Here is a 54969-nt window from a genome sequence, read left to right as displayed (position 1 = left end):
CGAAGAGCTCGACGGCCCGCCTCCTGGACTCCAGGTCGTGCTTCACCCTGAGGTCTATACTCATGGAAAACCTCCCATTTCCCGATGTCCAAGAAATGGGAGGCAGTTCAATAGAACCTTTGCGGTGGTTTTACGTTTGAGCGCTCAGTTGAGGGGTTTCGATGTTCTATATCCCGTTTTGGATTTGCATCTTTGCCGGCGCCGCGATTGATGCCCGCGAGCGGCGGTTTCCCAATGAGCTTGCCGGCGCGTGTGCGGTGGCGGCGTTTGCAGGCGTCTGGCTCGACAAGGGCGTTAACATGGCGCTTGACCACGCCGGTCTTGCGGTCATCGTCTACCTTGCCCTTGTGCTTACTGAGTCACTCTGGCGTCGCCTTCGCCATGCCCCCGGCATTGGCATGGGGGATGCCAAGGCGCTCTTTGCCCTTTGCACCTTCGATCCCCTGGGCGGCGTCGTCGCGTTTGCAGTTGCGCTCCTGACCCTTGCCGCCGCCTGTCTCATCGTAAAATCGCGCTCGCTGCCTTTGCTGCCGTTTTTAGTGCCAATATTTGCCATAATCGAGTTCGTGGGTAGTACGCTGTAACCGTTTGCGCGCCCTTTTTAAGGAGCATGCCATGGCAATCAATCAACAGACAGCCGCCATCAAGGCGCGCCTGGATCGCATTCCCGCGGCGTTGTCGCCCGAGCTGGTCGAGCGCATTGCCGCCGACCGCGCCTCGGGTGTCGTTAATCCCTATCGATGCGGTGACGACCAGGCCATCCGCCGTGTCGATCGGGCCGCAGACGAGGGCACGCTTATGCGTCCGGCCTTTATGCGCGATATCGAAAAGATTCTGCATCTGCCAGCATACACACGTTATGCAGGCAAAACGCAGGTCTTCAGTTTTCGCAGCAACGACGATCTGTCGCGCCGCGGCCTGCACGTGCAGCTTGTCTCGCGCATCGCTCGCGATATCGGGCGTGCTCTGGGGCTCAACTGCGATCTGATCGAGGCGATTGGCTTAGGCCACGACTTGGGCCACACGCCCTTTGGCCATGCCGGTGAGCGTTTCCTCAACGATATCTATCACGAGCGCACGGGTCGCTATTTTTTCCATAACGTACAATCCGTTCGCGTGCTCGACGCGCTGTACGGCCGCAACGTGTCGCTCCAGACGCTCGATGGCGTACTGTGCCACAACGGCGAGTACGAACAGCGTGTTTTTGAGCTTTCGGACATGGGTTCCTTTAACCAGTTCGACCGAACCGTCGAGGAATGCATTGCCACGGGTTATAGCGCAATTGAGCACCTGCGCCCCATGACGCTCGAGGGCTGCGTGGTTCGCATCTCGGATATCCTTGCCTACGTTGGGCGCGATCGCCAAGACGCCATTGCGGCGGGCCTGCTGTCACCCGACGCCTTTGACGATGACCTGGGCGGTGCATACAACAGCTGGATCCTTACGCATGCCTCTATCGATATCGTCGAGCACAGCTATGGCAAGCCGCGCATCGAGATGAGCGAGGACCTGTTTGAGGAGATCCGCCGGGCCAAGCGCGAGAACTACGAGAAGATCTATAGCAAGGGCGGCATAGAAGGCGACTCCGAAGCGGAGCTGCGCGAGGCCTTCGAAAAGCTCTATGACCGTTGCCTGCGGGATATAAACGAAGGCGACGAGTCCTCGTATATCTTTAAGCACCACATTTCTCGCATTGAGCAGCAGCTTTCCTACTACGATCGCACCTATGCATGGCAGGACGATAAGGACCAGGCGGTCGTGGATTACATTGCGAGCATGACGGACGGTTATTTCTGCGAGCTCACGAGCAAGCTGTTCCCGGGATTGATGTTTCCGCACCGTACCTATATTAACGAACGGTAGTTCGTATATATTCGGTATACTGTTCATGGAAAACGTTTTTGATTGATGCACGGGATGGCTATGGACGACCTTTTTTCTGCTTCGACGCGTGAGCGTTCTTTTCAGAATGCGCCGCTTGCGGTGCGCATGCGGCCCAATTCGCTCGACGAGTACGTGGGCCAGCAAAAGGCCGTCGGTAAGGGCTCGTGGTTGCGTGCCGCGATTGAGCATGACGTGCTGTCGAGTGTGATTTTGTATGGGCCGGCCGGTACGGGCAAGACGACGCTGGCCCACATTATCGCCAACCATACCAAGAGCGAGTTTGTCGAGGTCAGCGCCGTGACGGGTACTGTGAAGGACCTGCGCCGCGTGATTGACGAGGCCAAGACGCGCCTGAATACGTACGACCGCCGCACCATTCTTTTCATCGACGAGATTCACCGCTTCTCCAAGTCGCAGCAGGATGCCCTGCTGCATGCGGTTGAGAACCGTACCGTCATTATGATTGGCGCCACGACGGAGAATCCGTACTTCGAGGTCAACTCGGCGTTGCTCTCGCGCGGTCGCGTGGTGGAACTTGAACATTTAAAGGACGAGGATATCGCCACGCTTATCGAGCGTGCGCTCGAGGCGCCGCAGGGTTTGAACGGCAAGTTCTCGGCCGATGAGGATACGGTTAAGACCATCTGCACGCTGGCTGCGGGTGACGCTCGCTCGGCACTCACGACGCTCGAGCTTGCGAGCGAGATTGCCGTCACGCGTCCCGATACCGAGGGAACGCCAGCGCCGGCGGCGGGGGAGCGTTATCCCATTACCGTGGATGACGTAAAGATTGCCAATCCGCGCCGTGGTTTTTCGTATGACAAAAACGGCGACATGCACTACGACATCATCAGCGCGTTTATTAAGTCTATGCGCGGCAGCGACCCCGATGCCACAATCTATTGGCTCGCGCGCATGATCGATGCGGGGGAGGACCCTAAGTTTATCGCTCGCCGTATTATGATTCAGGCTTCTGAGGATGTTGGCAACGCCGACCCGCAGGCGCTATTGGTGGCGCATGCCGCGTTTAAGTCTGCCGAGGTCATCGGTTATCCCGAGTGCCGCATTAATCTGGCTCAGGCTGCACTCTATGTGTGCTTGGCGCCAAAATCCAACGCGTGTGAGGCCTCGATTGATGCGGCGTTGGCCGATATTCATTCAAGTGGGCTGCGCGAGGTGCCGAGCTATCTACGCGATCGTCATCGCCCGGGCAGCGACGAATACGGTGTGTATAAGTATCCGCATGATTATCCCGAAGGCTGGGTCGATCAACGCTATTTGCCCGAGGGGCTGGAGCGCGGCGCGTTTTGGCGGCCTGCCGGCCGCGGCTGGGAAGAGTGGCGTGTAGAGCAAAGCGAGCGCGACCGTAGCGGGAATGCACCGAAGTAGCTGCTGGTAATTTTGTCTCACGTTGCTGCTCTTGGCATGTTCGGTCCCCTTTGGGGTACCATGAACAGCGTCTGTATTTCGATTCCTTCGGGAGGCTTGTATGAGTCCCATCCAAATCGCCCTGCTGCTGCTCGCCGTTGCCGGCGTGTGGGCTGTCATCGAGCTCGCGCTCACGCTGCGAAAGACCCGCACTGTCGTTGATTCGCTCGACAAGACGGTGAGCGATCTTAACAACACTATCGCCGAGGCTCAGCCCGTGGTAGCAAAGCTCGATGGCGCCGTCGATGAGCTCACCCCCGCGCTGGCGCAGGTTGAGCCGCTCCTCAAGTCGAGCAAGACCGCCGTCGACGCTCTTACCTCCAATCTCGTAGAGGTCGAAGCCGTGGTTCGCGACATTTCCGAGGTTACGGGCAGCATGGCCGAGGCCAGCAATGCTGTGTCGAGTGTGACCGACTCTGCGGCCGGTGCCGTTCAGAAACTCTTTAACAAGGTGAAGGCCCCCGCGGTCGAGGCCGAGCGCAATCTTTCCGCTGCCGCCGAAGCCGAGCAACCGACCGAGCGTGTCCTGATTGGCGAAGCCGGGGACGATGCCGCTGCTGGTGACGATGATGCACAGAAGCCTGCTGCTAAAGCAGCCCGGTATTACACCTACACGCCCGCCGAGACCTCCGAGGAGTCCTGCGATGAGTAGTGAAGCAACTTGCTCTATCACGCTGACTGTTGCCGGGGATCCGCGTCTGGCACGCCTGGTACGCATGACGGCGGCTAATGTCGGCGCTCTGTGTTCCATGTCCGTCGATCGCATCGAGGACATTCGTATGGCTGCCGAGGAGGCCTTCATCTTTGGCTGCACGGCCGTTGATTCTGACGTTATCTCGATCAAATTCGATGTCGATGAGTCTCACGTGGGCATGACCTTCACCTTTGGCGACCAGGCGACTGTCGATGAGGATGACCAGGCCGCCGTATATGCCGAGCTCATTCTGGCAAGCGTGTGCGATTCCTACGAAAAGACTGCGGCGCCTCTGACGCTTTCCCTCGATCTCAAGGCGGATATCTAATATGACCGAACGTTCCCGGAGCGGTAAGACCGCTTGGGACAAGGAGAAAACCCGCGAGCTGTTTCGTCGCTACAAAGAGACCGGTGATCCGGACGCCCGCGAGCAGCTCGTCATGTCCCATATGAACCTGGTAAGGTTTCTTGCCAACAAATTTAAGAATCGCGGCGAGCCGCTCGACGACCTCATGCAGGTCGGCTATCTGGGTTTGCTCAAGGCTATCGACCGCTTTGACCCCGAGCGCGGACTTGAGTTCACCACGTTTGCCACGCCCACCATTCTGGGTGAGATCAAGCGTCACTTCCGCGACAAGGGTTGGAGTGTGCGCGTTCCGCGTCGCCTACAGGAGCTCTCTGCCAAGGTTAACCAGGCCACCGACAAGCTCACTAACGAGCTGCAGCGCTCGCCTAAGGTTGAGGAAATCGCTGAGTACCTAGACGTGACCGTTGACGAGGTGCTGGAGGCCATGGAATCGTCCTCGGCCTATACCTCGGTGCCCATCGAGGCCCCCGGTGCGTCCGATTCTGACGACGCGCCTTCAATTCTCGACCGCTACGCCGACGACGACAACGAGCTCGACTTCACCGATGACCGCCTGGTGATTGAGGAGGCCATCCGCGATTTCTCGCCGCGCGAGCGCGAGGTTATCGAGCTGCGTTTCGTAAAGGGCATGACCCAGATCGAGATCGCCAAGAAGCTGGGCATCTCGCAGGTGCAGGTCTCGCGCCTGCTGCGCCGTACCCTTAAGAAGGTTCAGGACAAGATCGACCCCGACGGAGTGATGGTTCGTTCATGAGTGAACACCCCCAACAAACCGATCGCGCGCTGCGCGATACCCGTATTCTGACGCTTCGCATTTGGGCCGTCGTCGGCTGCATTGTCATCGCCGCCGTCATCTTTAACCTTATGGGTATCTTGGCGCCGGTTATCGAGTTTCTAGCTGTCGGTTCCATCATCGCTTTTGTGATGTCGCCGATTACTAACTGGCTCGAGCATCACGGCGTTAACCGTGGCATTGGTTCGCTTATCGCGCTGATCGTGGTCGTTGCTGTGCTCGTCGGTGTCGTTTGCATCTTGTCGCCGATTCTCTTTGGCCAGATCATGGAAGTCTTGAGCCGCCTGCCTGAGCAGCTTCGTGTTGCGGGCGGTGATCTTAACGAGATGGTCTCGCATGCCAAGACGCTCAACAACACGCCGCTCAAAGAGTATCTGGACGATAATCTTTCTTCGCTGGTTACCGTGGCGTCCAAGTATGTATCTCAGATTGCCGCTGAGCTTGGTCGCGGTGTATTCCCGTTCATTACCAATACGGCCTCGCAGCTGTTCGTCATCTTCCTCGGTCTGGTGCTTGCCTATTGGCTGGCCTGCGACTATCCCCGTATGCACCACGAGGTCTGCACCATCATAGGGCAGGAAAAGGAGACCTCGTACCGCTTTATGGTCGCGATTCTTTCGCGCTCGGTCGGCGGTTATATGCGCGGCATGGTCGTGACGTCCATCTGCGGTGGCATCCTCGCCTTTATCGGCTTTACGCTCATTGGCCATCCCTACGCGGCACTCATGGCCATCTTTACGGGCATTATGCACTTGGTCCCGGTTGTCGGTCCCTGGGTGAGCGCGGCGATCGCCACGGTGCTCGGCTTTATGTTCAGCCCGATGCTGGCTTTGTGGACCTTGGTCGTGACCATGGTGGCACAAAATGTCACTGACAACGTCATTTCGCCTAAAGTCATGCAAAGCTCGGTCCAGGTGCATCCCATCATGAGCCTGACGGCACTCGTTATCGGTTCGGCGCTTATGGGCGCCATCGGCATGGTTATCGCCATTCCGCTGTGCGCGGCCCTCAAGGGCATTTTCGTCTACTACTTTGAGAACGAGACCGGCCGTCAGCTCGTGGCATACGACGGCGCCGTGTTTAAGGGCACGCCGTATCGCGATACTGAGGGTAACCCGGTCGCCGCCTACGATGCGCTTGGAGACGATACATTCATCTATGAGTCCGAGCTCATCGGTAACGAGACTGCGCCCGAGGCCCAGGCCATGCCCAGGCCCGAGCTCGATAACCCCTGGATCAAGCTCTCGGGCCTTCAGCCCGATGCTACGGGCTTTTTCAAGAATCCCTTCGCCAAAGATGACGATTCCAACTCGGACGACGATACCAATACCGGCATCGACGGTTCCATGGACGATGATGAGCAGTAAGCCATTTCAAGTTCAAGTTCATAGGCAATAACGTGCAAATTCGCTGGAGGGTCGCTGTTTGGCGACCCTCTTTTTTGCACTTGCGCGGTGGGATGGTAATATCGTTACGTTTGAACTGTTTCGATGTGAAACCGAGGAGATTCCCTCTATGAGTGCTGACTACCCGTCAATGACTACGGCTGAGATTCGCTCTAAGTTCCTCAACTTCTTTGAGGAGCGCGGTCTTAAGCTCTATCCTTCTTCGTCCCTCGTCCCCGACGATCCTTCGCTGCTGCTTGCCAACGCCGGCATGAACCAGTTTAAGGAGTATTACCAGGGCAAGAAGACCATGAAGGAGATCGGCGCTATCTCCTGCCAGAAGTGCGTCCGCACCAACGACATCGACTGCATCGGCGAGGATGGCCGTCACCTGTCCTTCTTTGAGATGCTCGGCGACTTCTCCTTTGGCGGCGTCTCCAAGCAGCAGGCCTGCGCTTGGGCCTTTGAGCTCATCACCAAGGAGTTCAAGCTGCCGCTCGACCGCCTGTACTTCACCGTCTTTACCGAGGACGACGAGACCCATGACGTGTGGCGCTCTCTGGGCGTTGCCGAGGATCACATCTCGCGTCTGGGCGAGGACGACAACTTCTGGGCCGCCGGCCCCACCGGCCCCTGCGGTCCGTGCTCCGAGATCTACTTTGACATGGGCGAGGAGGTCGGCTGCGGCAGCCCCGACTGCAAGCCCGGCTGCGACTGCGACCGCTTCCTGGAGTTCTGGAACCTCGTCTTTACCCAGTACGACCGCCAGGAGGACGGCTCCATGCCGGAGCTGCCGCACCGCAACCTCGATACGGGCATGGGCCTGGAGCGCATGGCCGCTATCATGCAGCACAAGACCGCCAACTACGACGGCGATCTGATGCAGCACCTCATCAAGCTGGGCGAGGAGATCAGCGGCAAGACCTATGACGCCGACGATTACTCCGGTGCCAGCCGCTCGCTGCGTATCATCGCCGATCACTCCCGTGCCGTCGACTTCATGATCTCGGACGGCATCCTCCCCGGTAACGAGGGCCGCGAGTACGTCCTTCGCCGCCTGCTCCGCCGCGCCGTGTTCCACGGTCGCCTGCTGGGTATCGAGGGCGCCTTCCTGACCAAGTTCATCGACGAGGTCAACGCTCAGATGGGCGAGGCCTATCCCGAGCTGCTCAAGAATGTCGCGCTCGTCAAGGGTATCGTCGCCTCCGAGGAGGAGCGCTTCTCCACGACGCTCGACAACGGCCGCGTTTACCTGGACGAGGCCCTGGCCGCGCTCGCCGAAGGCGCCGTGCTTCCGGGCGATGTTGCCTTTAAGCTGCACGACACCTTTGGTTTCCCCATCGACCTGACCGTCGAGATCGCCGGCACCGCTGGCCACGACGTCGACATGGACGGCTTTACCGCCTGCATGGAGGACCAGAAGGCCCGCGCCCGCGCCAATGCCAAGGGCGACGCCTGGGGCAGCTTCAACGACGTGTGGGTCGAGCTTTCCGACAAAGTTGCCGCGACTGAGTTCGACGGCTATGACAACGACGTCATCGAGGGCGCCAAGGTTGTCGCCATCGTGCGCAACGGCGAGTCCGTCGAGTCCGCTGCCGCCGGCGAGGACGTCGAGGTCGTGCTCGACCGCACCCCGTTCTATGCCGAGATGGGCGGCCAGCAGGGCGACGCCGGTAAGCTATCCGCCGAGGGCGTTACGCTGACGGTTGCCGACACCAAGAACCACAACGGCCTGTATGCCCACGTCGCCCACGTTGCCGAGGGCACGCTGACCGTCGGCGCTACCGTGACCGCCGCGCTCGACGCCGAGCGCCGTGGCTTCCTGCGCCGCAACCACACCGCCACGCACCTGCTCGACGCCGCCCTTAAGCAGGTCCTGGGCGAGCATGTCTCCCAGGCCGGCTCGCTGGTGACGCCCGAGCACCTGCGCTTTGACTTCACTCACTTCGAGGCCCTGTCCTCCGAGCAGCTCAAGGCTGTCGAGGACCTGGTCAACCAGCAGATCTTCGCTTCCAAGCCGGTCGTTACCCGCGTTATGGGCATCGATGAGGCCAAGGCCGCCGGCGCTGTCGCCCTCTTTGGCGAGAAGTACGGCGACGTTGTCCGCGTTGTCTCCGTGGGCGCCGAGGACCAGCCGTTCTCTCGCGAGCTCTGCGGTGGCACGCATGCCGCCAACACTGCCGAGATCGGCCTGTTCAAGATCATTTCCGAGTCCTCCACGGGCTCCAACGTCCGCCGTATCGAGGCCGTGACCTCTAAGGGCGCTCTCGATTACATGGCCGACCGCCTGGCACTCGTCGACGCCGCTGCCGCTGCGCTCAAGTGCCGCGTTGACGAGGTTCCCGCTCGCGTTGAGAGCCTGCAGGCCGAGCTGCGCGAGACGTCCAATAAGCTCAAGAAGGCCCTGACCGGTGGCTCCTCCGACGCTATCTCCAATGCTATCGAGGGCGCCGTCGATCTCGATGGCTACAAGCTTGTTGTCGCCGAGCTCCAGGGCCTTGAGGCTGCTGACCTGCGCAACGTCTGGGATACTGTGCACCAGAAGGTCGCTGGCCCTGTTGCCTGCGTCGTCGCCAGCGTGACCGAGAAGGGCACCCCGGCGCTGCTCGCCGCCGGCTCCGATGACGCCGTCAAGGCCGGTTTCCACGCCGGCAACGTGATCAAGCAGATCGCGGGCCTGGTCGATGGTCGCGGTGGCGGCCGTCCCAACATGGCCCAGGCCGGTGGCAAGAACGCCGCCGGTATCGCCGATGCCCTCGCGGCCGCTAAGACCGCGCTGGGCGCCTAAGAACCGAAGTAGTCGCTGTGGTCGCGCTCGCGCTGGACATAGGGGAGACCAGGATCGGCATCGCCGTCTCGAGCCGTGATGGCAAGATGGCGATGCCCGTCAAGGTACTCCCGGCCGCCGAGGTCACCGGTATGGCCAAGACGTTCCGTTACCTGGTCGAGGACTATGAGCCCGACATCCTGGTAAGCGGACGTCCCTTGACCATGGCCGGCGAGCCCGGCCCCCAGGCCGAGCGCGTCGCCGCCGTGGCACAAAAGATCGCCGACGAGCTCGATCTTCCGTTGGAGTTTGAGGACGAGCGTCTGTCCTCGCAAGAGGCAAAGCGTATCTTGCGCGAGCAGGGCCTCAACGAAAAGCAGATGAGGGGCAAGATTGACATGATTGCCGCCAGCCTGTTTTTGCAGACGTGGCTCGATCGTAAAAACGAGGAGGTTTCGCATGCCTAGCGCTTCCGATCCGCGCCAGCCGAATCGTACACGTCAGCCCGCGTCGCGCCCTGCCCAGCCTGGCCAGCGTCCGGCACAGCCGACGCAGCGCGCAGCTCAGCCTGGCGCGCGCCCGGTGCAGTCCTTCGCTCGTTCGGCCCAACCTGCTCAACGGACGGGTCAGCAGCCTTCTGCTCGTTCGGTTCAGCATCCGGCTTCTCGCGCGGCTCAGCAGCCCACTGCTCGTACGGCCCAGCCTGCAGGCGGTACCCGCTTTAAGCAGCAGGCACCTGTCCGGCGAACGCAGGCCACCCAATTGCATTCGCCCCATGCTCGCGGTTTGCATGGCGTTGCTCCGGCGACCCGCTCGAGCTGCGACATGCGTGCTCGACGCGGTGCTCAAAAGAAGAGTTCTCCGGTTCCCATGATCATCGGCGTTGTGGTGGCGGTGCTCGCGCTTGCTGCGATCGCTTTCTTTGTCGTGCCGGCCGTCAAGGGCTTCTTTGCCGGTGAGGATACGAAGGTTACGGCTGGTCAGCAGGTTACGGTGACCATTCCCGACGGTGCTTCGGGCGACACCATCGCCTCGATCCTCTCCGAGAACCATATTGTTGAAAATCCCAAGGATTACTATGCGGCGGTCAAAAAGCTCAATGCCGATATGTCGCTCAAGCCTGGTACCTATTCGTTCACCACATTCATGGATGCGACCAAGGTTGTTCAGCAGCTCATGGAAGGCCCCAATGCGGGCTCCAATGCGCTTACTATTCCCGAGGGTCTAACGGTCGATCAAGTCGCCGACCGTGTGGCCCAGGCCTACGACAGCATCTCTAAGGAAGACTTCCTCAACCAGGCCAAGGCCTCCAACTACGTGGACGACTATAGCTTCCTTAAGGGCGCCGCCAACGATTCGCTCGAGGGTTTTCTGTTCCCCAAGACCTATTCGCTGGGCAAGGACCCGAGCGCCGATGACGTTATCCGCGCCATGCTCGATCAGTTCAACACCGAGTACAAGTCTCTCGATTTTGCCGTGTGCGAGGCCAAGATCAAAGAGCGTTACGGCGTGGAGATGTCCGATTACGACATCATCAATCTCGCTTCCATCGTTGAGCGCGAGGGTCTCAACGCCGAGCAGCGCGCACATGTCGCCTCGGTCTTCTACAACCGCCTTGCCGGCAAGCTCGACGGTCTGCGTTATCTCAACAGCGATGCGACCATGATGTATGTCACCGGTGGCGAGGTTTCCGCCGACGACCTGCAGAGCGATAGTCCGTACAACACCTATAAGCACGAGGGTCTGCCACCCACGCCCATCTGCTCCCCGTCGCTCGAGGCACTCAAGGCCACGCTTGAGCCGACCGACTCCGATGACCTGTATTTCTACATTACGCAGGACGAGGAGTACTTCTCGCAAACCTACGAAGAGCACCAACAGTCTTGGAATTAAACATGAGGATTTTCAGCCCCAAACGATATGTTGCATCCGTCGACCGCATCGACCTTGATACCCTGTGGGCCGACGGCAAACGCGCCATTCTGCTCGATCGCGATAACACCCTGGTGCCGCGCGACACCGAGCAGGTTCCCGCCGCGGTTTCCGCTTGGCTCGACGCCGCCCGCGCCAAAGGCTTTAAGCTGTGCATGGTGTCTAACAACTGGCATCGCGACCAGGTCATGAGCTCTGCACGCGAGCTGGGACTCGAGGCCATTAGCCACGCCATGAAGCCGGCTCCGTTTGCCCTCAAGGCGGGTCTTAAGCGCCTCGGCGCCACGGCCGACGAGGCGGTGCTGATCGGTGATCAGCTCTACACGGACGTGTGGAGCGGCAATTTCGCCGGCGTCGATACCATCCTGGTAAAGCCGCAGGCCACTCAGGACCTGTGGTATACGCAGATCTTCCGTATCTTTGAGCGCCGGGCCCTGCGCGACCTTCCCTGCGAGGAATAGGTCTCGCTATGTCCCAGCACACCAAACACGGCTGCGACCATATCTTCTTTATCGGCTTTTTGGGCGCGGGCAAATCGACGCTTGCGCGCAACGTGGGCACTATGTTCAAACGTCGCTTTATCGATACCGACCGCCTTGTCGTGCGTCGTTGCGGTAAATCGGTGACCGAGATTTTTGAGACCGAGGGCGAGGAGCGTTTTCGTGAGCTCGAGACCTCGGCGCTCCGTTCGCTCCAAAGCGAGCGCAGCCTGCTGGTTTCCTGCGGCGGAGGTATCGTCGAGACTCCGGTGAATATTGAGCTTATGCACCAGATGGGTATCTGTGTGTATCTCGAAGGTGACTTTGAGGATTCGATTCGCCAGATTCGTCGGTCCGACACGCGTCCCGATTTCCGTTCGCCCGAGCATGCCGCGCGCCTGTTTGAGCATCGCCGTCCGCTATATCGCCAGGCCGCCGATATTACCCTTGATATTCGCAACAAGTCCTTCGAGGACGTTTCCTACCTTTGTGCCGAGATGCTTTTGGAGCGTGGGCTGCTATGATTCGCCGTCAACTGATCAATTTCCAAAACCGCAGTGTCGATGTCCGCGTCGGATTGGGCGCGTTCGAGGAGCTGTCGCGCATGTTTGCCTCGGCTGTGGGCAAGCCTAAGCGCGCGTTGGTGGTTTGGAACGACGCCACGTCAGAGCGTTTTGGCGAGGTCGTCGAGCATGCGCTGGTTGATGCCGGTTTTGTCGTGTCGCAGCTCCCACTTGAGGTTTCGCCTGCTGGTGCCACGCTGGCCGATGCCGATGCCATCTTTGGCGCCCTATCTGCCAACGGCATTACCTGCGACGATCTGGTTGTCGCCGTTGGCGATGCCGCAACCTGCTCGGTTGTTAGCTGGTGTGCTAATCAGTGGTGCGGTCGTACCGAGTGCGCCTTGCTGCCGACAACGTTCGACGCCATGCTCACGGTCGCGACGACCATGAAGCCGCTCGTCGCCTCGTCGTCGAATGCACTTCCCACTATCGCGTTCCGTCCCGAATCGGGCTTGGTCGTGTGTGACCTCGACCTTGTTCGCGAGGCGGACCCCGAGGATCTCAAGCTCGGCTATGTGGTGCTTGTTGGCACCATGCTTTCGAGCAGCAAGTCCCGCTGGAATCAGTTTACCGAGACTGTTCCCGAGATTCTTGCTGGCGAGGAGGTCGCGCTCGTCAATGCTGTGCAATGGTCCCAGACCGCGCGCAAAGATGTGCTCATGGCCACGAACCCCAGTGCTCGCCATGCACTCGATTTTGGTAAGACAGGGGAGCGCACCCTTCGCGCCTGCCTGGGCGAGGCCGCGGCTAATGTTCCCGCATACCAGCTCCTTTCCGAGGGTATGCGCTTTGAGGCGCGCCTAGCACATGATGCCTGTGACTTCGATATCGACAATGTGTTTGATCTCGACGATTGCCTGGAGGACTTTGGCATCGAAGAGCTTGCCTTCGACTTGGAGCCCACCGCGTTTATCGAGGAGTTCCGCAAGCAGCAGTTTGCTCGCTCAAACCGCAGCATGCTGCCGCTGCCCGCGGCGCTCGGCGCCATTCGCCTGACAAATGTCGAGGACGAGATTCTCGAACGTCATGCGCAGGCGTATCTGGCTTCTCGCAAGGAACTTTTTTAACTTTATTGACATCCATCGTCTTTCGTATCATTTTGAGGGACGGGTTTTCAATCGGTTGCGAATCGCTTGCGGTTCGGCTATTCGTTTGAAGCCCGTCCTGCTCTTTTTGAGGACAATAAGAAAGGAATCTGAATGTCTGAGTTTGCTGCCGGTCCTGCCGGTCGTATCGAGCGTGTCCGTGCCCTGATGGTCGAGCGCGGCTACGATGCTATCGTCGTGCGCGATGAGGCCAACCTCCGTTGGCTCACGGGTGTGAAGGGCGTCTTCGATTACACCTTCGAGTTTCCGCACGCCGCATTTATTACGGCCGATCAATGTCTGTTCCATACCGACTCGCGCTATCTCAACAGCTTTGAGGAGAACACGCCCGCCGGCAGCCCCTGGGTCTACGACATGGACGAGGGCACCATCCCCGGTTGGGTTGCCGACAAGATCGCGGCCAACAAGTGTCGCGTCTGCGCCGTCGAGGATGACATGCAGATTAACTTTTACCAGGGTATTCAGCGTGGTCTTGAGGATCGCTCCGTCGCCTGCATGCTGCCGCTGATGCATGACGACATTCGTAAGATGCGCGCCATCAAGGATGCCGAGGAGATCGAGCTCATGCGACACGCGCAGTCGATCACCGATGCCGCCTTCCAACACATGCTCGGCTTTATTAAGCCCGGTATGACCGAGAAGCAGGTCCGCAACGAGCTCGAGAACTTTATGTTCGCCAACGGTGCCGACAGCTTGGCCTTTGGCTCCATCGTCGCGAGCGGTCCCAACACCGCCAACCCGCATGCCGTCCCGAGCGACCGTGTCATCGAGAAGGGCGATTTCGTCCTCATGGATTATGGCGCGGGCTACTGCGACTATCGCTCCGATATGACGCGTACCGTCGTGATGGGCGAGCCCACGCAGGAACAGCTCGACCTGTACGAGCTCGTGCGCCGCACCCACGAGGAGTGCGTCGCCGCTATCCATCCGGGCGTCGAGGGTAACGATATCTTCAAGCTTTCCAAGAAGATCATCGGCGATGCCGGTTATGGCGATTACTACAACCATGGCCTGGGCCATGGTGTCGGTATCGACATCCACGAGCTGCCCAACTTCAACCGCAGCAAGAACATCATCGAGGTCGGCTCGGTTGTCACCATGGAGCCCGGCGTCTACCTGCCCGGCGTGGGCGGCGTGCGCTTGGAGGATTACGGTGTTGTCACCGAGAACGGCTATGAGCCCTTCACCAAGACCCCGCACGACTTGCACGTCATCGACTGCTAAGCCATTCAGTTTGATTTTGGAAGCGGGGCGTCCGAAATGATTCGGGCGCCCCGCGTTCTCTTTTTATGCGCTCGCCGCAGGCGCCGCCTGCAAGTGTATAATTTCGCTCGTATGTAATTTGGACGCTTGTGCGTTCTACCCATAACAAGAAAGGTCGCTATGCCTACCATTTCTACCGCCGACTTCAAGAACGGCCTCGGTCTCCGCATTAAGGACAAGGTCTACACCATCGTCGAGTTCCAGCACGTCAAGCCGGGCAAGGGTGGTGCTTTTGTGCGCTACAAGACCCGCGATATCAAGAGCGGTCGTGTCGTCGAGAACACCTGCAACGCCGGTACCAAGTTCGAGAGCGTCATGCTCACCACCCGTGAGTTCCAGTACCTCTACAACGACGGCGCCGACTACATCTTCATGGACAACGAGTCCTACGAGCAGGTTCCCGTTCCCGAGGACATGGTGGGCGAGAACTCCAAATGGCTGCGCGAGAACGACACCTGCCAGTTGCTCTTCGCCGACGACGAGCTCATGGGCGTGACCCCGCCGATGTTCATCGAGACCACCATCGTCCAGACCGACCCGGGCTTTAAGGGCGACACCGTTCAGGGTTCCACCAAGCCGGCCACCATCGACACCGGTGCTGTCATCCAGGTCCCGATGTACCTCAACGAGGGCGAGGTCATCAAGGTTGACACCCGCGACGGCAAGTTCGTCTCCCGCGTCTAGCAACCAACTCTTCTAGGAGGACTCATGCCCCAGGAAATCAAGATTGACGGCATCGGTATTTCGCCCGATGTTCTGACCGCCATCGTCTCGCGCGCCGTCACGGATGTCGAGGGCATCGCCTCCGTGGGCGTCAAGGACCTTGCCACCAACCTTGTCTCCATGATGCTTTCGTCCAAGTCCCCGGCTTCCGATCCGGCGGTAGAGGCCGAGGTCATCGGCGACAAGCTCGCACTCACCGTGCGCGTCGTGGTGTTCTTTGGCTATCCGTTCAAGAAACTCGCCGAGGCCGTTCGCTCCGCCGTGGTCGCAGCTATCGATGCCCAGGTAGGCGTCGAGGTCGAGCGCGTTGACGTTTGCATCGACGGCCTCGTTTTCCCCAAGGAGTAACCTTTGAGCCTTAAGGTTTATCGCGGGCGTACGCTTGCCCGCAGTCAGGCGCTGCAGCTGCTGTTCCAGGCCGAGGCCACGGACAGCCCGCTCGAGCGCGTCCTCGAGGGCGATTTCCTGATCTCGAAGGGTCCCCTCGACCCCTACGCTCTGGAGCTGTGCCGCGGTGCCTACGAGTATATCGACCGCATCGACTGCGCCCTGCGCTCCATCGCCAAGAACTGGGACCTTATGCGCATGCCCGGCGCCGATCGCAATCTGCTGCGTATCGCCGTCTATGAGATGCGCTTCCTCACCGACGAGGAGGTCTCGGACGCCATCGTGATCAACGAGGCTGTAGAGCTTGCCAAGGCCTATGGCACCGACCAGTCCGCGTCGTTTGTCAATGGCGTGCTGGGCAAGATCGCGCGTAGCGAGGAGCTGCCGGGCGAGGACCTGTATCAGGAGCTGCTGGCCGAGGACCGCGCCCGCGAGGAGGCCCAGGCCGCCGAGGCTGCTGCCAAGGTTGCAGCCGCTCAGGCTGCGGCCGGCGTTCTCGACGAGGGTGCCGAGGTCGCCGAGGTCGAGACCGGTACCGTCGAGGAGTAGCCATGCCAGAGGGTTCCGTCCGCAACTTCGACGAGATCTCGGACCGCTTGGACCAGATCATCGCTACCGTTCGTTCCAAGGATACGTCCTTGGAGCGTTCGCTCGATTTGTTTGACGAGGCGATCGAACTTGGCTCCCGTGCGGTCGATATGGTCGACAAGTTTGAGTTGACGCCTCGTGAGGCCGATAAGCTCGAGCAGGAATACGATGAGGATGCGGCAAACGAATCCCAGGATAGCCAGGCCGCGTCTCCGGATACGAATGGTTGATGGCATTCATGAAACGCGTGCGTCTCGATGACGAACTGATTTCACAGGGCATCTGCGCCGACCGCGCGGATGCCCTTCGCACTCTTATGGCCGGCTTGGTCTCGAGTGGCGGCGAGCGTTTGACCTCGCCGGGCCTTAAGGTGGCGCCCGGTCTGCCCCTGCACGTGAAGGGCCGTATTCCCTACGTGGGGCGCGGCGGGCTCAAGCTCGAGGGCGCGCTCGATGCGTTTGGGATCGATCCCATGGGCCTTGCTTGCCTCGATGTGGGCTGCTCCACGGGCGGCTTTACCGATTGCCTGCTCAAGCGTGGCGCCGCAACGGTCGTTTCGGTCGATGTGGGTCGCGCTCAGTTTGATTGGTCGCTGCGCCAAGACGAGCGGGTGAGGCTCCATGAGCGCACCAACGTGACACAACTGCCCGAGCTTGGCTACGGCGGCGCTATCGACTTGGCTGTCTGCGATGTGTCGTTTACGAGTATCGCGAATATCATCGACGCCGTGTTGGCGTGCCTGAAGCCTTCGGGTTCGTTCTGCACGCTCGTAAAGCCGCAGTTTGAGGCGCCGGCTGCGTTGGTGGGCGAGGGCGGTATCGTGACCGACCCCTCCGTCCGCCGCGATACGCTTGTGGCGGCGATTGAGCTCTTTGCCGCCAAGGGCCTGTTCCCGCTCGACGTGTGCGTGTCGCCCATCCATGGCGCCAAGGGCAACGTCGAATTTTTCCTGTACGGCACGAGGTTTTCCTCTGGCGAGCGTGCCGACGATGAGCTGCAATCACAGGTAACGGCTTTGAGCGAGAAAGCTGCAACGCTATGAAGGTCTTTCTGGTTCCCAATTACTACAAGCAAGAGGCGGTCGAGAGCGGCCTTATGCTCGAGCTTTGGCTTTCGCGCCAGGGCTACGAGGTTGCATGGGCTGCCGATCAGCGTTCCAAGATCCAGCGTGCGCCCGATGTTGACGATGCCGACCTGGTCATTACGCTCGGCGGCGACGGCACGCTGTTGCGTGCCGCCCGCATTCTCAACTACCGCGAGATCCCCATCCTGGGCCTTTCCTATGGTCATTTGGGTTTTTTGACGGCTGCGAGCCCCGAGGATCGCGATATTTTGCAGGTCGTGAGCGATGCCCTTTCCGGTGAGCTCCATGTGAGTCGCCGCGCCACCCTCGCCGCGGATATCGTTTCGGTGCGCGAAGATGGCACGAAGGATGTCGTGCGCACGTTTGCCCTTAACGATATGGCGCTTACGCGCGGGCCCCTGTCCGATATGGTTGAGTTCGACATCACGGTGTCTGGCCATCATATCGACCGCCTGCGCGGTGACGGTGTCGTCGTTTCGACAGCGACCGGTTCCACCGGCTATGCGCTTTCCGCCGGCGGCCCCATCGTCAGTCCCGATTACACGGGCATGGTTTGCGTGCCCATCGCCCCACATACCATTCAGGCTCGCGCCTTTTTGACTTCGCCAAGCGATGTCGTTGAGATCTTTATGTCCGATGACCGCCCGAGCGTGCCTGCGATCGCCATCGATGGACAGTTTATTACCTGCGATGGCACGGTCGAGAGCGTGGCTGTGCGTCGCGGTCCCGGCGATGTTCTGCTGCTGGATTACGGCCCCGAGAGCTTCTATAACTCGGTGAGCCGCGTGTTCTACGGAGTTCGTCATGATCGATGAGCTGCAGGTTTCCAACATTGCCCTCATTCGCGAGGCGACGTTGGTTCCGAGCGCGGGCTTAACGGTTCTGACCGGCGAGACCGGCGCCGGTAAGACTGCGTTGCTCTCGGCGCTTAAGCTCATTCTGGGCGAGCGCGCGGATTCGTCGACGGTGCGCGAGGGCGAGACGCTTGCCAACGTCGAAGCGCGCCTGTTTGACGGCCCGCACGACACGGAGGGCTTCACCGTGCAGCGCAGCCTTTCTGCCGAGGGCCGTAGCCGTGTAAAAATTGACGGCCGCATCGCCAGCGTGCGCGAGCTTTCCGAGCGCGTCGGTGTGATGATGGATCTTTGCGGCCAGCACGAGCACCAGCGCCTGCTCGACCCGGCGCATCATGTTGCCATGGTCGATGCATGGGCGGGGCGCCCGGCGCTCGAGGCGCTCGATCGCTATCGTGCTTGCCTTAAGGTATCTCGCGCGGCTGCCAAAGAGGTCCGTCGCGTCGAAGAGGCCTCGCGTGCGCAGGGGAGTCGTGTCGAGGAGGCGCGCTTCGCTCTGGAGCGCATCGCCGAGGTCGACCCCAAGCCGGGTGAGTATGAGGAGCTCGAGGAGCTGCTGCCACGCTCCGAGCATGCCGAGGTGTTGGTGGCAACGGCCAACGATGCCCATGCGTCGCTTGCTGCCGAAGGGGGAGCACTCGATGCCGTGAACAGTGCCGTCGCGGAGCTTTCGCGCATGGCTACTGTCGATCGCAAGTTGGGTGATATCGCCGATGCGCTTTCGGATGCCTGCATCTCGCTCGAGGATTGTTCCAATGAGCTGCGTGCCTATCGAGATGGGGTCGCCTTCGATCCGCGCGAGCTGGCTCGCATGCGCGAGCGGTATTCCGATCTTAAGGGACTTTTGCGTCAGTGGGGTCCCACCATGGACGACGTGTTTGCCATGCGCGATAGCTCGCGAGAGCTGTTGTCGCTGGTAGACGATGGTGATGAGCAGATTAAGAAGGCGCGCGAAGCGCTTGGCGCGGCGGAGCGCGAACTGTTCGCCGCCGCCAAGGCACTTAAGCGTGCACGCAATACGGCAGCCCCGCGCTTTTGCCACGAGGTTGGCCGTCAGATGGCGCGCCTGGAGATGGGCGGCGCCGAGCTCGTTTGGGACTCGCGCGATCTTCCGCGCGCCGAGTGGACGCCGGCGGGTCCTTCGAGCTACGAGCTTTTGTATCGTAGCGGTGCCGGATTGACGCCGCGCCCCCTGCGCCGCATTGCGTCTGGTGGTGAGCTGAGCCGTGTCATGTTGGCGAGCAAGGTTGTTTTGGGTAACGCGGACGGCGTGGATACGTTGGTGTTCGACGAGGTCGATGCCGGTGTTGGTGGCTCTACTGCACGCGCCCTTGCGAGCGTTCTGGCAGATCTTGCCGCAACGCATCAGGTGATTGTCGTAACGCACCTGGCGCAGGTCGCCGTCATGGCCGACAAACATTACGTGGTGAGCAAAGAGCCCGGCGACGTTCCCCAAACCCATCTGGATGAGGTGACCGGGGACGCCCGTACCGCAGAGATCGCCCGTATGCTGAGCGGCGATCAATCGGAGGCGAGCTTGGCCCACGCAAAGCAGATGCTCGAGGAAGCGCGTGCTTAGGCCGAGCCGTTACATGTATGTTCGACCCGGCCGCCACGAAACCGGCCCATCTACTACGTTTAATAGGCTATCGGCAACCACGCCTTGAATTGCAAAAAGAAAACCGCAGGTAGAACGCCTGCGGTTTTTCTATTTTCGGTTTGTGGTTGGGCCATACTGATAAAACGTAGTAGATGGGCCGGTTTCGTGGTGAGTGGCGTTTGTCGGCTCGCCAAAATTTCTATTCCACGACCTTATCCGGCTGGATAAGCTCCTCGTAGTAGCTGATGTGCTCTCGGGCGTCCTCGATTTCGGGCAGCAGGAAGTTGTAGATGACCTCGATGATCATCGTGGCGCTGATCTTGGAGAACGCAAAGTCGCCCGTGGTGAGCAGCGCCTCGTGGTTCACGGTATTAAAGGTGTAGTCGGCTAGGCGAGCAAGCGGAGACTTGCTGTCGCTGCTGATGACGACTACGGTGGCACCACAGCCTCGAGCCGCTTTTGCCATGCGATTCAGTCGACGCGACTTGCCAGAGTTCGAGATCAGCACGATAACGTCGCCGGGGCGCAACGTGAGCGCAAAGCCGATTGATGTCTCGCTGATGGTGCTTGACATACAGCGAAGGCCCAGTTGTGAAAACTTAAACGTCGCGTCAAGCGCAACGGCGTTGGTATTACCTACGGCTGCAAACTCGATAGCCCCTGCGTTCTTAAACGCGTGCACGACGGCTGCCAGTGTATCGTGATCAATGCCATCGATGGTCGCATTGAGTTCACTGACCTTTGCGGCGAGGATGTTTTTGAGGCTCTGCTCCATATTATCGAGCGAGACCTCGTCGGTCAGGCCCTCGTTGCGCTGGCTCTCCAGGTCGCGCGCCAGCGAAAACTGAAAGCTGCGAAAGCTTCCAAAGCCCAGCTTGCGGCAGAAGCGCGAGACGGTGGCCTCGGAGGTTGCGGCGGCGCGCGAGAGCTGGGCGGCTGTTAGGAGCGGTGCCTCGGACTGGTGCTCTAGGATATAGTCGACAATGCGCTGCTCGGACTCGCTGTATCCCTTGTGCGTGCTAATAAGGGAGAGTGCGCTCTTGCTGCTATTGGACATGGATGACTCCTGGTTGGCATTAAAAGCTGTCTTGTTGTGTGCCGCTCTAGTATACGGGGATTTTAATTACAAGATACACCTTGCTGTTTCAATAGTTGATGGTAAACTTTCATCGACCGTTTACGGTTATGAAAGAACCTTTCACCGGAGAATTGGGACATTTCCCTTTCCGCGAAAGCGCTGGGTTGGTATCTTTCAAATGTGGAAAAGCGCGCAAGGACGCGCGTGTAGGGGAGCGCCCGCGGGCGCAGAACTCAAGAAGGAGGGACACATGGCTAAGTTTGACATCATCGCCGCCACCGGTTGCCCGACCGGCATCGCGCACACCTTCATGGCGAAGGAGGCGCTGGAGAAGGCAGCTGCCGAGCGAGGTCTGACCATTAAGGTCGAGACTCATGGCCAGGTCGGTGTCGAGAACGAACTCACGAAGGGTGAGATCGCCGGTGCCAAGGCCGTCGTCGTCGCAGCCGATAAGGATGTCCAGGCGGAGCGTTTCGCCGGTAAGCCCATGGTTTCCGTCGGTGTTTCCAAGGCCCTGTCCGTCGAGGCTGCCGGCAAGCTGATCGACCGCGCTCTCGCCGCCAAGGGCGACGACACGGTTGCGGCTGCTGCCGATGTCGAGGATGAGGTCGAGGAGAAGGAGTCCATCGGTCACATCATCTATAAGCACCTCATGAACGGCGTCAGCCACATGCTGGTCTTCGTCGTTGCCGGTGGTGTTCTGACCGCCGTTTCGTTCCTGTGGGGCATCACGTCCTTCGATTCGACGGCTGCCGACTACAACAGCTTTGCCGCTATGCTCAAGATCATCGGCGGCATCGCCATGAACCTCATGGTTCCCGTGCTTTCCGCCTATATCGCCGAGTCCATCGGCAAGCGCCCGGCGCTCGTTCCCGGCTTTGTCGCCGGTATGATCGCCATCCAGGGCCTGCCCGTTAATGCCGAGACCGGCATGATCGATGCCGGCGGTGCCGGCGTGGGCTTCGGCTTCCTGGGCGGCATCGTCGGCGGCTTCCTCTCTGGCTATGTCATCCTGCTGCTCGAGAAGGTTTTTGCCAAGCTGCCCAAGAACCTGGACGGCCTCAAGGCTATCTTCCTGTACCCGCTGTTCTCGACCGCCATCGTCGGTCTGGTTATGCTCGGCATCTCCGGCCCCATGGCTGCCATTAACACCGCCATGATGGACTTCCTCAAGGGTCTGTCTGCCTCTGGCGCTGTTGTCCTGGGCCTTGCCATTGGCTGCATGTGCGCCTTTGATATGGGCGGCCCGGTCAACAAGGCTGCTTACGTCACCGGTACCGCTATGCTCACCGAGGCCCTGGCTGCCGGTGTCGGCACCGACACCTATAACTTCGGCACCAACTTCATGGCTGCCGTCTCCGCCGCCTGCATCGTTCCGCCGCTGATCACCACCTTTGCCGTTATCGTCGGCAAGAAGTATTTCAGCCAGGAGGATCATGACGCCGGTATCGTCAACCTCATCCTTGGTTGCACCCACATCACCGAGGGCGCCATTCCGTTCATGACCAAGAACATCTGGCCCGTCATGCCCATCATGATGCTCGGTTCCTCCATCGCCTCGATCCTGACCATTATGTTCAACGTCCACGATCCGGCGCCTCACGGTGGTTTCCTGGTCCTGCCCGTTGTCGAGAACGGTCCGCTGTGGGTCCTCGCGATCCTCATCGGCGCCGTGGTCGGTGGCATCCTGTTCGTTGCTTTCAAGAAGTATGACTTCGAGAAGAAACAGAAGGCCGCTCCCGCCGCTGCTGCTAAGCCGGTCGAGGCTCCCAAGGCCGCTGCCGTCGAGGCCCCCAAGGCTGAGGCTTCCGACTTCGTGAAGGTCGAGAACGTTTTTGTCGCCGAGGACTTTGCTTCTCGTGACGAGGCCCTGAGCTTTGTCTCCAACCAGGCTGTCAAGGCCGGTATCGCTGACGACGCCGACGCCGTAATGAACGCCTTCCTGGCCCGCGAGGCCGAGGGCACCACGGGCATGATGGAGGGCTTCGCTATTCCGCATGCCAAGTCTGATGCCATTACCGAGGCCGCCGTCATCGTCGTCAAGGACGACTCTGGCGTGACCGGTTGGGACACCATGGACGGCGCTCCCGTCAACGTGGCTATTGCCCTGCTCATCCCCGGTGCCCAGGCCGGCACCACGCATCTCAAGATCCTGTCCAAGGTCGCCGAGGCGCTCATGGACGAGGGCTTCCGTGCCACCGTTAAGGGTTCCACCGACGCTGCCGAGATCGCTAAGACGATCAACGCCCGTCTGGTCTAATCCCGCAGCTTGCGAATAACATCGCCCCCTGTATATAAGGCGGAGACTCCATCAGGGGTCCCCGCCTTTTTCAAGTTACCCGGTATTTAGACACGTTTCCTTTCTGCCGACAGTTCGGGATACTCCTCAGTTCACAGGAGGGCATAGACAACCGCATCAACCAGATTAACCAGGCGAACAAATTATCAGCCAGAATTTCGTTCGCACGATATTGCTTTGGACCGACTGAGTTTCCGCAGCTTGCTCGCCCACAGGGGGCCGGTCGCGGCCTGTGAGATTTATCGCGAGTTCCGCACGAGCCGAAGAGCACTTAATGTGCTCTTCGTGCGAGCAGGACTGTAGAGCAGCAAACTTAACCGCCCCGCCCGGCAGGCGAGCGTGCAGGAACGACATCTGTCCAACAATTCGTGCGAAACATAATGAAAAACCGTTTGATGTGAGTTAATATAATCAACGTCGTGAATATGGCTCCTGTCGCATGGCTGATAGGGGTTAAACACAAAAAAGGAGTCAATTATGGTTTCTGAGAAGGCTACCCTCGTTAATCCTCAGGGTCTTCACATGCGTCCGGCTGGCCTCTTCGCCTCCACCATGGGCAAGTACGCCTGCGACGTGACGGTCGTCACCCCCGAGAAGGAGGTCAACGGCAAGTCCCCGATGGCCCTCATGGCTGCCGGCATCCCCTGCGGTACCGAGGTCGAGGTCAAGTGCGACGGCGCTGACGAGGCCGAGGCTCTGGCTGCTGCCATCGAGCTCATCAAGAGCGGTCTTGGCGAGTAGAACTCAAACGGGTCGCATGTTGAACAACTAAGTTCATATTTGGGGGCGCAGTGACCTGTTTAAAGGGAACTGCGCTCTTTTGTCATGGATATGGCAAAACGCTTTATCACATGACACGGAGAGAGGAATAGGAATGTATCAGGGAGTCAACGCTTCCGAGGGCATCGGTATCGGCACCGTCATGGTTGCCGTCGAACCCGACTTGACGTTTGAGCCGCACGAGGTTGCTGATTCGGCAGCAGAGAAGGAGCGCTACCAGACCGCTCTTTCGGTCTTCTGCGAGAAGACTCAGGCTCAGGCCGACCACATGAAGGAGACGGTGGGCGAGGCCGAGGCCGAGATCATGAGCGGACACATCGTCCTGGCTCAGGACCCGGGCATGACCGACGCCATCAACGCCGCCATTGACGGCGGCACCTGCGCCGAGCAGGCGCTCATGGACACCTCGACCATGTTTGAGAACATGTTCCTGTCCATGGACGATGAGATGTTCCGCCTGCGCGCGGCAGACATCGCCGACATCCGCACCGGTATTCTGGCCGAGCTTTTGGGCAAGGAGGTCGTCGATCTCTCCGTCCTGCCCGAAAACACTGTCGTTGTCGTGCACGACCTTACGCCGTCCATGACCGCCACGATCGATAAGGCCCACGTTGCCGGTATCGTCACCGAGACCGGTGGCCGCACGTCGCACTCCGCGATCATCGCCCGCGCCCTCGAGATTCCGGCTGTCCTTTCGGTTGCCAACAGCTGCACCGCGCTCCGCAACGGCATGACCGTTGTCGTCGACGGTGGCAAGGGTATCGTCGAGGCCGATCCCGACGAGGAGACGCTCGCCGCCTATACCGCCAAGGCCGAGGCTTTCGCTGCCGAGAAGGCAGCCCTCGAGGCTTTCCGTGGCAAGCCGTCCGTGACTGCCGATGGCATCAAGAAGATCATTGCCTGCAACATCGGTAACCCCGATGATGTGCCCAACGCGCTCGATCACGACGCCGAGGCCATTGGCCTGTTCCGTTCCGAGTTCCTGTTCATGGACTCCGCCGAGCTTCCTTCCGAGGAGGAGCAGTTCAACGCCTATCGCAAGGTTGCCAGCGCGCTCAATGGCGCTCCGGTCATCATCCGTACGCTCGACGTGGGTGGCGACAAAGAGATCCCGTACCTGCACATGGTCAAGGAAGAGAACCCCTTCATGGGCTTCCGTGCCGTGCGTTACTGCCTGGCCAACCCCGACCAGTACAAGGTACAGCTCCGCGCTCTGCTGCGCGCCAGCGCCTTCGGTGATGTCAAGATCATGATCCCGCTCGTCACTTGCGTCGAGGAGGTCTTGGCCGTTAAGGAGCTCGTCGAGGAGTGCAAGTCCGAGTTGACCGAAGAGGGCCGCAAGTTCAACGAGAACATCGAGGTCGGCATTATGGTCGAGACGCCTGCCGCATCGCTGATCGCTGACCGCCTGGCCGAGGTCGCCGACTTCTTCTCGATCGGCACCAACGACCTGATCGGCTACACCATGTGTGCCGACCGTGGTAACGACACCATTTCTAACCTGTACCAGGTGTACTATCCCGCCGTGCTTCGCTCGCTCAAGAACATCATCGAGAGCGGCGTCAAGGCTGGCATCATGGTCGGTATGTGCGGCGAGGCCGCTGCCGATCCGCTGCTTGAGCCGCTGCTGATCAGCTGGGGCCTGGAGGAGTTCTCGATGAGCGCTCCGTCTATCCTTCGCGCCCGCAAGACCATCAGCCAGTGGACCAAGGCCGAGTGCGACGATCTCGCCGAGAAGGCGCTCGCCTGCAACACTGCCGAAGAGGTCAAGGCGCTGCTTGAGGCTGCCGCTCGCTAATTTGGTATCAGAGGTAACCGCGTGGTTGGAATGGGCTGGCCGCGCGCTCTCAAATATACAGGGGGTACTGTAAATGTTCTACACGCTAACCGCTAACCCGGCTGTCGACATGACGGTTTCGAGCTCTCCGCTCGAGCCCGACGAGAACGTCCGCACCGGCTCGGCCAGCTACACGGCTAACGGCAAGGGCCTCGACGTGTCCTTCGCCTTTAAGAAGATGGGCGTCGACACCGTCGCGCTCGGCTTCTTCGCCGGCTTCACGGGCAAGTTCATCGTCGAGGAGGTCATGAACCTGGGTTGCCTGTGCCGCCCGGTCTGGACCGACGGCATCACGCGTATCAACACCTATGTCAACGATGGCCAGCACGAGTACGGCATCCTTAACCCCGGCGCCCCGATTACGCCGGAGCACCAGAAGGAGCTCTACAACATCCTGGACACCGCGGGCGATCTTGAGTGCCTGATTGTCTCCGGCTCCGTGCCTCCCAAAGCTACGCCCGACTTCCTGGCTCAGGTCATGGAGCACGCTCAGGCTCGTGGCGCCGACGTCGTCCTGGACCTGTCTTCCGACAAGCTCAAGGAGCTCGCTCACAAGAAGCCGCTGCTCATCAAGCCGAACCATCACGAGATGAAGGCCATCTTTGGCGTGCCGGTCGACACCGACGACGAGGTCCGCGTTGCTATGAAGATGGCTCACGATGCCGGCGTCCAGAACGTGCTGCTCACCCGTGGTAGCCGCGGCGACGCTTACTTCTCCAACGGCGAGGACATCTGGTACGCTAAGCGTGAGTTCAACATCAAGCTGGTCTCTTCCGTCTGCGCCGGCGACTGCACTCTCGCTGCGTTCCTGCACAAGTGGTACAGGGATCGCGATAACGTCGAGGAGGCCATGAAGCTCGCTATGGCCACCGGCGCCAACGTTGCCGAGTCCGTGGGCATCGGCGACTTCGGTCACGTCGATGAGTATAGTAAGCGCGTTGCTGTCCGCAAGCTCGATCGCAAGTAAGCGAAACGCTACATATTCGTGGCTATATGGCGCCCCGGTTCCGGCCGGGGCGCTTTTTTGTTCCGCCATGGGGGAGACGTGTCCTGCCGTACTTCATCGCTTCCACACCGTTCACCGAGTTGTCCTAGCCTTTTGTCTATGCGTGGAATATACTTTCATTAACACGTTGTTTTGTGAAAGGAACATTCATGATTTACACGCTCACTGCAAATCCCGCCATTGATTACAACATTTCCTGCGACGGACTTTCCGCCAACACCGTCACCCGCACGCGCAACGCGGTTTATACGCCCAATGGCAAGGGTCTCAACGTCTCGTTCACCCTCGATCACTACGGTGTCGACACCACGATCCTGGGCTTTTTTGCCGGCTTCTCAGGCGAGTATATCGTCAAGGGCGCCGAGGCCCTGGGTGTGCCCGTCAAGCCCGTGTGGACTGACGGCATCACGCGCGTCAACGTTTTCCTCAACGCCGGTCCCGATACCGAGTACAACATGGTCAATGCAGGCGCTGCCATCAATGCCGCCAACGAGCAGGAGATGTTTGAGCTCATCGACTCGCTCGACGACATGACCTGCCTGGTCATTAGCGGCTCGCTGCCCCCCAACACCTCCGAGGGTTTCCTGGCCGAAGTTCTTCGCCGTGTTAAGGCAAAGGGTGCCGAGTTCGTGCTCGATATTTCGAGCCATCAGCTGGCCGATCTCATTGCCATGGAGCCGTTGCTCATTAAGCCCAACGACGACGAGCTGCTCGACATCTTTGGCATTAAGGTGAGCGGTGGCGACGACGAGACCGTTAAGTGCGCTATGGCTGAGCTGCATGCCAAGGGCGCTAAGAATGTGCTGTTGACCCTTGGTGGCGACGGCGCGTACTTCTCCAACGGCGAGCACATTTGGTTTGCCAAACGCACCTTTGAGGTCAAGCTGCTCTCGACGGTCTGCGCCGGCGATTCCTCGCTTGCCGCCTTCCTGTCCGTGTGGCATGATGCCCCCGAGTGCGTCGAGGACGCCCTGCGCCTCTCGATGGCAACCGGTGCCAACGTGGTCGAGTGCCCTGGTTTGGGCGATTTTGCCAAGGTGGACGAATATAAGAAGCTCATCGACGTTCGCCAGGTCTGCTAACCGTTTAGACACATCGTTGCCGAACACCCGCTTTGGATCTCCGAGGCGGGTGTTTTTATCTGTTGGCCGCATGGGCTCTACTGTCTCGTTCGCGCGAATCGACGATGTGATTTCATGTGCGCTCACGCTTGTTTCTTGCTAGACTGCTTGAGAACCATCGTTTAACGCTCGCAAGCGTAGGAGGCCATAGGTATGTGTAATGTTTCGCTCAACGGTACGCAGCCCACAGATGCCTCCCTGCGTGTGCTACGTGCGCTTGAGGACGCCGGTCTCGAGGCCTGGTTCGTAGGCGGTTGGGTGCGTGACGCCCTGATGGGACGTCCCAGCCACGATGTTGACATGTGCTGTAGCGGCCTGTGGCAAGAGTCCAAGGCGGCGCTCGAGGCAGCCGGCATTGCGGTAGTTGAGTCGGGCATAAAATTTGGCGGCATTACCGCCCTTTGTGACGATGAGCGTATTGAGGTCACGACGTATCGCCTGGACGGTTTTTACACCGATGGTCGCCATCCCCAGAGTGTGGAGCGTGCGGCGTCGCTTGAGGACGATCTGGCACGTCGTGACTTTACCGTTAACGCCATGGCTTGGCATCCCCAGCGCGGTCTTGTCGACCGTTATGATGGCCAGGGCGACCTGCAGCGTAAGCTGATTCGTGCCGTCGGAGATCCCAAGCGTCGCTTTAACGAGGATGCGCTTCGCATGCTGCGCGCCGTGCGTTTTGCCTGCCGTCTGGATTTTATGATCGAGCCTAAGACCAAACAGGCGCTTGCCGAGTGCTCGCCGCTGCTCGATGCCGTGGCACGTGAACGCGTGGGCATCGAGCTCGAGGGGATTCTATCGACCGGTCACGGGGGAGACGCGATGCTGCGCTACCCCGAGCTTGTTTGCGCCGCCGTGCCCGAGCTTGCGCCGGCTCGTGGGTTTGACCAGCGCAGCGTCTACCACGCCTTTAATGTCTACGATCATATCGCTCGCGTTTTGACGGTAGCGGGGGAGCTGGCGCTGTGTGACGGCGTGGCGCCTTCGTCGAGCTTAATGTGGGCAGCGTTTTTGCACGATGTCTCCAAGCCCGATTGCTTTACGGTCGATCATGCGGGCAGCGGCCACTTTTACGGTCATCCTGAGCTTGGTGCCAAGAAAGCGCGCGCTATTATGGATCGCTTGGCGCTTTCGCACGATTTGGTTCGCGACGTGTGTCTGCTTATCAGGTATCACGATAAGCCGTTGCGCCCCGAGCGCTCCTGTTTGCTCAATATGATGCGCTCGCTTTCGGGAGAGGGCGTCGACACACCGCGTTTGATTGACGAGCTTATGGACCTTAAGCGTGCCGATACGCTGGGTAAGGCACCGTCGTGCTTCTATTACGTCGAGACGATCGAGGAGATGCGTTCGCTCGCACACGAACTGTTGGAAGCGGGGGAGCCCTATACGCTTAAGATGCTTGGCATCAACGGAGGGGACCTGATTCGCGCCGGCGTCAAACCGGGGCCTGAGCTGGGACAGCTTCTCAACGTCGCCCTCGACGCCGTGATCGAAGACAACGTCCCCAATACCCGCGAGGCCCTTCTGACCCACCTCAACCTGGGGTAGCTCATTTGGGACGGGGCTTTTTTAGCTACCCCCGCTGTCAATAGGACGAACAATCGTGATTCTGGCAGGGGTAGCTAAAAAAGCCCCGTCCCAAATTAGCTACCAGGTTGACCTGTGTGTTTCATAACCTCACGACAAAATTTGGCCAATTTGGAATTTCTTCTTGCGCTCGCGTTTTTTGTCCCGTAATATATGTCCTCGCAGCACGGCAGTGCAGGTGTCATGTGGCCCGTTCGTCTAGCGGTTTAGGACGCCGCCCTCTCAAGGCGGAGATCACCAGTTCGAATCTGGTACGGGCTACCACTTCTTTTCTGCTGAGGCTTATGGCCCGTTCGTCTAGCGGTTTAGGACGCCGCCCTCTCAAGGCGGAGATCACCAGTTCGAATCTGGTACGGGCTACCAAGTTTTGGATACCCGACCTTCTTTTCGAAGGTCGGGTTTTTTATTACCTGCGGGCTTGTCTGTTAATCCCATTTGCCCCATAGCTTTACGTTTTGCTTATCTCCCATACGGGTACAATAGGCCAGATACATTGATGGTCAGAAGGAGCCTCATGACGGAGTCCTCTCAGCATACCCCAAAGCCTCAAGTCGATGTTTCGGGCGGCGATGACAACAAGAGCGCACGTCGTGGTGCCATCTTTATTGGCATTGTGCTGGTGGGCTATATCGTCTATTTGGTCGTGACCGGTCAGATGGGTCAGTTCTGGGCCGCCATGGCTAGCGTTCAGGCGCCGTGGCTCGCTTCCGCGTGCTTCTGCATGTTCCTATACTTGTTTTTTGGCATCGTGGCGTACGCGATTGCCGTATGGCTCGATCCCAATTCGCCTGTCGGCATCCGCGACCTCATTTCGGTCGAGGCGAGCGGCATTTTCTTTGGCAACCTGACGCCCATGATGATGGGCTCCACGCCTGCCCAGATTTATCGCCTGACCAAAGCTGGCCAAAATGTGGGCGAAGCGGGTGCCACGCAGTTCACCCGCTTTATCGTGTACCAGTTTGGTTTGGTGGCATGGGGTGCCATTCTGCTGCTCGCCCGCATGCCGTTTTTCGCCGAGCGCTATGGCGACATGACGCTGCTTTGCGTCTTTAGTTTTGGCGGCCACTGCTGCATTCTTCTCGGCATCTTTGCCGTGGCGTTGATGCCCAAGACCGTCACGCGCGTCGCACATTGTATTATCAATTGGCTCGAGCGCATGGGCGTTTCCGCTACTAAGATCGAGGGTTGGCGTACCTTTGTCGATGGTGAGATCTACTCGTTCTCCGAGAAATTCAAACTCTCTGCCGGCCATTTTTCGTCCATGCTGCTCACGGTCGTCATCACCATGTTGCAGCTGGCGTTTTTCTACCTGGTTCCGTATTTTTTGATGCTTGCCTTTGGTCAGTACGACGTTGACTTTTTCTCGGTCATGGCGGCGAGTGCTTTTGTACAGCTGTTGAGTTCCGCCGTCCCGCTGCCTGGCGGCACCGGTGGTGCCGAGGGCGGCTTCGCGCTGTTCCTGGGTCACTTTTTTGGCACGGCAGCGACTGCCGGCTATCTGCTTTGGCGTCTGATCACCTTTATCGCGCCGACCATTTTGGCCGCCCCTCTTTTGGGCCTTAAGAGCGCTCATAACGAGAGTATCCATGCGCGCTGGGACCGTATGATGTGCAAGCTCGGACGCACTACTCAGAAGCCTTCTGCGTCCGTTAAAGCACATCCAGCCTCTCAGGTTACCGTGGACCCCAATCAGCATGCTCAAAAGACTGCTGTGGCCTCTAAACCGGCACGGAAGACCTATGTTCGTCAGACTGGCGACGGTATCCGCGTTTCCCCTGCGGCGCTCAATAAAAAGAAGCGGCCCTAGAGCCCAGTTGGTGAGTCGTGCGTTCTTAATGATGCTCGTCATTGCGATGCTAGATGTAGGATAATCCTCTTACGTTGATTATCTCCCACTTGTACAGGAGCTATAGGTGGGCAGTTGACATGAAGGGGGCACGTCTATGGCCACCACTAAACCGCGCCTTGACCGCCGCATCGTTCGCAGTCGCAATGCGATTCTTTCGGCATTCGAGCGACTGCTGATGGAAAAGCCCCTCGCCGATATTACGGTGAGCGCCATCGCGCGCGAGGCAAATGTCGACCGTAAGACCTTCTACGTGCACTTTGGCACGGTGGACGGCTTGCTCGATGCCATTGCCGTGGATGTGGTCGAGATGATTGTCGACTCAGTCGAGAAGACGCTTTCCTCTATGGGCGGTAACACCAACGAGCGCGCACTCGGAGCGGCGGCGACCTTCTTCAAAACCGTTAACGAGGCGCTGTGCAACAATTTGGTGCTCAATCGCCAGCTGATTGAAAACATTCCGCTCGACGATTTTATGACGCGCTTGCGTGTGCCGCTCGAGCACGAGATTGCCGAGCGCGACCTGCTGCCCGATGGCTTAAAGGACGAGCTGTTCGACTATTATCTGGCGTTTTTGCTTTCGGGCATTATCGGCATTTACCGCACGTGGGCATTGTCCGACGGCTCGGTTCCCATCGAGCGCGTCTCGGCGGTCGCCAACGACCTGACCCTGAACGGCCTTTCGAGCCTGGATTCTAAGCTCGGATAGCTAAGGCCCGCATTCTTGGCAACAATTTGGGCCCGTGACCTTGTGACGGATCGCAGACACGGGCCCAAATTGTTGCGTGTGTAAGGTTATGACTTACTGATAGCGCAGGCACTCGACTGGATCGAGCTTTGCGGCGCGGCGGGCGGGGTAGAAGCCAAAGATCACGCCGATGCCGACCGATACGGCAAACGCGACCAGCACAGTCGAAATGGAGAAGCTCGGCGTAATCGACCCGGTGGCTCCAAATTCGTCCATAATGGCCGAGTTGGCGGCAAAGAACGTGAGCCCCCAGGCCAGAAGATAGCCAATCACGACACCCAAAATGCCGCCGGTGATGCACAGCGCCGAAGACTCGGCCAAAAACTGTGCGGTGATATCGCGACGGCTGGCACCCAAGGCTCGACGAATACCGATCTCGCGGATGCGTTCGGTCACATTGGTGAGCATCATGTTCATGATGCCGATACCGCCCACGAGCAGCGAAATGCTGGCAACGGCGCCCATGATGAGCGAAAACGCGCCCATAAAGGAGTTGAGGGCGTCGATGGCGCTTTTCATTGAGGTCGCCGACACGCTGTCATATTCGTCGTCATCCGCGATGCCCTTCATGCTGCGCACCTTGGATTCAATCGTCTTGCACAACTCATCTATGTCCGTACCCTCGGCGGCGAGCGCCGTTACGCTGGGAAAAGACGGGTTCTTGTCGCCAAAGAGGCCCGAGATGGTCTCGCGCGGCATGTAGAGCGTGAGTGAGCCCATGGAGTCGCTGCCGCCGTCGATAACGCCGATAATCTGCACCTCGCCGTTCGACACCTTGATGGTCTTGCCGAGCGCGTCCTGTTCGTTGCCGTACAGCTGGTCCGCGCCGCCGCGGCTGATGAGCGCCACGCGTGCGCCAGATTGGGACTCAGCCTGGGTATAGGTGCGCCCCGCGACGAGCTTGCTGGCGCCCACTGCGTCGAGCATGTCGCTATCGACGCCCTGCGCCATGACGTTATAGCTTTTGTCACCGGCCTTGTACTCGGTATAGGCACTGTCCACGATACCGATCTGCTCGATCTGCGGCACCATCTTGCGAAGATTCTCAACGTCCGACTCGGTGAGCTCTTGCGACGAATAAATCTGCACCATACGCGCGGCGTTGAGGCCCAGGCTGTTGACCAGGCTGTTTTGGATACCGCCGATAAGCGAGGTCATGGCAATGACGGAGGCGATGCCAATAACAATGCCCAGGATGGTGAGTAGGCTGCGTCCCTTGTTGGCCTCGAGGGAGTGAAGGGCTTCTTGGATAAGGTCGCGCGTGCTCATGCCTTCACTCCTTTCGTCGGATTGGCGTGTGCGGAAATCATGGGCAGGTTATCAATGGCGCCGTGCAGGGTCTGCGGTGCGTGCGCGATGTACGCGCCGTCGTGGATTCGGCCGTCGCGAATGGTTACGGCACGGTCGGCCTCGGCGGCGATACCGGGATCATGCGTGATGAGCACAATGGTCTTGCCACGTTCCTGGAGTTTGTGGAAGGTCTCCATCACGAGCGCTCCGGTGGCGGAGTCCAGGTTTCCCGTCGGCTCGTCCGCCAGGATGATGGGCGGGTCGTTGACGAGGGCGCGCGCGATGGCAACCCTCTGCATCTGTCCGCCTGAGAGCTCGGAGATGCGGTGGTCCCAGTGGTCGACCGGCAGCGTGACGGCTTGCAGCGCATGAACGGCGCGCATCTCACGCTGAGACCGCGGCACGTTGGTGTACGACAGCGGCAGCATGACGTTTTCGATGACCGATAGGCGCGGCAGCAGGTTAAAGCTCTGAAAGACAAAGCCGATGCTCAGGGCGCGGACTTCGGTGAGCTCGTCATCGTCGAGCTCCGCCACGTTGAGGCCCTGCAGGTAATAATCGCCTGCCGTTGGCTTGTCCAGGCAGCCCAGGATGTTCATGAGCGTTGACTTGCCCGAGCCAGAAGGGCCGGTAATGGCCACGAATTCGCCGGGATTCACTGCCAGGCTCACGTTATGCAGGATATGGGCGCAGCCGGCTTCGCTCTCAAAAATGCGATGCACGTTGCGGATGTTGATGACGGGACGCATTACAAGCCCTCGTCGGCAGACATGCTGCCAGAGTCGTCGCCGTCGGCCGTCATGCCTGCGCCGGTGTCCACGATGAGGGTGTCGCCGTCGCGCAGCTTGGTAACCGGTACGTCTGCGTTGATCTCATTGCCCTGGTCGTCGCGCTTGACCTGCGTCTTGCCGACCACGGCGTCGTTATCGTTTTGCGTCACAATGGTCACCTTCACGCGGCGCATCTCCTTGCCTTCACCGTCGGTTGCCACGTTGACGTAATAGTGCTCGCCATCCTCGGTCATGAGCGCCATGGTCGGCACCATCACCACATCGTCGAGCTGCTCGGTTACCACCGAGACCTCGGCAGTCATTCCGGGCTTAAGGCGGCTATGAGGTGCTTCTATGAGGATGTCGACGTTAAAGGTCACGCTGCCGCCGCCACCGTAAGTGGAGTCAGAGTTTGCCATCGACGCGATAGCCGTGACGGTACCCTGACTCACGATATCGGGAAACGCAGGATAGGTCACGTTGGCGCTCTGACCCACGGCGATCTTGGCGATGTCCTTTTCGCCCACCTGAACCGTCACCTTCATCTTTGAGAGGTCGGCGATCTGCATGCACTGCTTGCCGCCGCTCACGTCGCCTTCGCCCATGACCATGCCTCCGGCTACGGTGGCTCCCACTTTGGTGTTGAGCTCGACGATGCTACCCGAGCTAGGGGCCTTCACGGTACGCTCGGCCGCTTTCGCATTTGCCTGCTCGAGTGTTGCCTGGGCCGAGGCAAGGTTGCGTTGGGCGCTTGAGACAGCGCTGGCGTCGGCGGTTGCGTCAGCAGGGATGGTCGCTCCGTCGGCATCCATCTCCGGTGCGGCCTGTGCAGCGGCGAGTGCTGCCTGTGCGGTTTTCAAGTCTTCCTGGGCGGCCGTGACCGCACGCTGCGCCTCTGCAGCGGCGCTATCGAGTTCATCGTTTTTGATAGTCATGAGTACGTCGCCCTCGTTGACGCTCTGTCCGGTCTGCACGTTGATCTGTGCCACCGTACCGTCGACAGATGGGGAGACGACTGAGGCCGAAATGGGCTTGAGCTGTCCTTTTGCCTCGACGGTCGTGGTATAGGTGCCTTCCATGACCATATCGGTCACGGGTGCGCCTACAGACTGCGGCTGCGAATTGAGGACAATGCGCGCGATAATGGATAACAGGATAATGACGCCCGCAATGCCGGCCGCGATACCGCGTCGGACGAGCTTTTCATGACGCCGCTCGGCACGTTTGGCCTTGAGTTTGGCATAAGCCTCATCATCGGATATCCCGGCGCCACCTTGTACGTTGTCGTTTTGCTGCGTAGTGGGGACGCTTGTGATAAGCGGTAGGGTTTCAGTTGCGCTTTCCGGTGTGTGCTCGGCATCGTCTGGACCCGAGGTGATGGTGGGGACATTCGACATAGCGTCTCCTTTATAGAACGTATCGCGATAAGTATACGCACCCGCCGGTTGGGCGGGTGCGTATACGTGTTTCTTTCAGCATTAAAAGGTAGGTGACACGAGGCTTTGTTGTGTTGCATGTGATGTGCTATGAGTGCACGACCACGCATAGGCCTACGTTGATGCAATCGTGGAGTGCCTTGGCATCGGCCAGACGCAAGTTGATGCAACCGTGGCTGCCGCACCATTTGTACGAATTTGGGTCGTCAAAGCTCTGATCGTTTTGCCATGTTGCATCATGGAAACCAACCATGTTGCCTTCAAACGGCATCCAATATGACACGGGGCTTTCGTATTTTGGTTTTCCGGTCTTTGGGTCTTTGGCACCGATGAGCTTGCTTGCGCCGTCATTGCTATTGATCTGCCAAACACCCTCGGGGGTGGCATCCTCTCCCGGTTTGCCCGAGATAAAGTTGGCTTCCCAAACAATATTACCGTTCTCGTCATAGTAGCGCGCGTGCTGCTCGGACAGGTCGACGTCGATATACGCCTTCCAGTCGGGCTCTCCCTTTGCGGAATAGGTGTCGGCCTTCTGGGAGTACTTAATCTCGATTTCGCCGGTCTGCTTGTTGTTAATGGCGTCCTCGACCTGCTTGGCGAGTGCGTCGCTATCGACGGACCAGCCAAAGTCACCGCCCTCGACGGCACATTCTTTGCCATCGGCACGCGTCCACCAGCGGGTGGTGCCCACGGTATTAAAGCCGTTGGCGAGCTCGGCTGCCCAGCTACCGATCTGCGACGTATCGAGTGTGGGGTTGGCCGGATCGGCAAAGCTGATCCACTGCAACACGGAGCTACCGTCGACCTTGCCGGCATCCTCGCCGTTGAGCTTGAGGGTGACGTTGACGCCCAAGAAGTTGTTGGCGGCATCGCATGCGGCCTGAATCTGATCATTGGTCAGCGTTTCATTGAGCGGCTCATAGGCATCGTTGCCGAGCTTGGAAAGATCTACGGTCTCGGCCAGCGAGGCAAGCTCGAGCTCGGCATACTTAATGACATGCTCGCGGTTGAGTTTTTCGTTGGAGCGCGCCTTCTCGACGGTAAACTTGCCGGCTTGCTCGTCATAGGAGCTATTGGCCTCGAACGTACCCGAACGGCCCTCGTTAAACTCGTCAATGGCGGCGCCCAGATCCTCCTCAAACTTCTTTTGGTCAAAGGTGTCAGAGAGCATGGACAGGTCGACGTCTTGTTCAAGATCGACTTCGTTGGAGGTAGCGATTGTTTTGGTCTTGCCGCTTAAGGATTCCACAAGGCGGACCGGCCATATAAAGGCTTCGTTGCGGCTGATGATTTCTTTTGCGGCAGCTTCGCCGTCGACGATGGGTTCATCGGACTCGGGCTGATAGGTCCAGTTAAAGTCATCGCCTGTCACGGTGAGCTTATAGTGCTTCCATGCCGAGTTGACCTTAGTGGCAGCAGACGAAGCGTTGGAGAACGAGACGTCGATGCCGGCAATGGTGGTGTTGGGGTAGGCTACCTGCGAAAATGCGACAACGCCAACAATGTAAACGACAACAATGAGGCCCAGAGCAACGAAAAGGGTCATTTTCGCCCCGGATTTTTTCCCGTTGGCGTGGTTCTCTGACCCACGGGGGCCCTTGTGATGGTTTTGCGTGTGTGAAGGCGCGTGCTTAGTCGCTTTATTGCTCTGACGCTGCTGATACGCATGAGGGTTCTGGCGCTGTGAGGTGTTTCCCGAACCATGCTTTGTGCTATGCGTTGGCGTAATGGGGCGCGGCGACTGGACGCCGCCGGTAGGCCTAGAAGGCTGCTGCGGATCGGGAATCAGTTGGGTGCGGTCGTTTTGCGACATCGTATGCATATCCTTCGAGTTTCGCCTTGCGGCTCATCGTGTTTTTACTGGGCTTGCATTATAGCGATTACCTAGTTGTTTGTGGTATTGAAACGGTGGCATTGGCAAGAGGTTGGACTTTTGTCCCACCTCTTGTTTTGGACTGCTCTTTATCCGCACACACCGCATTTTGCACAGGCCGAAAGCGCGGCCGGAGCCTGCGCGATGCCGCCCTTTGCCGTCTCGCGCAGCGTGGCCGGCAACGCGTGGCCCACCGAGAGCATGACGTGTGCCATCTGGTCAAACGGCACCAGGCTCTTAATGCCGGCAAGGGCGAGCTGCGCCGAGCTAAATGCGGCCGCCACGCCGATCGCGTTGCGGTTTTGGCATGGCACTTCGACAAGGCCGCCCACGGGATCGCATACAAGACCAAGCATATTGCTCAGTGCGATAGAGCTAGCGTCGAGTGCCTGCTCGGGCGTACCGCCCAGCATCTGGACTAGCGCGGCAGCGGCCATGGCGGCGGCGCTGCCCACCTCAGCCTGACATCCGCCTTCGGCACCGGCGACGCAGGCACTTGTGGCGAGGTTGAGACCAATCGCGGCAGAGCAGTAGAGTGCGTCCATGACCTGTTCGTCATCGAGCTGTAGATGGTCGGCGAGCGCCAACACGCAGCCGGGCACGACGCCCGCAGAGCCGGCCGTGGGGGCGGCGACGATGACGCCCATGGTGGCAGAGCGCTCAAGCACAGCCATGGCGCGGGCTACGGCTTCGGTTTGGACGGCGCCCATCAGGTTTGTGCTCATATCGTTGCGGCGTGTGGCGTCGACGAGTTTTGCCTCGCCGCCGATAAGCCCGCCGAGCGAGCGCTGCGGTGCGGCGATGGGCGCCGTTGTCTCCTCGCGCATGACCTCGAGTACGCGGCGCATGGCGGCGACAGCGTGCTGCTCGCCGGTCAGGCGGGCTTCGCGTACGGCCATGACGGCGCCAATGTTGAGGCCCAGTTTGGCGCAGGCGTCGAGGAGCTGTTCGCCATCGTCGAAGATTTCCTTGGCGGAAACGCCGGGGGAGAGCGATGAGGCCGAGCCGGGAAGCTCAATGAAGGTGGCGTAATCGACATGGTCGAGCATGCGTAGCATGGGAACGACGATGTCATCGGGGGTGCCGTCGGTCTCAAATACGGAATAAGCTTGGCCGCCCACCTCGGTGCGGTAGGTGCGGCAGAAGGCAATGTTTACGTGTGCGTAGGCGAGCTGGTTCGTGAGCGCGGCGAGAACGCCGGGGACGTCTTGGTGCGCCACAAACAGGGTGGAATACATGCCCGAGATATCGACGCCGACGCCGTTGATGCGGCTGATGCGCATCTTGCCGCCGCCAAGGCTCTCGCCGCGGACCTGCGCCGTGGCGCCCGTGTCATCGACCATGTCGATGTCGACGGTGTTGGGGTGGATGGAGGCGTCGTCGCCCTTAATGTCAAAGTGATAGCTGAGGCCCTGCTCGCGCGCGAGGTCAAAGGCCTGCTTGATGTTCTCGTCGTCGGTGTCGAGGCCCAAGATGCCCGCGACGAGTGCGCGGTCGGTGCCATGGCCGCGGTAGGTGTGGGCAAAGGAGTTCCACAGGCCAAAGGTGACCTTGGTGATGCGGCCTTCCAGCAGGCTGGCGGCAACTTGGGCACAACGCAGGGCGCCGGCGGTGTGCGATGAGCTGGGGCCGACCATGATGGGGCCCAAGATCTCGAATGCCGAGGTCGTAGCTAGTGTTTGCGGCTTGCCTGCCATGGCTGCTCCTTTTCTATCCTGTCGTCCCGAGGGGCGGGGCATAAGGTCGCCTGCTCGGACAGTCCTGCTCGCACGGAGAGCACATTAAGTGCTCTCCGGCTCGTGCGGAACTCGCGATCGACCTTATGCCCCGCCCCTCGGGACTAAGGATACATGGTAGAAGTGCGCGTGCGCAAAATTCATTAGCTGGTGACGCGTCATGCATTGCATAACGAAATATCTTCACCACCGGTTAATAAAAAAGAGGTACCGGTTGTTCCGGTACCTCTTTTTGGTGCGTTTTTATTTGGCCGTAGCTTTTCTCGTTAGCTTACAGGCCGCAGGCTGCTTTGAGTTCGTCGATGCGGTCCGTTTTCTCCCAGGTAAAGTCGGCGTCTTCGCGGCCAAAGTGACCGTAGGCTGCCGTCTTTTCATAGATGGGGCGACGCAGGTCCAGGTCGCGGATGATTGCGCCCGGGCGTAGGTCAAAGGTCTTCTCCACGGCCTCGACGATCTTGTCCTCGGCAACATGCGCGGTGCCAAAGGTGTCGACCATAATCGACAGCGGCTTGGACACGCCGATGGCGTAGGCCAGCTCGACCTCGCAGCGATCGGCCAGGCCGGCGGCGACTACGTTCTTGGCGACCCAGCGAGCGGCGTACGCGGCAGAGCGGTCGACCTTGGTGCAGTCCTTGCCGCTAAAGGCGCCGCCGCCGTGACGGCCGTAGCCGCCGTAGGTGTCGACGATGATCTTGCGGCCGGTCAGGCCCGTGTCGCCCATGGGGCCGCCCACGACAAAGCGGCCGGTGGGGTTCACATAGATATCGGCGCCATCCCACGGCATGTTCTCGGCATCCATGACGGGTGCGATGACATGCTCGATGAGGTCGGCCTTGATCTTGCCCATGTCCTCAACTTCGGCAGCGTGCTGCGTGGAGATGACGATGGTTGTGACCTCCACGGGCTTTCCGTCCTCGTAGCGCACGGTGACCTGGGTCTTGCCGTCGGGGCGCAGATAGGGCAGGGTGCCGTCGTGGCGCACGGCGGACAGGCGTTCCGCCAGGCGGCTTGCCAGGTAGTGCGGCATGGGCATGAGGGTCTTGGTCTCGTTGGAGGCGTAGCCAAACATCATGCCCTGGTCGCCGGCACCGATCAGGTCGATCGGGTCGGTGGTAGCGCCGGTCTGGGTCTCAAATGACTCGTCGACGCCCTGGGCGATATCGGGGGACTGCTCGTGGATGAGGCTCATGACGCCGCAGGTATCGCAGTCAAAGCCAAACTTGGCGCGGTTGTAGCCGATGCGGCGGATGACGCCACGGGCGATTTCCTGCACGTCGACGTATGCCTGGGTGCGAATCTCTCCGGCGACGATGACGGTGCCGGTGGTCACGAGGGTCTCGCAGGCGCAGCGGACGTTTTCAACGTTGGCGGGCACGCCGTTTGGCGCAATATAGCCCTGCTCCTGCAGCTCTATTTCTTTAGCGAGGATTGCGTCGAGGACGGCATCGCTGATCTGGTCGGCGATCTTATCGGGATGGCCTTCGGTCACCGACTCCGACGTAAACACAAAAGACCCCTGCTGGGGCGGGATGGAACGAAGCTCTTCTGACATGATTGTCCTTTCGAATAACGTGTCCCAGCGACCGTTACCATTCCGCTGGGCTCTGTATGCAGGGGCACATCATAGCGCGTAAATCCAACATTCACACCCTTTCCGCACCTACTCATTAGGTAGCTAATTTGGGACGGGGCTTTTTTAGCTACCCCGGCTGATTGTTTGCTGGTTTAGCCGATAGCCTGCCAGGGCAGCTAAAAAAGCCCCGTCCCAAATTAGCTACCCGGCTTCGATGACTGGGTCGGTGCCCTTTGTGCGGAGGTGGGCATTGTTGCTTTATACTGGTGCGGTTAGACATCCATCCTGCAATCGAGGAGATTTCCATGGCATCAGACGTTCGCGTCCGCTTTGCACCCTCACCGACGGGCAAGCTGCACATCGGCGGCGCCCGCACCGCTATCTATAACTGGGCTTTTGCCCGCGCAAACGGTGGCACGTTCATCCTGCGCATCGACGACACCGATCCCACCCGCTCTACCGACGAGAACACGCAGATCATTCTGCGCGCTATGCGTTGGCTGGGCCTGGACTGGGACGAGGGCCCCGAGGTCGGCGGCGACTTTGGCCCCTATGCCCAGACCGAGCGCCTGGACCTGTACAAGCAGGCCGCCCAGAAGCTTTGGGACGAGGGCAAGGCCTATCCCTGCTTCTGCACCAAGGAGCAGCTCGAGGCCGACCGTAAGGCCGCTCAGGAGCGTAAAGACCCCTTCCAGGGCTATCAGCGCCGCTGTCGCGATCTCGATCCCGAGGAGGCACGCCGCCGCATCGAGGCCGGCGAGCCCTACGTCCTTCGCATCAAGGTGCCCGAGGACCGCGGCGATGTCGTCATCCACGATGCCGTCCACGGCGAGGTGACCTTCGACGCCAAGGAGCTCGACGACTTCGTCATCTTCCGCTCCGATGGCACGCCCACGTATAACTTCGCGACTGTCGTCGACGACGCCATGATGAAGATCACCCATGTCATCCGCGGCGACGACCATCTGTCCAACACCCCGCGCCAGGTCATGGTTTACGAGGCCCTCGGCGCGCCCGTTCCCACGTTCGCCCACATCTCCATGATCTTGGGTGCCGACGGCAAGAAGCTCTCTAAACGCCACGGCGCCACCTCGGTGGAGGAGTACCGCGACGCCGGTTACCTGTCCGACGCGTTCGTTAACTACCTGGCGCTGCTCGGCTGGTCGCTCGACGGCGAGACCACGATCATCCCGCGTGATGTCCTGGCCAGTAAGTTCTCGCTCGACCGCATTTCCAAGAACCCGGCGACCTTCGACCCCAAAAAGCTCGACTGGGTCAATGCCGAGTATATCAACAACATGTCCGACGCCCAGTTTGCCGACGAGATCATGGTCCCCGAGCTGCACGAGGCCGGTATGATCGAGGGTAACATCGAGTACGGCGAGGACTGGATCGATGCGCTTGCCGCCATCGTCAAGCCGCGCACCAAGATGCCGGTCGACGCCGTGACCGTCGCCGCCCCCATCTTTGCCACGGCCGAGACGCTCGAGTATGACGAGAAGTCTGTCAACAAGGGTCTGTCCAAGGAAGGCATGGGCGCCATTCTGGATGCCGCCAAGGTCGCGCTCGAGGGCGTGGATGAGTGGACTGCTGCCAACATCGACGCCGCGCTTGAGCCGCTGCCCGAGCAGATGGACCTCAAGAAGCGCGTGGTGTTCCAAGCTGTGCGCGTCGCCGTCTGCGGTAACATGGTGAGCCCCCCGCTGGGCGAGACCATGGCGCTCGTCGGCCGCGACGACTGCCTGGCGCGCATCGACCGCGCCCGCACGATGGCGCTGTAGCAGCTGCGTAAACGCATGTTTCCGAGCCCCGTTCACCCGAGCGGGGCTCTTGTTTCTAAAGACGTATGGGATGGGAGGTGCAGAGACCATGGCCGAGCAACTGTCGCTGTTTGGTTCGCCGGAACCTAAGGAAGCTCCGAGGTCCACGGCCCCTGCCGCCGCCCCGGCGCAGCCCGAGCCCGCACCCGAACCCGTCTCCGCCTACGCGAGCGTGGTCCTCGACATCCCGACCCGTGCGCTCTCCGAGCCATTCGACTACGGCATCCCGCAGTCCCTTGCCAACGACGCCCAGATCGGGTCCACGGTCCTGGTCCACTTTGGCAACCGTGCGGCCGCGGGCTATATCGTCGATATCGCGCCCGAGCTGGGCGACCTGCAAGGCAAGGACGCCCTCGACCCCTTGCGCATCAAGCCCATCGAGGCCATCCTCAGCAAGCCGCTCTTTACCGCCGAGGCTGCACGCATTGCGCGCTGGATGAGCTGCGAGTACGTCGCGACGCTTTCCGAGTGCCTGCGTCTGTTCTTGCCTCCGGGCGGCAGCCCGCGTGTCGTGAAGGGCGATGACGGCGTGTGGACCGTTGAGCGCCCCGCCGTAAAACCCATCCAAAACCGTTGGGTCATGCTCACGCCCGAGGGTTTCGACTACACGCCGCCCAAGACTGCGGTCCGTCAGCGTCAGCTCATCGACGCGCTCCAATGCGGCCCGGTCACGACGCGCGACCTCAACCTGCTCTACAACAGCATGTCGGCGACTATTAAAGCGCTCGAAAAACGCGGCGTCGTGGTGGTGGAGGAGCGCCGCGCCTGGCGTGGGTGTAGCGAGCAGACCACGTTGTCCTCGGCAATCGGCAAGGCGCCGGTCTCTCTCACCAACGGCCAGCAGCAGGCGCTCGCGCAGATTGAACGCGCCCGCCTTGATGCCCATGGCGATGTGGTCCTTGTCGATGGCGTCACCGGTTCCGGTAAAACCGAGGTTTACCTCTCGGCGATTGAGCGCGTGCTGGCGGCCGGCCGTTCGGCCTGCGTGCTCGTGCCCGAGATCTCGCTGACGGCCCAGACCGTCGGCCGCTTCCGCTCGCGCTTTGGCGAGACGGTCGCGGTTTTCCACTCGCGTCTTTCGGCCGGCGAGCGTCTGGACCAGTGGGATATGGTTGCCAGCGGTGCCGCGCGCGTGGTCGTGGGCGCCCGCTCGGCGCTCTTTTGCCCGCTCAGCGATCTTGGCCTCATCATCATCGACGAGGAGCACGAGACCAGCTACAAGCAGGGCTCCAGCCCGCGCTACCATGCGCGCGAGGTGGCTGCCGAGATGGCGCGCCGCTATCGGTGCCCGCTCGTGTTGGGCTCCGCCACGCCCTCGGCCGAGGCCCTCGACCGCTGTCGCCGCGGTATGTACAACGGTGCCACCTGGACGCGTGTCGAGATGCCCGAGCGCCCGGGACACGCCGTGCTGCCTACGGTCCGCATTGCCGACCTGCGCCGCGAGTTCGCGCACGGCAGCCGCTCCATGTTCTCTAAACCGCTGATGGAGGGCCTGGAACGCGTGGTCGAGCGCCGCGAGAAGGCCGTACTGCTGCACAACCGCCGCGGTTTTGCGCCGTTTTTGATGTGCCGTGAGTGCGGCTGCGTCCCCACCTGCAACCACTGTTCTACCGCGCTCACGTACCACGAGCGCACGCACACGCTGCAGTGCCACACCTGCGGATCGTCTTGGCGCGTGCAGCCCTATCCGGCGCCCACGAGTCGTTGTCCCAAGTGCGGCAGCCGCTACCTGGCAAAAATGGGGCTGGGTACGCAGCAGATCGAGGACGCCCTACACCAGATGCTGCCCGACGACGTCGCCATCATTCGTATGGACGCAGATTCCACACGCGGCAAGGATGCGCACAAAAAACTACTCGAGCAGTTCGATGCCGCCGATTGCGCGGTGCTGCTGGGTACCCAGATGATTGCCAAGGGCCTCGATTTTCCCGAGGTCACGCTCGTGGGTGTGGTCAATGCCGACTTTGCGTTAAAGCTGCCCGATTTTAGGGCGGGGGAGCGCGCCTACGATTTGCTGGAACAGGTCGCCGGCCGCGCCGGTCGCGGCGATCGTCCCGGCGAGGTTATCATCCAGACGTATCTGCCCGAGGACCCGGTCATTCGCGCCGTCGCCGAGCACGATCGTTCGATCTTTACCGACTACGACCTGGACCAGCGCCGAGACGCGCTGTACCCTCCTTTCGTGCGCCTGGCCAACATATTGGTATGGTCGACGAACGCGGATGACGCGCAGGACTACATTGGGCGCATCGCAAAGCTTCTCAAGCGCCGCTGGCATGCCACTGCTCCTGACTTTTTGCGAGCGGGGAGCGCCGTGCCGCAGGTGTTGGGCCCCGCTTCGTGTGTAATCGAGAGAGCCAAAGACCGTTACCGCTTCCATCTGCTTGTAAAGTCGCCGGTAGGGTACCATGTCTCTGATGATATCGACGCCTGCCTCAAAGAGGTGGGCTCCGTGCGCGGCGTGAGCGTGAGTGTTGACGTCGACGCCTATGATTTGATGTAACAACCCGAAAGGATGGCCATGGAAGCCAACGGAATCGTATTGTCGCCCGACCCTCGTCTGCGCCAGGAGTGCGCCGTCATCGAGGAGATCACCCCGGCGATTGAGGCGCTTGCCGAGAAGATGAAGAAGATGATGTTCGACAACGGCGGTTGCGGCCTGGCCGCCCCGCAGATCGGCGAGCTCATCCAGCTCGTCACCATCGACTGCGACTACACCGACAAGAACGACTATGACCCCTACGTGCTCATCAACCCTGTCATTGTTGAGCAGAGTGACCATCTGGTGCCGTTTAGCGAGGGCTGCCTTTCTATCCCTGGCATTAGCTGCGAGATCGAGCGTCCCGACCATGTCGTTGTCGAGGCATACGATCTGGACGCCAACCTGATTCGCTATGAGGCCTCAGGCGACCTGTTCTGCGTGTGCCTGCAGCACGAGATCGATCACTTGCACGGCAACACCATGTTCGAGCGACTCAAGCCGATGCAGCGCATCAAGGCCGTCAAGGAGTACCAGGACGCCCTGGCCCGCGGCGCTCGACCGGGCGAGACGGAGTAGGTCCCACCGTCCCCTTCCGCCGCAGGGCTTAGGTTTTGCTCCATGCTCAAACAGTCCTGCTCGCACGAAGAGCACATTAAGTGCTCTTCGGCTCGTGCGGAACTGCGCGTGGAGCAACAACCTAAGCCCTGCGGCGGAAGGGGACTGCGTTTTCGTGCTTCTTTTCGCTCGGGTGCCGTCGGGCCAGGGATGGGCGTCTTCGCTGATAATTGCTTTGTCGGAAGAGCTGCTTTTATTGCGGCTCTTTCTTTGGTTTTGGGTATATTTGTTCTTGTTGAATTGTTATTGCGGATGGGCTGGCGACTTGGCTTTCCGCTGTTATTTGTAGCCATCTCGGTTTTGTTTGAGGGGAGACGTTCTTTATGCGTATTGTGTTTATGGGTACGCCCGATTTCGCGGTGCCGTCGCTTACTTCGCTTGTTGAGGCTGGGAATGAGATTACGCTGGTAATTACGCGTCCCGATGCTGTTCGCGGGCGTGGTAAAAAGCTGGAGCCGTCTCCTGTTAAGGCCAAGGCGCTTGAGCTTGGTCTGCCCGTTGTTGAGGCAAATCGTATGACGCCGGATGTTATTGATCGCCTTAAGGCTGCTGATGCCGATATTTTCTGTGTGGCTGCCTATGGCTGCATTTTGCCCGATGAGGTGCTGCATATGGCGCCGCTCGGTATTGTGAATGTTCATGCTTCGCTGCTGCCCCGTTGGCGTGGCGCTGCTCCCATTCAGCGTGCCATTCTTGCTGGTGACGAGGTTGCCGGCGTTTCCATTATGCGCATTGGGCATGGCGTGGATACGGGCGCTTATTGCGCGCAGGTGTCGACCTCGGTTGCCGGTAAACATGCCGAGGCGCTCACGATGGAGCTTGGTGAGCTGGGCGGTAAGTTGCTTGCCGATACGCTTCCCTCGCTTGCCGACGGCTCGGCTGTTTGGACTGAGCAGGATGAGTCACTCGTCACGCATGCTGCCAAGATTTCCAAGCAGGAGATGCGTCTGGATTCGCAGATGGGGGCGCTTGATTGCGTGCGTCATGTGCTTGCTTCTTCCGACACCGCTCCCGCTCGCTGCGTGATTGCCGGCAAGACCGTGCGCGTGCTCGATGCCGCGCCGGCAGATGTATCGCTTGGCGAGGGGCTCGTCGCCGTTCGGGCCAAGCGCGTCTACCTGGGCCTGTCCGATGGCGCGGTCGAACTGCTCGAGGTTAAGCCCGATGGTAAGCGTGCTATGGCTGCTTCTGCCTGGGCTGCCGGCCTGCAGGATGCGGATCTTTCGTGGGGTGTTTTGTCATGAGTAAGCTTTCCCCCGCGCGCAAGCTCGCGCTTGATGTTTTGATGGAGGCCGATCGCCGCGGCATATACGCGCGTGACGTGCTCTCGTCCCGTGCTTCGGCCAAGGCCATTGACCAGCGCGATTCTGCTTTTGCCGCTCGTTTGGCACTGGGCGTTGCAGCCACCCAGGGCATTTTGGATGAGCTGCTCGACCAGTTTCTCGATAAGCCCAAAAAGGTCGCGCCTCGCGTGCGCATGGCACTTCGTATCTCGGCCTTCGAGATGCTCTATCTGCATACCCCGGGTCGCGTTGCGGTGAGTCAGGGCGTTGAGCTCGTGCGCAGCGGTGCTAAGTCTGCCGCCGGTCTGGCGAACGCCGTGCTGCATAAGGTTGCGAACAACGTCGAGGACTTTGCCACTGCGGCGGATGCCGATGAGTCCGAGCGCCGTTTGGTTCGCCTATCTCGCCTGATGGGCATGCCGCGCTGGCTGTGCGCTCGCATTATGGCGTCGTTCGATACACCCGAGGGCGCGCTCGGCTTTGCCGGCAATCTGGCGCCCGCGCCGCTGGCTTTGCACGAGAATGCCTTTGCAACAAAACCCGATCCGTACATTTCGCAGCTTGTGGCACCCGTGTTCCCGGGTTGCCATGCGCCGGTCGACGCGCAGGCCACGGTTGCGTCGGGCGTGTTTGAGCGCGCAGCTGCCGTGGCCTCGGACCTTAACGCCCAGCTCATCGCTACCGCGGCGACCCGTCCCGGGCGTTGTCTAGAGATTGGCGCCGGTCGTGGCACCAAGACCTATGTGATGATGTGCCAGGCCAAACGTGCCGGTTACGACCGTCAGCACACCTCACTCGATTTGCACGACCGCAAGTGCGACCAGAATCTCGCACGTCTGCATAAGGCGGGTATTACGGGTGTTCGTACGGTGTCGGGCGATGCCTGCGAGCTCAATGAGGTGCTCACGTCCTTTGACGCGATGCTTGGCGAGCCTGCCCTGTTCGACACGGTGTTTATCGATGCTCCGTGCTCGGGCACCGGCACCATGCGCCGTCATCCCGAGATTCCCTGGCGCCTTGCCGAGGGCGACGTTACGACTGAGCTGCCCCGCCTGCAGCTGACGATGCTCAAGGAAGCAGCCGCGCGCGTGGCTGCCGGCGGTGAGCTTATCTATGCCACCTGCTCGGTCTTCGACGAGGAGAACACGCAGGTCGTTGATGACTTCCTAGCCTCTCCCGAGGGCGCCGGCTTTACCGTGGCGCCGCTCTCCGAAGCTCAGATTTTGCAGCTCCCCGATTTCGCGCAGGCCAAGAAGCTTGTCTCCGTACGCCAGAACGACCGTGGACTTTTCCAGAGCGTCCCCGCAAACGCCGATTCCTACGACGGCCACTTCTGCGCCAGACTGGTCCGCAAGTAAAACGGATTCCAAGGGTAGCTAATTTGGGACGGGGCTTTTTTAGCTGCCCTGGCCGCCAGTCGGCCAAACATTTGCGTTATCAGCTGGGGCAGCTAAAAAAGCCCCGTCCCAAATAAGCTACCCTACGTTTCAAGATGATCCGCTTGCCACGAAATGGGCCTATCTACTACATTAAACCCATTACCCTCAACCATGCCAAATTTAGCGAAATCAAAACCGCAGGTAGACGGCTCGTCGATTTTGTAAAAACGCAGGTGTGCTCGGACCATACGGGTCAAACGTAGTAGATAGGCCGTTTTCGTGGCGCAACCCCAGACCAGTCGCCGGGGCGTGGGACATTCCTGAAAAATTCGACCCCGCGATCGGGCTTGAACGCGGGGTCGCTTGTCGCTAGTGGTTATGCGGGCAGTCGGCGCAGCAGCCACTGGTGGCGCTGGTGCTGGACCCGCCACTGCGCTGGTCGGTGTTGTAGAAACCGCTGCCGTCGAACTTAATGCCGCTGGCCGAGAACGTCTTGGATGCCGGGGCGCCGCAGCTGGGGCATACAACCTCGGGAGTCTCGGACATGGGGTGCTCAACCTCAAAAACGTTGCCGCAGCTCGTGCACTTGTATTCGTAGCGCGCCATAATACTTCCTTTTCAGCACAAAGCGGGCAGATCGCTCTGCCCGCAAAAATTCAAACAGCAGTAACTGTACCCTATATCTAGGGTTTTATCACGCTTCGCCCCAGAATCTATGGGTGCTGCGCAGGAGCTTCGCAGTTTTCTCTTCGGCCTCCGCAACGTCTGCCTCTTGTGCCTGCCACGTCCAGTTGCCTGTGGCTACACCCGGCACGTTCATACGTGCGTCATCGCCCAGCCCCAGCACATCCTGCAGCGGCATCATCACCAGGGGGGCGTCGCTTGCGAGCGCATCGCCCATCAGCTTGGCCGCCACCTCAGCACCACTCGGTTCGTCGCCGCCTGCAAAGGAGCGCGTGCACCAGCCAGCGAGCGTCGAAGTGTCGTGCGTCGAGGTGTACAGGATTTTGCCCGGCGTGGGATGAATTCCGCAGCGAACGTCGTAGTCACTAAACTCCAGTACGTCCATGCCGGGAAAACCGCAGGTCGAAGCCATAGCACGAACGCCAGGCGTCAGATAGCCCAGATCCTCGGCAATAAAATTGAGCGGACCCAGCTCGTCGTAGGCGGTCTGGAACAGGTCCTTGCCCGGACCAGCAAGCCAGCGGCCGTCGGCACAGGCTTTGCCAGCGGGAATGCTAAAGTAGTTGTGGAAGCCCAGGAAGTGGTCCAGGCGCACGCGGTCGTAGAGCGCGAACGCTCGGCGCAGGCGATCGAGCCACCAGCGATAGCCGCTCTCCTTCATGTGGTCCCAGCGGAAGGTGGGGTTTCCCCACACCTGACCTTCGGGCGCAAAGTTGTCGGGCGGCGCACCGGATATCTCGATTGCCTTGCCGGTATCGGACAGCCAGAAGTTCTCGGGCTCGCTCCACGCATCTGCCGAATCGTCCGCCACATACATCGGGATATCGCCGATGACCTCGATGCCCTTCTTGTGCGCATAGTTCATGAGCTCGCACCAGGCAAGGTCAAAGCGGTACTGCATGTACGCCTGAAGCTCGGCCTCGTCGTGGAAGCGCTTGTCGTCGATCAGATGCTCGTTGTAGCGCGCGACATCTGCCGGCCAATTGTGGCGCGACTCGCCCTCAAAGTATTTCTTAACGGCCATGTAGACGCAGTACTTCTCGAGCCAATCGGCATTGCGATGTTTAAACGCGGTGTACAGCGGGTCGGCATCTTCGCCACCGTGGGCCTTCCAAGAAGCGAAGTCGGCGGCCAGCTCCTCGTGACTCTCGGGCAGCAGGTCGATGTTACCCGCAAAAGCCGAGGGTCCGGCATAGGGGGAGCGGAAGAAATCCGTCGGGTTGACGGGCAGGACCTGCCAGTAGCGCATGCCCATGGCGGCCAGGTGGTCGATAAAGCGGCGCGTGGGTGCGCCGATCGTACCCGGCTTGCCATCGTCAGTCGGCACCGAGGTAATGTGGCACACGACGCCCGCGCCATGATCGAGCGGCTCTTGCAGGCGCCTCTTGGCATGGTGATAGATGATCGAAGAGCCCAGCGGGCACAGGTCGAGCGTGACCGTGCCGTTGTGGATCTCGCACTCGTGGCCGCTGATCACGTCACTCGCGCATTCACCGAGCGCCGGAATCGTCACGCGGTGCGAATTGCGCAGGCTGCGATTGACGATAACGGTCGCAGCCTCGCCGTCTTTGCCCGTGCGGGTGTAGGCTAGGACGTCGTCGTTAAGCGCGAAAGCCTTGATCTCGCCGTCAACCATAAAAGGCAACGCGCGGCGCAGGGCGGATGCGTTCTTCACGATGGCCAACGTATCGAAATCGTGGAGCTGGTCCTTTGTCGGCAGGGTACGGCGGTTGCCCGGATCGGTGAGGCCCTCCAGGCCGTACTCATCGCCATAATAGATCGAGGGCACGCCGGGGAAGGTCATCTGCATGAGCGTCGCCAACCAAAAGCGCCTCTTGGCCAGGTCCATGGAGTTCTCGTCCAAGCGCCATTTGCTACGCTCGCTCTCGGGTAGCTGCGACTCGTCGGGACCACCGCCGAGCACCGAGATAATGCGCGGACGGTCGTGGCTCGAAAGCAGATTGAGCGCGCAGGCCAGTGCCTCGCGCGGGTAGTTCTCGCGCAGTGTCTCGATGTCCTCGGCAGCCTGATAGGCGTTCTTGTAGCCCATCAAAAAGCCGATGACCATGTCGCGGAAGGGGTAGTCCATGGCGGAATCGAGTTCGGAGCCTTGCAGATAACGGCGCAGATGGCCATAGCTGATCTTGTTGGAGGCGTCCTCCCAGACTTCGCCGAGCAGCAGCGCATCGGGCTTCTCTTCGAGCACGGCGGCCTTGATATCGGCCAGGAAGTCATCGGAAAGCTCGTCGGCCACATCGAGTCGCCAGCCGTGGGCACCGGCGCGCAGCCACTTGCGAATGACGCCGTCCTTGCCCAGAAGCTTTTTACGCACGAGCTCGGAATTCTCGTTGAGGGCGGGCATGTTGCTCACGCCCCACCAGCAGTCATACGTGCCGTCCTCGTGGAAGGTAAACGCATCGCGCCACGGGGAGTCCTCGCTCTGCCACGCGCCGACGCCGGGATAGTTGCCGTAGCGGTTAAAGTAGATCGAGTCGTCGCCCGTATGGTTGAAGACGCCGTCCAGGATGATGGAAATGCCGAGCTTCTCGGCCGCCTCGCACAGCTCCGTAAAGTCCTGCTCGGTTCCCAGAATCGGGTCGATTTTGGTGTAATCGGCCGTGTCGTAGCGGTGGTTGCTCGCGGCCTCAAAGATCGGGTTGAGGTAGATGGCCGTAAAGCCCAGCTCGGCGATGCGGGGCAGGTCATTTTGGATACCCTTGAGAGAGCCGCCGTAAAAATCCCAAGTCTTGATGGATCCGTCCTCGGCACGCTCGTACACGGGCGGCTCGTTCCAGTCCTCGACCATGCGACGCTGGATTCCCTTACGCGGTTTTTCGACCTCGGCCAGCGTGCGTTCGCGCCAGTTTTCGTCGCGGGCGTAGCGGTCGGGGAAGATCTGGTAGACCATGCCGTGCTCGTACCAGGTGGGACGGTTCTCGCGGTGCTTGTAGACGGTAATCTGGAAGGACGGAACCTCGGCGTAGTTGTATACAACGCCCTCGCCGCCGGTGCGACCCTGCGACGCACCCAAGCGGACCTCGGGCTGGCCTTCGATATTGCATATAAAGCTGTACCATACAAGACAGGGCTCGGCGCAGATGAGCTCACCGGTAAAGATGCCATCGCCCTTGTGCTCCATGGGGATCAAGGTCTCTCCGATGCCGTCGACCCAGGTGCGCAGGGTGAGCGTTGCCTGGTTGGGGTCGGCATCCTCCAAAATCACCGAAAGCGAAACGGAAGTTCCAGTGGTCACAGCGCCAAAAGGAGTGCGAAACTGCGTCAGGCGGCTGTTGTGTATCAATCTCATAGTACGGTCCAGTTCTATACAATCATGGCCAGCGGGTCATGGGCTTAACGCACAGTGCATAAGTATATCCGTTGCACTTTAGTTGTATAAACTACAGTCGCTCACTATCGGCGAACGGTTGTCCTAGAAAATCGTTTTACCAACTATCTACAGAGAAGGGGCGCCCGGTTGGAGCGCCCCTTGTTTAGGGTTTTTATTAGGTTTTAGATCGTCTGTGGACTAGCGGCGCTTGCGGGTGGCCGTTGCCTTGCGGACGGAGGTCTTCTTGGTCGGAGCCTTTTCCTCGGCTGGAGCGGCGGGGGAGACCGGGGCCTTCTTGGCGGGTTCGGTCTTTGCCGTAGCCTTCGGAGCGGTCTTGACCTCGGCGGCCTTCGGTTCCGGTTCGGCCTTTACTGCGGGTTTGTCCTTGGCTTTAGCCTCTGCCTTGGGAGCGGCTGTCTTGGTCGTAGCCTTTTTGGCCGTTGTCGTGGCGCGCTTGCGTGTGGTGGTCTTGGCGGCCGACTTTGCCTCGACAGCTGCCTTGGCCTTGGGCTCGGAGGGTGCCTCCTCGACCTTGACGGCGGGCTTTGCAGCAGCCTTCGGGGCCGTCTTCGCGGCGGCCTTCGTCGTAGCAGCCTTGGTCGCCGGCGACTTCGTAGCCGTGGCCTTCTTGGCGGTCGCGGTCTTGGTTGCGGTCTTGGTCGCGGTCGTCTTCTTGGCAGCGGTCTTGGCCGGAGCCTTTGCCGCGGTCTTAGCCTCGGCAGTGGTAGCCTCAGCGGTGGCCTCGGCCTTTACCTCGGGAGCGGCCTCGGCTTCGACGGCCTTCTTGGCAGCGGCGGTCGTACGCTTACGCGTGGTGGTTGCCTTGGCAGTGGTGGTCTTGCTCGTAGCGGCCTTCGTGGTCGTGGCCTTCTTAGCCGTCGTCTTGCGGGTCGTCGTCTTCTTGGCGGCAGGCTTCGCCGTGGGCTTTACCTCGCCGTCGTCAGCCGGCTTCTCCTCGGCCTTGGGCTCCTCGGCAACAGCGGGCTCCTTAACGGGTGCCGCAGGCTCGGCTTCGGCAGCAACCGGCTCCTCCACAGCCGCAGCAGCCTCCACTGCCACCGGCCTCTCAATCTCTGGGTGCATAAAGAAGTACAGGTCCAGATACTTATCGGCCGAACGTGTCCAGCTAAAGTCCTGGCTCATGGCCTGCGTGACCAGCTGATCCCAGGCCTTGCGGTTATCCCAGAACAGGCGAGCCGCGCGGAACACCGCGTCGCCCATCTCGTCGCCGTTAAAGTGACTAAATGAGAAGCCCGTGCCCTCGCCGGTAAACTCGTTGTACGGTTGCACGGTGTCCTTCAGGCCACCGGTCTCGCGCACAATGGGCAGGGTGCCGTAGCGCATGGCAATGATCTGCGACAGGCCACAGGGCTCAAACTTCGAGGGCATCAGGAACATATCGGCGGCGGCGTACATGCGCTGCGAAAGTGCCGGGTCAAACTCGATACGCGCCGCCATGGTGCCGGGGTATTTGCCCTGGAAGTAGCGCAGGCCGTCCTCGTAGTCGCGGTCGCCGGTACCCAGCACGGCCACCTGAACGCCACCGGACAGGATGCGGTCGAGCGCGTACATGACCAGGTCCATGCCCTTCTGTCGCGTCAGGCGCGTGACCATCACCATAAGCGGGCGGTCGTCGCGAATCTCGAGCCCCAACTCCTCCTGCAGTTTGGCCTTGCATACGGCCTTCCCCGCACGGTCATCAACCGTGTAGTTGGCGGCAATGCGCTTGTCGGTCGCCGGATCAAAACCCACAACGTCAATGCCGTTGAGGATACCCTGCAGTGCGTAGGAACGCTCGCGCAGCACGCCATCCAGGCCCTCGCCAAACTCGGGCGTCTGGATCTCGCCCGCATAGGTGGGGCTCACCGTGGTGATGGCATCGGCATAGTGCAGCGCGCCCAGCATATAGTTAATGCTGCAGGCGTCACAGCGCAACTGCGTGGCGGCTGCCGGAATATGCGCCATACCCAGTATGTCTTCCATCACGGTGTCGCTAAACTGACCCTGGAACGCCACATTGTGGATCGAGAACACGGTCTTGACGCGGTCGTACAGCGGCAGGCCTTGGTAGAACTCTCGCAAGAACACGGGCGCCAGCGCCGTCTGCCAGTCGTTGCAGTGCAGGATGTCGCACTCAAAGCCTTCGGGCAGGTGCTGCAGGCTCTCGGTGATGGCCTTGGAGAAAAACGCGAAGCGCTCGCCGTCGTCAAAGAAGCCGTAGGGATAGTCGCGCGCAAAGTAGTGCTCATTGTCCACGAACATATAGGTGACGCCGTCGTGCTCGAGCTTCTCCAACCCGCAGTACTCGTTGCGCCAGCTCAGGCTCACGTAAAAGTCGGCAAAGTGCTCCATCTGCGCCTTGTACTCGTCCTTGATGGTGGCGTACTTGGGCACCATCACAATGACTTCGGCGCCAGCGCGCACGAGTGCCGCAGGCAGCGAGCCCGCCACGTCACCCAGGCCGCCGGTCTTAACAAACGGCGCGCACTCGGCCGAGGCAA

At 60.1% G+C, this 54969-nt stretch carries 44 protein-coding genes and 2 tRNA genes (1 of these 46 running past the window's edge); 36 read left to right on the top strand and 10 right to left on the bottom strand.

Features of this window, described 5'->3' with window-relative positions:
* Nucleotides 1-161 precede the first annotated feature (161 nt).
* From ACTQXO_RS01055 to ACTQXO_RS00955, 21 genes are all read left to right on the top strand, one after another.
* Nucleotides 162-584 (top strand): prepilin peptidase, encoded by a 423-nt coding sequence (locus ACTQXO_RS01055; protein ID WP_441041128.1) that lies wholly within the window; start codon nt 162-164, stop codon nt 582-584.
* 31 nt (nt 585-615) lie between these two features.
* The gene (locus ACTQXO_RS01050; protein WP_441545368.1) at nt 616-1863 is read left to right on the top strand and encodes a deoxyguanosinetriphosphate triphosphohydrolase family protein; all 1248 of its coding nucleotides are present in this window, start codon (nt 616-618) and stop codon (nt 1861-1863) included.
* 60 nt (nt 1864-1923) lie between these two features.
* Entirely contained in the window at nt 1924-3273 is a 1350-nt protein-coding gene (locus ACTQXO_RS01045) for a replication-associated recombination protein A (protein ID WP_441545367.1), read from the top strand.
* A gap of 100 nt (nt 3274-3373) precedes the next feature.
* A complete protein-coding gene (locus ACTQXO_RS01040) occupies nt 3374-3964 on the top strand; it encodes a hypothetical protein (protein ID WP_441083346.1) in 591 nt (196 codons plus the stop codon).
* Complete coding sequence (locus ACTQXO_RS01035; RefSeq protein ID WP_154515503.1) at nt 3957-4334, top strand: ATP-binding protein; 378 nt, start codon at nt 3957-3959, stop codon at nt 4332-4334. The genes ACTQXO_RS01040 and ACTQXO_RS01035 overlap by 8 nt, the downstream gene beginning before the upstream one ends.
* 1 nt (nt 4335) lies before the next feature.
* Entirely contained in the window at nt 4336-5127 is a 792-nt protein-coding gene (locus ACTQXO_RS01030; RefSeq protein WP_427717298.1) for an RNA polymerase sigma factor SigF, read from the top strand.
* Entirely contained in the window at nt 5124-6533 is a 1410-nt protein-coding gene (locus ACTQXO_RS01025; RefSeq protein WP_427747351.1) for an AI-2E family transporter, read from the top strand. The genes ACTQXO_RS01030 and ACTQXO_RS01025 overlap by 4 nt, the downstream gene beginning before the upstream one ends.
* A gap of 148 nt (nt 6534-6681) precedes the next feature.
* Nucleotides 6682-9339, top strand: a complete 2658-nt coding sequence (gene alaS, locus ACTQXO_RS01020; protein ID WP_441030826.1) for an alanine--tRNA ligase — start codon at nt 6682-6684, stop codon at nt 9337-9339.
* Between the two features lie 17 nt (nt 9340-9356).
* Entirely contained in the window at nt 9357-9785 is a 429-nt protein-coding gene (gene ruvX / locus ACTQXO_RS01015; protein WP_035138185.1) for a Holliday junction resolvase RuvX, read from the top strand.
* On the top strand, nt 9778-11211 hold the full coding sequence (gene mltG / locus ACTQXO_RS01010; protein WP_441030829.1) for an endolytic transglycosylase MltG: 1434 nt from the start codon (nt 9778-9780) through the stop codon (nt 11209-11211). Before ruvX ends, mltG begins: the two co-directional genes overlap by 8 nt.
* Nucleotides 11212-11213: 2 nt before the next feature.
* Entirely contained in the window at nt 11214-11711 is a 498-nt protein-coding gene (locus ACTQXO_RS01005; RefSeq protein ID WP_117646451.1) for a YqeG family HAD IIIA-type phosphatase, read from the top strand.
* Nucleotides 11712-11719: 8 nt separating this feature from the next.
* The gene (locus tag ACTQXO_RS01000) at nt 11720-12253 is read left to right on the top strand and encodes a shikimate kinase (RefSeq protein WP_154515515.1); all 534 of its coding nucleotides are present in this window, start codon (nt 11720-11722) and stop codon (nt 12251-12253) included.
* Nucleotides 12250-13359 carry a hypothetical protein gene (locus ACTQXO_RS00995; RefSeq protein ID WP_441545366.1) on the top strand — a complete coding sequence of 370 codons (1110 nt, stop codon included), beginning with the start codon at nt 12250-12252 and terminating at the stop codon, nt 13357-13359. The genes ACTQXO_RS01000 and ACTQXO_RS00995 overlap by 4 nt, the downstream gene beginning before the upstream one ends.
* Before the next feature lie 132 nt (nt 13360-13491).
* On the top strand, nt 13492-14622 hold the full coding sequence (locus ACTQXO_RS00990; RefSeq protein ID WP_427717316.1) for a M24 family metallopeptidase: 1131 nt from the start codon (nt 13492-13494) through the stop codon (nt 14620-14622).
* Nucleotides 14623-14781: 159 nt separating this feature from the next.
* The gene (gene efp / locus ACTQXO_RS00985) at nt 14782-15345 is read left to right on the top strand and encodes an elongation factor P (RefSeq protein ID WP_154515524.1); all 564 of its coding nucleotides are present in this window, start codon (nt 14782-14784) and stop codon (nt 15343-15345) included.
* A gap of 24 nt (nt 15346-15369) precedes the next feature.
* The gene (locus ACTQXO_RS00980; RefSeq protein ID WP_441016288.1) at nt 15370-15732 is read left to right on the top strand and encodes an Asp23/Gls24 family envelope stress response protein; all 363 of its coding nucleotides are present in this window, start codon (nt 15370-15372) and stop codon (nt 15730-15732) included.
* A 3-nt stretch (nt 15733-15735) separates the two neighbouring features.
* Nucleotides 15736-16320 (top strand): transcription antitermination factor NusB, encoded by a 585-nt coding sequence (gene nusB / locus ACTQXO_RS00975; RefSeq protein WP_427717322.1) that lies wholly within the window; start codon nt 15736-15738, stop codon nt 16318-16320.
* A gap of 2 nt (nt 16321-16322) precedes the next feature.
* Entirely contained in the window at nt 16323-16589 is a 267-nt protein-coding gene (locus tag ACTQXO_RS00970; protein WP_154515533.1) for an exodeoxyribonuclease VII small subunit, read from the top strand.
* A gap of 8 nt (nt 16590-16597) precedes the next feature.
* Complete coding sequence (locus ACTQXO_RS00965) at nt 16598-17401, top strand: TlyA family RNA methyltransferase (protein WP_441031234.1); 804 nt, start codon at nt 16598-16600, stop codon at nt 17399-17401.
* Entirely contained in the window at nt 17398-18258 is an 861-nt protein-coding gene (locus ACTQXO_RS00960; RefSeq protein WP_427728169.1) for an NAD(+)/NADH kinase, read from the top strand. Before ACTQXO_RS00965 ends, ACTQXO_RS00960 begins: the two co-directional genes overlap by 4 nt.
* Nucleotides 18248-19876: a DNA repair protein RecN gene (locus ACTQXO_RS00955; RefSeq protein ID WP_441030839.1), complete on the top strand. Its 1629-nt coding sequence runs from the start codon at nt 18248-18250 to the stop codon at nt 19874-19876. Before ACTQXO_RS00960 ends, ACTQXO_RS00955 begins: the two co-directional genes overlap by 11 nt.
* Before the next feature lie 220 nt (nt 19877-20096).
* Here ACTQXO_RS00955 and ACTQXO_RS00950 read toward each other — a convergent pair whose 3' ends face one another.
* Nucleotides 20097-20954, bottom strand: a complete 858-nt coding sequence (locus ACTQXO_RS00950; RefSeq protein WP_441030842.1) for a MurR/RpiR family transcriptional regulator — start codon at nt 20952-20954, stop codon at nt 20097-20099.
* Nucleotides 20955-21225: 271 nt separating this feature from the next.
* On the opposite strand from ACTQXO_RS00950, the gene ACTQXO_RS00945 reads away from it, so the two are divergent.
* The 10 genes from ACTQXO_RS00945 to ACTQXO_RS00900 all read left to right on the top strand — a co-directional run bounded on the left by ACTQXO_RS00945 (nt 21226) and on the right by ACTQXO_RS00900 (nt 32160).
* Complete coding sequence (locus ACTQXO_RS00945; protein ID WP_427728173.1) at nt 21226-23235, top strand: fructose-specific PTS transporter subunit EIIC; 2010 nt, start codon at nt 21226-21228, stop codon at nt 23233-23235.
* A gap of 516 nt (nt 23236-23751) precedes the next feature.
* Entirely contained in the window at nt 23752-24015 is a 264-nt protein-coding gene (locus ACTQXO_RS00940) for an HPr family phosphocarrier protein (RefSeq protein WP_022094575.1), read from the top strand.
* Nucleotides 24016-24148: 133 nt separating this feature from the next.
* Nucleotides 24149-25852, top strand: coding sequence for a phosphoenolpyruvate--protein phosphotransferase (gene ptsP / locus ACTQXO_RS00935; protein ID WP_427728175.1), 1704 nt, complete (start codon nt 24149-24151; stop codon nt 25850-25852).
* A gap of 73 nt (nt 25853-25925) precedes the next feature.
* The gene (locus tag ACTQXO_RS00930) at nt 25926-26858 is read left to right on the top strand and encodes a 1-phosphofructokinase family hexose kinase (protein WP_349125764.1); all 933 of its coding nucleotides are present in this window, start codon (nt 25926-25928) and stop codon (nt 26856-26858) included.
* A 188-nt stretch (nt 26859-27046) separates the two neighbouring features.
* Complete coding sequence (locus ACTQXO_RS00925; RefSeq protein WP_418863073.1) at nt 27047-27979, top strand: 1-phosphofructokinase family hexose kinase; 933 nt, start codon at nt 27047-27049, stop codon at nt 27977-27979.
* 192 nt (nt 27980-28171) lie between these two features.
* Nucleotides 28172-29566 (top strand): CCA tRNA nucleotidyltransferase, encoded by a 1395-nt coding sequence (locus ACTQXO_RS00920; protein ID WP_441030849.1) that lies wholly within the window; start codon nt 28172-28174, stop codon nt 29564-29566.
* 226 nt (nt 29567-29792) lie between these two features.
* Nucleotides 29793-29869 (top strand) — tRNA-Glu (locus ACTQXO_RS00915).
* 22 nt (nt 29870-29891) lie between these two features.
* Nucleotides 29892-29968: transfer RNA gene (locus tag ACTQXO_RS00910), tRNA-Glu, on the top strand.
* Between the two features lie 151 nt (nt 29969-30119).
* The gene (locus ACTQXO_RS00905; RefSeq protein WP_441545365.1) at nt 30120-31412 is read left to right on the top strand and encodes a lysylphosphatidylglycerol synthase transmembrane domain-containing protein; all 1293 of its coding nucleotides are present in this window, start codon (nt 30120-30122) and stop codon (nt 31410-31412) included.
* Between the two features lie 136 nt (nt 31413-31548).
* Entirely contained in the window at nt 31549-32160 is a 612-nt protein-coding gene (locus ACTQXO_RS00900) for a TetR/AcrR family transcriptional regulator (RefSeq protein WP_441030855.1), read from the top strand.
* A gap of 93 nt (nt 32161-32253) precedes the next feature.
* Here the strand turns inward: ACTQXO_RS00900 and ACTQXO_RS00895 are convergent, their stop codons facing one another.
* The 6 genes from ACTQXO_RS00895 to metK all read right to left on the bottom strand — a co-directional run bounded on the left by ACTQXO_RS00895 (nt 32254) and on the right by metK (nt 40856).
* Complete coding sequence (locus ACTQXO_RS00895) at nt 32254-33468, bottom strand: ABC transporter permease (RefSeq protein ID WP_441030858.1); 1215 nt, start codon at nt 33466-33468, stop codon at nt 32254-32256.
* Nucleotides 33465-34238, bottom strand: coding sequence for an ABC transporter ATP-binding protein (locus ACTQXO_RS00890; protein ID WP_441030861.1), 774 nt, complete (start codon nt 34236-34238; stop codon nt 33465-33467). The genes ACTQXO_RS00895 and ACTQXO_RS00890 overlap by 4 nt, the downstream gene beginning before the upstream one ends.
* Nucleotides 34238-35656 carry an efflux RND transporter periplasmic adaptor subunit gene (locus ACTQXO_RS00885; protein WP_441030864.1) on the bottom strand — a complete coding sequence of 473 codons (1419 nt, stop codon included), beginning with the start codon at nt 35654-35656 and terminating at the stop codon, nt 34238-34240. Before ACTQXO_RS00885 ends, ACTQXO_RS00890 begins: the two co-directional genes overlap by 1 nt.
* A 127-nt stretch (nt 35657-35783) precedes the next feature.
* Nucleotides 35784-37241, bottom strand: a complete 1458-nt coding sequence (locus ACTQXO_RS00880) for a L,D-transpeptidase (RefSeq protein WP_441030867.1) — start codon at nt 37239-37241, stop codon at nt 35784-35786.
* Nucleotides 37242-37657: 416 nt separating this feature from the next.
* A complete protein-coding gene (gene sdaAA, locus ACTQXO_RS00875) occupies nt 37658-39265 on the bottom strand; it encodes an L-serine ammonia-lyase, iron-sulfur-dependent, subunit alpha (protein WP_441030870.1) in 1608 nt (535 codons plus the stop codon).
* Between the two features lie 310 nt (nt 39266-39575).
* The gene (gene metK / locus ACTQXO_RS00870) at nt 39576-40856 is read right to left on the bottom strand and encodes a methionine adenosyltransferase (protein ID WP_427747377.1); all 1281 of its coding nucleotides are present in this window, start codon (nt 40854-40856) and stop codon (nt 39576-39578) included.
* 326 nt (nt 40857-41182) lie between these two features.
* On the opposite strand from metK, the gene gltX reads away from it, so the two are divergent.
* From gltX to ACTQXO_RS00845, 5 genes are all read left to right on the top strand, one after another.
* Entirely contained in the window at nt 41183-42658 is a 1476-nt protein-coding gene (gltX, locus tag ACTQXO_RS00865) for a glutamate--tRNA ligase (protein ID WP_441030874.1), read from the top strand.
* Between the two features lie 88 nt (nt 42659-42746).
* On the top strand, nt 42747-45200 hold the full coding sequence (gene priA, locus ACTQXO_RS00860; protein WP_441030877.1) for a replication restart helicase PriA: 2454 nt from the start codon (nt 42747-42749) through the stop codon (nt 45198-45200).
* 18 nt (nt 45201-45218) lie between these two features.
* A complete protein-coding gene (def, locus tag ACTQXO_RS00855) occupies nt 45219-45755 on the top strand; it encodes a peptide deformylase (RefSeq protein WP_118449363.1) in 537 nt (178 codons plus the stop codon).
* Nucleotides 45756-46117: 362 nt separating this feature from the next.
* Nucleotides 46118-47038, top strand: coding sequence for a methionyl-tRNA formyltransferase (gene fmt, locus ACTQXO_RS00850; protein ID WP_441030880.1), 921 nt, complete (start codon nt 46118-46120; stop codon nt 47036-47038).
* Nucleotides 47035-48435 carry an RsmB/NOP family class I SAM-dependent RNA methyltransferase gene (locus tag ACTQXO_RS00845; protein ID WP_441030883.1) on the top strand — a complete coding sequence of 467 codons (1401 nt, stop codon included), beginning with the start codon at nt 47035-47037 and terminating at the stop codon, nt 48433-48435. The genes fmt and ACTQXO_RS00845 overlap by 4 nt, the downstream gene beginning before the upstream one ends.
* Before the next feature lie 390 nt (nt 48436-48825).
* Here the strand turns inward: ACTQXO_RS00845 and ACTQXO_RS00840 are convergent, their stop codons facing one another.
* The 3 genes from ACTQXO_RS00840 to glgA all read right to left on the bottom strand — a co-directional run.
* On the bottom strand, nt 48826-49062 hold the full coding sequence (locus ACTQXO_RS00840; RefSeq protein WP_154518065.1) for an FmdB family zinc ribbon protein: 237 nt from the start codon (nt 49060-49062) through the stop codon (nt 48826-48828).
* Between the two features lie 88 nt (nt 49063-49150).
* A complete protein-coding gene (locus ACTQXO_RS00835) occupies nt 49151-52447 on the bottom strand; it encodes a 4-alpha-glucanotransferase (RefSeq protein WP_441030887.1) in 3297 nt (1098 codons plus the stop codon).
* Nucleotides 52448-52666: 219 nt separating this feature from the next.
* Nucleotides 52667-54969, bottom strand: partial view of a glycogen synthase GlgA gene (gene glgA / locus ACTQXO_RS00830; RefSeq protein WP_441030890.1) — the 3' portion only. 34 nt of this gene lie beyond the right edge of the window; 2303 of the gene's 2337 nt are visible here — the last part of the coding sequence; its start codon lies off the right edge, out of view — the gene reads right to left on this strand; the stop codon is at nt 52667-52669.

The organism is Collinsella sp. LCP19S3_D5, from assembly GCF_052121415.1.
Lineage (GTDB): Bacteria > Actinomycetota > Coriobacteriia > Coriobacteriales > Coriobacteriaceae > Collinsella.
The sequence above is the reverse complement of the archived record's forward strand: the minus strand, read 5'-3'. Positions and strand labels throughout refer to the sequence as shown.

What these genes read in the sequence shown, in the direction of transcription:
- ACTQXO_RS00925 (WP_418863073.1), top strand. Translation starts at nt 27,047, where the DNA reads ATGATTTACACGCTCACTGCAAATCCCGCCATTGATTACAACATTTCC.
- ACTQXO_RS00995 (WP_441545366.1), top strand. Translation starts at nt 12,250, where the DNA reads ATGATTCGCCGTCAACTGATCAATTTCCAAAACCGCAGTGTCGATGTC.
- ACTQXO_RS00895 (WP_441030858.1), bottom strand. Translation starts at nt 33,468, where the DNA reads ATGAGCACGCGCGACCTTATCCAAGAAGCCCTTCACTCCCTCGAGGCC.
- ptsP (WP_427728175.1), top strand. Translation starts at nt 24,149, where the DNA reads ATGTATCAGGGAGTCAACGCTTCCGAGGGCATCGGTATCGGCACCGTC.
- ACTQXO_RS00940 (WP_022094575.1), top strand. Translation starts at nt 23,752, where the DNA reads ATGGTTTCTGAGAAGGCTACCCTCGTTAATCCTCAGGGTCTTCACATG.
- fmt (WP_441030880.1), top strand. Translation starts at nt 46,118, where the DNA reads ATGCGTATTGTGTTTATGGGTACGCCCGATTTCGCGGTGCCGTCGCTT.
- alaS (WP_441030826.1), top strand. Translation starts at nt 6,682, where the DNA reads ATGAGTGCTGACTACCCGTCAATGACTACGGCTGAGATTCGCTCTAAG.
- ACTQXO_RS01005 (WP_117646451.1), top strand. Translation starts at nt 11,214, where the DNA reads ATGAGGATTTTCAGCCCCAAACGATATGTTGCATCCGTCGACCGCATC.
- ACTQXO_RS00880 (WP_441030867.1), bottom strand. Translation starts at nt 37,241, where the DNA reads ATGACCCTTTTCGTTGCTCTGGGCCTCATTGTTGTCGTTTACATTGTT.
- priA (WP_441030877.1), top strand. Translation starts at nt 42,747, where the DNA reads ATGGCCGAGCAACTGTCGCTGTTTGGTTCGCCGGAACCTAAGGAAGCT.
- ACTQXO_RS00950 (WP_441030842.1), bottom strand. Translation starts at nt 20,954, where the DNA reads ATGTCCAATAGCAGCAAGAGCGCACTCTCCCTTATTAGCACGCACAAG.
- ACTQXO_RS00905 (WP_441545365.1), top strand. Translation starts at nt 30,120, where the DNA reads ATGACGGAGTCCTCTCAGCATACCCCAAAGCCTCAAGTCGATGTTTCG.
- ACTQXO_RS00845 (WP_441030883.1), top strand. Translation starts at nt 47,035, where the DNA reads ATGAGTAAGCTTTCCCCCGCGCGCAAGCTCGCGCTTGATGTTTTGATG.
- ACTQXO_RS00835 (WP_441030887.1), bottom strand. Translation starts at nt 52,447, where the DNA reads ATGAGATTGATACACAACAGCCGCCTGACGCAGTTTCGCACTCCTTTT.
- ACTQXO_RS00840 (WP_154518065.1), bottom strand. Translation starts at nt 49,062, where the DNA reads ATGGCGCGCTACGAATACAAGTGCACGAGCTGCGGCAACGTTTTTGAG.
- ACTQXO_RS00885 (WP_441030864.1), bottom strand. Translation starts at nt 35,656, where the DNA reads ATGTCGAATGTCCCCACCATCACCTCGGGTCCAGACGATGCCGAGCAC.
- ACTQXO_RS00970 (WP_154515533.1), top strand. Translation starts at nt 16,323, where the DNA reads ATGCCAGAGGGTTCCGTCCGCAACTTCGACGAGATCTCGGACCGCTTG.
- ACTQXO_RS01000 (WP_154515515.1), top strand. Translation starts at nt 11,720, where the DNA reads ATGTCCCAGCACACCAAACACGGCTGCGACCATATCTTCTTTATCGGC.
- efp (WP_154515524.1), top strand. Translation starts at nt 14,782, where the DNA reads ATGCCTACCATTTCTACCGCCGACTTCAAGAACGGCCTCGGTCTCCGC.
- gltX (WP_441030874.1), top strand. Translation starts at nt 41,183, where the DNA reads ATGGCATCAGACGTTCGCGTCCGCTTTGCACCCTCACCGACGGGCAAG.
- ACTQXO_RS01040 (WP_441083346.1), top strand. Translation starts at nt 3,374, where the DNA reads ATGAGTCCCATCCAAATCGCCCTGCTGCTGCTCGCCGTTGCCGGCGTG.
- ACTQXO_RS00980 (WP_441016288.1), top strand. Translation starts at nt 15,370, where the DNA reads ATGCCCCAGGAAATCAAGATTGACGGCATCGGTATTTCGCCCGATGTT.
- ACTQXO_RS00955 (WP_441030839.1), top strand. Translation starts at nt 18,248, where the DNA reads ATGATCGATGAGCTGCAGGTTTCCAACATTGCCCTCATTCGCGAGGCG.
- ACTQXO_RS01025 (WP_427747351.1), top strand. Translation starts at nt 5,124, where the DNA reads ATGAGTGAACACCCCCAACAAACCGATCGCGCGCTGCGCGATACCCGT.
- metK (WP_427747377.1), bottom strand. Translation starts at nt 40,856, where the DNA reads ATGTCAGAAGAGCTTCGTTCCATCCCGCCCCAGCAGGGGTCTTTTGTG.
- ACTQXO_RS00930 (WP_349125764.1), top strand. Translation starts at nt 25,926, where the DNA reads ATGTTCTACACGCTAACCGCTAACCCGGCTGTCGACATGACGGTTTCG.
- def (WP_118449363.1), top strand. Translation starts at nt 45,219, where the DNA reads ATGGAAGCCAACGGAATCGTATTGTCGCCCGACCCTCGTCTGCGCCAG.
- ACTQXO_RS00960 (WP_427728169.1), top strand. Translation starts at nt 17,398, where the DNA reads ATGAAGGTCTTTCTGGTTCCCAATTACTACAAGCAAGAGGCGGTCGAG.
- ACTQXO_RS01030 (WP_427717298.1), top strand. Translation starts at nt 4,336, where the DNA reads ATGACCGAACGTTCCCGGAGCGGTAAGACCGCTTGGGACAAGGAGAAA.
- ACTQXO_RS00965 (WP_441031234.1), top strand. Translation starts at nt 16,598, where the DNA reads ATGAAACGCGTGCGTCTCGATGACGAACTGATTTCACAGGGCATCTGC.
- ACTQXO_RS00920 (WP_441030849.1), top strand. Translation starts at nt 28,172, where the DNA reads ATGTGTAATGTTTCGCTCAACGGTACGCAGCCCACAGATGCCTCCCTG.
- sdaAA (WP_441030870.1), bottom strand. Translation starts at nt 39,265, where the DNA reads ATGGCAGGCAAGCCGCAAACACTAGCTACGACCTCGGCATTCGAGATC.
- ACTQXO_RS00890 (WP_441030861.1), bottom strand. Translation starts at nt 34,238, where the DNA reads ATGCGTCCCGTCATCAACATCCGCAACGTGCATCGCATTTTTGAGAGC.
- ACTQXO_RS00945 (WP_427728173.1), top strand. Translation starts at nt 21,226, where the DNA reads ATGGCTAAGTTTGACATCATCGCCGCCACCGGTTGCCCGACCGGCATC.
- ACTQXO_RS01055 (WP_441041128.1), top strand. Translation starts at nt 162, where the DNA reads ATGTTCTATATCCCGTTTTGGATTTGCATCTTTGCCGGCGCCGCGATT.
- ACTQXO_RS01035 (WP_154515503.1), top strand. Translation starts at nt 3,957, where the DNA reads ATGAGTAGTGAAGCAACTTGCTCTATCACGCTGACTGTTGCCGGGGAT.
- ACTQXO_RS01050 (WP_441545368.1), top strand. Translation starts at nt 616, where the DNA reads ATGGCAATCAATCAACAGACAGCCGCCATCAAGGCGCGCCTGGATCGC.
- ACTQXO_RS01045 (WP_441545367.1), top strand. Translation starts at nt 1,924, where the DNA reads ATGGACGACCTTTTTTCTGCTTCGACGCGTGAGCGTTCTTTTCAGAAT.
- ACTQXO_RS00990 (WP_427717316.1), top strand. Translation starts at nt 13,492, where the DNA reads ATGTCTGAGTTTGCTGCCGGTCCTGCCGGTCGTATCGAGCGTGTCCGT.
- mltG (WP_441030829.1), top strand. Translation starts at nt 9,778, where the DNA reads ATGCCTAGCGCTTCCGATCCGCGCCAGCCGAATCGTACACGTCAGCCC.
- ACTQXO_RS00900 (WP_441030855.1), top strand. Translation starts at nt 31,549, where the DNA reads ATGGCCACCACTAAACCGCGCCTTGACCGCCGCATCGTTCGCAGTCGC.